The organism is Rhizomonospora bruguierae, assembly GCF_018397995.1.
Lineage (GTDB): Bacteria > Actinomycetota > Actinomycetes > Mycobacteriales > Micromonosporaceae > Rhizomonospora > Rhizomonospora bruguierae.
Window position 1 is genome coordinate 165,329 of the sequence record NZ_BBQH01000013.1, and the last position, 51,519, is coordinate 216,847.

Annotated in this window: 45 protein-coding genes and 2 pseudogenes (1 of these 47 running past the window's edge); 26 read left to right on the plus strand and 21 right to left on the minus strand. The window is 70.8% G+C overall.

All coding sequences use genetic code 11. The annotated features are described in order from the left end of the window. Positions 1-389 carry the beginning of an SUMF1/EgtB/PvdO family nonheme iron enzyme gene (locus KJS59_RS05485; RefSeq protein WP_213451184.1) on the minus strand. It extends 637 nt beyond the left edge of the window, so 389 of the gene's 1,026 nt are visible here — the first part of the coding sequence; it begins with the start codon at positions 387-389; the stop codon falls past the left edge of the window. A gap of 33 nt (positions 390-422) precedes the next feature. Further along, positions 423-1,202: an aminotransferase class IV family protein gene (locus tag KJS59_RS05490; protein ID WP_213451185.1), complete on the minus strand. Its 780-nt coding sequence runs from the start codon at positions 1,200-1,202 to the stop codon at positions 423-425. 487 nt (positions 1,203-1,689) lie between these two features. Here KJS59_RS05490 and KJS59_RS32120 point away from each other — a divergent pair, with 487 nt between their 5' ends. After that, the gene (locus KJS59_RS32120) at positions 1,690-2,148 is read left to right on the plus strand and encodes a helix-turn-helix domain-containing protein (protein WP_213451186.1); all 459 of its coding nucleotides are present in this window, start codon (positions 1,690-1,692) and stop codon (positions 2,146-2,148) included. Positions 2,149-2,352: 204 nt separating this feature from the next. Here the strand turns inward: KJS59_RS32120 and KJS59_RS05500 are convergent, their stop codons facing one another. After that, positions 2,353-3,150, minus strand: a complete 798-nt coding sequence (locus KJS59_RS05500; RefSeq protein ID WP_213451187.1) for an acyl-CoA dehydrogenase family protein — start codon at positions 3,148-3,150, stop codon at positions 2,353-2,355. Between the two features lie 83 nt (positions 3,151-3,233). Here KJS59_RS05500 and KJS59_RS05505 point away from each other — a divergent pair, with 83 nt between their 5' ends. After that, the gene (locus KJS59_RS05505; protein WP_213451188.1) at positions 3,234-3,428 is read left to right on the plus strand and encodes a hypothetical protein; all 195 of its coding nucleotides are present in this window, start codon (positions 3,234-3,236) and stop codon (positions 3,426-3,428) included. Between the two features lie 1,233 nt (positions 3,429-4,661). Here the strand turns inward: KJS59_RS05505 and KJS59_RS05510 are convergent. The 3 genes from KJS59_RS05510 to argS form a co-directional block, all read right to left on the minus strand. After that, the gene (locus KJS59_RS05510) at positions 4,662-5,513 is read right to left on the minus strand and encodes a hypothetical protein (protein ID WP_213451189.1); all 852 of its coding nucleotides are present in this window, start codon (positions 5,511-5,513) and stop codon (positions 4,662-4,664) included. Next, positions 5,513-6,484: a helix-turn-helix transcriptional regulator gene (locus tag KJS59_RS05515; RefSeq protein WP_213451190.1), complete on the minus strand. Its 972-nt coding sequence runs from the start codon at positions 6,482-6,484 to the stop codon at positions 5,513-5,515. The genes KJS59_RS05510 and KJS59_RS05515 overlap by 1 nt, the downstream gene beginning before the upstream one ends. A gap of 328 nt (positions 6,485-6,812) precedes the next feature. Further along, the gene (gene argS / locus KJS59_RS05520) at positions 6,813-8,471 is read right to left on the minus strand and encodes an arginine--tRNA ligase (RefSeq protein WP_213451191.1); all 1,659 of its coding nucleotides are present in this window, start codon (positions 8,469-8,471) and stop codon (positions 6,813-6,815) included. Between the two features lie 277 nt (positions 8,472-8,748). Here argS and KJS59_RS05525 point away from each other — a divergent pair, with 277 nt between their 5' ends. The 16 genes from KJS59_RS05525 to KJS59_RS05600 are packed head-to-tail and all read left to right on the plus strand — an operon-like array spanning position 8,749 to position 28,329. Further along, positions 8,749-10,986: a radical SAM/SPASM domain-containing protein gene (locus KJS59_RS05525; RefSeq protein WP_213451192.1), complete on the plus strand. Its 2,238-nt coding sequence runs from the start codon at positions 8,749-8,751 to the stop codon at positions 10,984-10,986. Then, positions 10,976-12,244: a glycosyltransferase gene (locus tag KJS59_RS05530; protein ID WP_213451193.1), complete on the plus strand. Its 1,269-nt coding sequence runs from the start codon at positions 10,976-10,978 to the stop codon at positions 12,242-12,244. The genes KJS59_RS05525 and KJS59_RS05530 overlap by 11 nt, the downstream gene beginning before the upstream one ends. Beyond that, on the plus strand, positions 12,228-13,277 hold the full coding sequence (locus KJS59_RS05535) for a radical SAM/SPASM domain-containing protein (protein WP_213451194.1): 1,050 nt from the start codon (positions 12,228-12,230) through the stop codon (positions 13,275-13,277). The genes KJS59_RS05530 and KJS59_RS05535 overlap by 17 nt, the downstream gene beginning before the upstream one ends. Further along, complete coding sequence (locus KJS59_RS05540; RefSeq protein ID WP_213451195.1) at positions 13,267-14,919, plus strand: pyridoxal phosphate-dependent decarboxylase family protein; 1,653 nt, start codon at positions 13,267-13,269, stop codon at positions 14,917-14,919. The genes KJS59_RS05535 and KJS59_RS05540 overlap by 11 nt, the downstream gene beginning before the upstream one ends. Before the next feature lie 6 nt (positions 14,920-14,925). After that, entirely contained in the window at positions 14,926-15,726 is an 801-nt protein-coding gene (locus KJS59_RS05545) for a hypothetical protein (protein ID WP_213451196.1), read from the plus strand. Then, positions 15,710-16,477, plus strand: coding sequence for a sulfotransferase family protein (locus KJS59_RS05550; RefSeq protein WP_213451197.1), 768 nt, complete (start codon positions 15,710-15,712; stop codon positions 16,475-16,477). Before KJS59_RS05545 ends, KJS59_RS05550 begins: the two co-directional genes overlap by 17 nt. Then, positions 16,474-17,364 (plus strand): NAD-dependent epimerase/dehydratase family protein, encoded by an 891-nt coding sequence (locus KJS59_RS05555; protein ID WP_213451198.1) that lies wholly within the window; start codon positions 16,474-16,476, stop codon positions 17,362-17,364. Before KJS59_RS05550 ends, KJS59_RS05555 begins: the two co-directional genes overlap by 4 nt. Next, on the plus strand, positions 17,361-19,094 hold the full coding sequence (locus KJS59_RS05560) for a hypothetical protein (protein ID WP_213451199.1): 1,734 nt from the start codon (positions 17,361-17,363) through the stop codon (positions 19,092-19,094). The genes KJS59_RS05555 and KJS59_RS05560 overlap by 4 nt, the downstream gene beginning before the upstream one ends. A gap of 36 nt (positions 19,095-19,130) precedes the next feature. Beyond that, a complete protein-coding gene (locus KJS59_RS05565; protein WP_213451200.1) occupies positions 19,131-20,645 on the plus strand; it encodes an amidohydrolase family protein in 1,515 nt (504 codons plus the stop codon). Then, entirely contained in the window at positions 20,642-21,814 is a 1,173-nt protein-coding gene (locus KJS59_RS05570) for an N-acetyl sugar amidotransferase (protein ID WP_213451201.1), read from the plus strand. Before KJS59_RS05565 ends, KJS59_RS05570 begins: the two co-directional genes overlap by 4 nt. Beyond that, a complete protein-coding gene (locus KJS59_RS05575; protein WP_213451202.1) occupies positions 21,811-23,874 on the plus strand; it encodes an ATP-binding protein in 2,064 nt (687 codons plus the stop codon). Before KJS59_RS05570 ends, KJS59_RS05575 begins: the two co-directional genes overlap by 4 nt. Then, a complete protein-coding gene (gene gntD / locus KJS59_RS05580) occupies positions 23,871-24,911 on the plus strand; it encodes a guanitoxin biosynthesis L-enduracididine beta-hydroxylase GntD (protein ID WP_213451203.1) in 1,041 nt (346 codons plus the stop codon). Before KJS59_RS05575 ends, gntD begins: the two co-directional genes overlap by 4 nt. 49 nt (positions 24,912-24,960) lie before the next feature. Then, positions 24,961-25,749 carry an acetoacetate decarboxylase family protein gene (locus KJS59_RS05585; protein WP_213451204.1) on the plus strand — a complete coding sequence of 263 codons (789 nt, stop codon included), beginning with the start codon at positions 24,961-24,963 and terminating at the stop codon, positions 25,747-25,749. 12 nt (positions 25,750-25,761) lie between these two features. Further along, positions 25,762-26,874, plus strand: a complete 1,113-nt coding sequence (locus KJS59_RS05590; protein ID WP_213451205.1) for a citrate/2-methylcitrate synthase — start codon at positions 25,762-25,764, stop codon at positions 26,872-26,874. After that, positions 26,871-27,998: an aminotransferase class I/II-fold pyridoxal phosphate-dependent enzyme gene (locus KJS59_RS05595; protein ID WP_213451206.1), complete on the plus strand. Its 1,128-nt coding sequence runs from the start codon at positions 26,871-26,873 to the stop codon at positions 27,996-27,998. Before KJS59_RS05590 ends, KJS59_RS05595 begins: the two co-directional genes overlap by 4 nt. Before the next feature lie 13 nt (positions 27,999-28,011). Beyond that, positions 28,012-28,329, plus strand: a complete 318-nt coding sequence (locus KJS59_RS05600; protein ID WP_249713893.1) for an acyl-CoA dehydrogenase family protein — start codon at positions 28,012-28,014, stop codon at positions 28,327-28,329. 299 nt (positions 28,330-28,628) lie between these two features. Here the strand turns inward: KJS59_RS05600 and KJS59_RS05605 are convergent, their stop codons facing one another. From KJS59_RS05605 to KJS59_RS05665, 14 genes and pseudogenes are all read right to left on the minus strand, one after another. Beyond that, on the minus strand, positions 28,629-30,101 hold the full coding sequence (locus tag KJS59_RS05605; protein ID WP_213451207.1) for a tyrosine-type recombinase/integrase: 1,473 nt from the start codon (positions 30,099-30,101) through the stop codon (positions 28,629-28,631). Then, positions 30,098-30,475 (minus strand): helix-turn-helix transcriptional regulator, encoded by a 378-nt coding sequence (locus KJS59_RS30895; RefSeq protein ID WP_249713895.1) that lies wholly within the window; start codon positions 30,473-30,475, stop codon positions 30,098-30,100. The genes KJS59_RS05605 and KJS59_RS30895 overlap by 4 nt, the downstream gene beginning before the upstream one ends. Then, positions 30,472-31,104 carry a hypothetical protein gene (locus tag KJS59_RS05615; RefSeq protein WP_213451208.1) on the minus strand — a complete coding sequence of 211 codons (633 nt, stop codon included), beginning with the start codon at positions 31,102-31,104 and terminating at the stop codon, positions 30,472-30,474. The genes KJS59_RS30895 and KJS59_RS05615 overlap by 4 nt, the downstream gene beginning before the upstream one ends. A 4-nt stretch (positions 31,105-31,108) precedes the next feature. Further along, positions 31,109-31,618, minus strand: a complete 510-nt coding sequence (locus KJS59_RS05620; protein WP_213451209.1) for a VUT family protein — start codon at positions 31,616-31,618, stop codon at positions 31,109-31,111. A gap of 31 nt (positions 31,619-31,649) precedes the next feature. After that, positions 31,650-32,435 (minus strand): hypothetical protein, encoded by a 786-nt coding sequence (locus KJS59_RS05625; RefSeq protein ID WP_213451210.1) that lies wholly within the window; start codon positions 32,433-32,435, stop codon positions 31,650-31,652. Positions 32,436-32,545: 110 nt separating this feature from the next. Next, on the minus strand, positions 32,546-33,100 hold the full coding sequence (locus tag KJS59_RS05630; RefSeq protein WP_213451211.1) for a hypothetical protein: 555 nt from the start codon (positions 33,098-33,100) through the stop codon (positions 32,546-32,548). 2 nt (positions 33,101-33,102) lie between these two features. After that, positions 33,103-33,366 (minus strand): annotated as a pseudogene (locus KJS59_RS32125) (hypothetical protein); the annotation flags it as partial. Positions 33,367-33,429: 63 nt separating this feature from the next. Continuing rightward, positions 33,430-33,654 carry a hypothetical protein gene (locus KJS59_RS30900; protein ID WP_249713896.1) on the minus strand — a complete coding sequence of 75 codons (225 nt, stop codon included), beginning with the start codon at positions 33,652-33,654 and terminating at the stop codon, positions 33,430-33,432. Between the two features lie 34 nt (positions 33,655-33,688). Then, positions 33,689-34,636 carry a DNA-methyltransferase gene (locus tag KJS59_RS05640; RefSeq protein WP_213451212.1) on the minus strand — a complete coding sequence of 316 codons (948 nt, stop codon included), beginning with the start codon at positions 34,634-34,636 and terminating at the stop codon, positions 33,689-33,691. Positions 34,637-34,894: 258 nt separating this feature from the next. Further along, on the minus strand, positions 34,895-35,359 hold the full coding sequence (locus KJS59_RS30905; RefSeq protein ID WP_249713897.1) for a hypothetical protein: 465 nt from the start codon (positions 35,357-35,359) through the stop codon (positions 34,895-34,897). A 307-nt stretch (positions 35,360-35,666) separates the two neighbouring features. Then, complete coding sequence (locus tag KJS59_RS05650) at positions 35,667-36,281, minus strand: DNA cytosine methyltransferase (protein WP_213451213.1); 615 nt, start codon at positions 36,279-36,281, stop codon at positions 35,667-35,669. Beyond that, positions 36,278-37,165 carry an adenine nucleotide alpha hydrolase family protein gene (locus KJS59_RS05655; RefSeq protein ID WP_213451214.1) on the minus strand — a complete coding sequence of 296 codons (888 nt, stop codon included), beginning with the start codon at positions 37,163-37,165 and terminating at the stop codon, positions 36,278-36,280. The genes KJS59_RS05650 and KJS59_RS05655 overlap by 4 nt, the downstream gene beginning before the upstream one ends. After that, positions 37,162-38,253 carry a TRM11 family SAM-dependent methyltransferase gene (locus KJS59_RS05660; protein WP_249713898.1) on the minus strand — a complete coding sequence of 364 codons (1,092 nt, stop codon included), beginning with the start codon at positions 38,251-38,253 and terminating at the stop codon, positions 37,162-37,164. Before KJS59_RS05660 ends, KJS59_RS05655 begins: the two co-directional genes overlap by 4 nt. Further along, a complete protein-coding gene (locus tag KJS59_RS05665; RefSeq protein ID WP_213451215.1) occupies positions 38,246-39,286 on the minus strand; it encodes a hypothetical protein in 1,041 nt (346 codons plus the stop codon). The genes KJS59_RS05660 and KJS59_RS05665 overlap by 8 nt, the downstream gene beginning before the upstream one ends. A gap of 1,129 nt (positions 39,287-40,415) precedes the next feature. Here KJS59_RS05665 and KJS59_RS05670 point away from each other — a divergent pair. The 6 genes from KJS59_RS05670 (at position 40,416) to KJS59_RS05695 (ending at position 48,865) form a co-directional block, all read left to right on the plus strand. Next, on the plus strand, positions 40,416-41,378 hold the full coding sequence (locus KJS59_RS05670) for a hypothetical protein (protein WP_249713899.1): 963 nt from the start codon (positions 40,416-40,418) through the stop codon (positions 41,376-41,378). A gap of 838 nt (positions 41,379-42,216) precedes the next feature. After that, positions 42,217-42,546: a pilin gene (locus tag KJS59_RS32000; RefSeq protein ID WP_456316010.1), complete on the plus strand. Its 330-nt coding sequence runs from the start codon at positions 42,217-42,219 to the stop codon at positions 42,544-42,546. A 7-nt stretch (positions 42,547-42,553) separates the two neighbouring features. Next, entirely contained in the window at positions 42,554-43,483 is a 930-nt protein-coding gene (locus KJS59_RS05680) for a hypothetical protein (protein WP_213451216.1), read from the plus strand. Between the two features lie 32 nt (positions 43,484-43,515). Then, on the plus strand, positions 43,516-44,448 hold the full coding sequence (locus KJS59_RS05685) for a PrgI family protein (RefSeq protein ID WP_213451248.1): 933 nt from the start codon (positions 43,516-43,518) through the stop codon (positions 44,446-44,448). Next, positions 44,445-46,241: a VirB4 family type IV secretion system protein gene (locus tag KJS59_RS05690; RefSeq protein ID WP_213451217.1), complete on the plus strand. Its 1,797-nt coding sequence runs from the start codon at positions 44,445-44,447 to the stop codon at positions 46,239-46,241. The genes KJS59_RS05685 and KJS59_RS05690 overlap by 4 nt, the downstream gene beginning before the upstream one ends. 71 nt (positions 46,242-46,312) lie before the next feature. Then, entirely contained in the window at positions 46,313-48,865 is a 2,553-nt protein-coding gene (locus tag KJS59_RS05695) for a type VI secretion protein (RefSeq protein ID WP_213451249.1), read from the plus strand. Between the two features lie 282 nt (positions 48,866-49,147). On the opposite strand, the gene KJS59_RS30910 is transcribed toward KJS59_RS05695, so the two are convergent. Further along, entirely contained in the window at positions 49,148-49,381 is a 234-nt protein-coding gene (locus KJS59_RS30910; protein ID WP_249713900.1) for a hypothetical protein, read from the minus strand. Between KJS59_RS30910 and KJS59_RS05700 the strand changes: the two genes are divergently transcribed. Next, the gene (locus KJS59_RS05700; RefSeq protein ID WP_407073976.1) at positions 49,380-50,255 is read left to right on the plus strand and encodes a replication-relaxation family protein; all 876 of its coding nucleotides are present in this window, start codon (positions 49,380-49,382) and stop codon (positions 50,253-50,255) included. The genes KJS59_RS30910 and KJS59_RS05700 overlap by 2 nt on opposite strands. Before the next feature lie 658 nt (positions 50,256-50,913). Next, positions 50,914-51,519 (plus strand): annotated as a pseudogene (locus tag KJS59_RS05705) (hypothetical protein); the annotation flags it as partial.

Consider the following 51,519-nt stretch of genomic DNA (forward strand, 5'->3'; position numbering starts at 1 on the left):
TACACGCCCGAGTCGACGAGCGTCATGAGTTTGCCGTCGGTGGGGTGGCGGATGTGGTTCTCGTCGCCTACTGGGATGGAATCGTCGTCTGGAGCCTCTGGGACACGTTGGACGGCCACGGCGGTCCCCAGCGCGGAGATGGCAGCCGAGGTAACGCCGAGGGATTCGGCGAACCTGGCATGAACATCAACGCTGGAAGCCGCAAGTGACGTATCCAGTGCCTGCTGGTTCACTGGCCTGGGGATGATGCCCTCACCCCCGGCCTCCCACTTGGAGATCATTCGTTCGCTCACGCCGAGATGGCCGGCGAACTCTCGGATGCTCATGCGCTTGGCCTCGCGCAGCGCACGGACCTCGCGTCCGGACCAACGCTGAACGGTGATCGCCATTTTCCAGAGGGCTCCGATTGGCGTCGCGGTGCTCTACAGGGACTCGGCCGGGATCTCCTCGTACTCCTTGCGGAGCGTATCGAGGATGGGATGGTCCGCCGGAAACTCTACGTCGTTGATGGCCGTAATTGCACGAACACCAATCGTCGTGTTCGTGGCAAACGCGGCCTGCATCCGCGGTAGGTCGGTGAGATTGACAGGCGCAAGCGTGGTGCGGTCGTGGACCTGTCGCAGCAGTCGCATCGTCACGCCGGGCAGGACCTCGGCGTTTGGCCACACGACATGGTCGCCGTCATAGAACGCGATGTTCCAGGTCGGACCTTCAGACACGTACGACTCGGCGTCGGTGAAGACGGCGTCGTCGTAGCCGCGCAGCTGCGCGGCGCGTCGATGCCAGATCGCACCGAAGAGGCCGACATGCTTCACTGCGGGCAGATCACGCGTGTAGGCAGCGGATTGGACCCGCCAGGGCGCCAGTCGGCCGACACCGATCGGGCGGCTCGTCACGAGTACGTGGGGCTGTGCCGGCGCTCCGGGCAGCCCGAGCTCCAACGCAGGGTCGTAGATCGTCACGCGGACGACGAACGCGCCGTCTCGGCCGGCGACTGCCTGACGGATGTAGGCGCGGACCTGCTCACGGTCGAGATCCGTCGCGAGCAGCATCCGGCAGTCACGTACAAGCCGCTCGATGTGCTGCGAGAGGCCACGGACCTGCTGGTTCTCGACACGCATCGAGGTGAAGTGGCCGTAGTTGACCAGGGCCAACGCCTTGAGTTCCTCGGCTGTGGCTGGTGCGCCGTTGAGTTCCGCCATGGCTCCAGTCTCGCAGTCGGCCCGGGTCTTCTGCAGGTTTGGTGCAGCGGAAGTTCAGTGCTGGGGCAGCGGCGAGACGTGGGCAGGATCGGTTCAATTTGCCACGGTGGATAGGTGGCGGCACGGGGTGACAACACCGGGAAGTACGCCTCGTGTGAGGGAGCCAGGGGCGGTCTACCGAGTTGGCGTGGATCGGCAAAAGCGCGGGATGCTACGGCTGTACGAGGTTGGCGCGTCGTCGCCGATGACGGTGCTGGTCGGTGGCATCCCAGCCACGTACCAGACCAGTGTGCTCGGCGTGCCGCCCTCGTCCCTGCTCGCTGGGGTCGCGCTCCGACTGCTGGTGGTGAACTATACGGCGATGAGCCGGCATGCGCCCCACGCGCGTCGGTTACGAGCGCATCCGAACCGGTTACGAGCGCACCCGAAATGAACGCGTCCCGGATCGGGACGGGCGGACAGCCGGAGCCGACAGGAGAAAGACGACATGGCGCAGGCACCCGCTGAGCTGCGACCGTTCGAGTCGCCTCGGCACTACCTTGGCGCTGAGCTCCGCGCCTGGCGAAGGCTCCGCGGATACTCACTTGCGCGACTCGGCCACACTATCCATGCCTCTGGCGCCCTCCTCGGTAAGATCGAGAAAGCCCAACGCTGGCCAACCAAGGATCTCATTGCACGCTGCGACGACGCTCTCGAAGCTGCAGGAACCCTCACGCGCCTGTATGACCTGGCTCGCGACGGATTCCAGGAAGTCGCCAGCGACGGGGTGACATGGGGCTCCAGTTTTCCGGCCAGGGTTGGCGCAACTCACCCTGAGACTGAGACTTCAGCAGGTTCAGGGCTCTCTCTTGGCGTCGATGGCCACGCCGGTGAAGTCGTGAATCTCGCGGCGTACAGACGTCGACGGATGGCTTCATCCGATTCCGAGCCAGTTGTTGTCGTCTAGCGGTATACGTATGGAGTTTGGAGAAGCCCTTGGTCAGCGCCCAGCCGAGTTCGCCACGACGGGAGGAGCCGCCGAGCTCATGCTGCGATTGCCGCCGGACACCCCCCGGTTCGGATCACCGATGATGGACGATCCGGCTGCGTGCCGGTCGGTCTGCGGCCGTTGACCGTTGCTGATACGAATGCGGTCCACGACTGGGCGCGGTCAGATGCGCATGGGATCGATCTCCTCGCCGACCAGTAGGGCGCCCGCCAGTGGGAAGAAGTCGGGGCCCACGCCTGCGTGCTGGGTGATCGCATGGATGTCGCGCATCCGTCGCTGGAGGACTGAGCCGTCGTACAGCGAGGAGCTGCCCGCTAGCCGGTACGCCGTGTCCGCGACCGTCGTCGCTGCCGTGACCGCGTGCGAACTAGCGGTACGCATCCGGGCCCGGTCCAGCAGGGAGAACTCCTGACCCGTGAGGGCCTTTGACCATGCTTTGTGGGCCTCGTCGTGGATCAGGGCCCGGGCCGCGCGCAGCTCGGCGTCAGCCTCGCCGAGGCGGGTTTGGAACAGCGGCGACTCGGCGACTCGGCGGGCGCCGTACGCGGGCCGCTTGCCACCGGCGACCACCGCCACCAAGTCGTCGATCGCGGCCTGTGCGCAGCCGACGGCGACGGCCGCGATGAACAGGGCCAGCGGGGCGATTGGCGGGATCGAGAAGATGGGCGCGGCGATCGTCGGCATGGCGCTGAAGAGCTGGCAGGTCCGCTCCTCGGGGCAGAACACGTCGCTGACGCGGATGTCGTGGCTGCCCGTCCCGCGCAGGCCCACGGCGTGCCAGGTGTCGACGACCTCGACTTCCGACGCCGGCATTATCGCCAGCCGCATGAGTGGCATGCCGTTGGCCATGAACTGCCGCTCGCCGTCGCGCAGGACGGCCGCGTGCCCGACCAGCCAGGCGGCGTGCTGGCAGCCGCTGGCGAACGGCCACTGCCCTGAGATGCGGTACCCGCCGTCCACCGGTACCGCAGTGCCCTTGGGTGCGTGCGAGCCGCCAAGGATGACGTCGGGGCCTGCGGCCCGTGGGCGGGTAGAACAGCACCGTGATCGTCGCGGTGCCACCGGCCGCAGTCCGCAGCCGTTCCGGAGTCGACACGACGGACTCGCCGACCGGAGCGGACGGCCGTCTGATGACCTCGACCTTGTTGCTGCCGTCCGTCGTGACCAGCGCGATCTCCGATGCCCGCGTCGGCGACGCGCCGATCAACGCGACCCTGTCGCCCAATGCCGCCAGGTAGGGCTTGATCGACGTATATGGCAGCTGAATGACTCGGCTGCCGCCACCGGGGTCGACGACGATCAACTGCTGCTCCGGCCCGGACTGCACCGTCATGGCGATCCGTCCCCGAGGCAGCAGGACGAAGTTGGCGTAGCTGGACTCCCAGGGCGCCGTCGCGCACTCGGCTGTCATCGGCGCGACCGCTTCGGTATGGCCGTCACGCCATTGGTACAGATTCCACCAGCCGGAGCGATCCGACATGAAGTACAGAGCGCCGTCGGCGGCCCAGCACGGCTGGATCGCAGACTCGCCAGGACCGCCGGCCACACGCCGCGGCTGGTCAGGCCGCTGACCAACCGCGTAGTCAGCGACCCAGATCTCGCAGGAGTCCCACGGCATGGCGTCGTCGGCCCACTGCGTCCACCCCAGACGACCGTCGTGGTAGCGGGGGGATGCCAGGAAGCCATCGGTGGTCAGCAGCACCCGCGGCCTGGTGGAGGCCAGGTCGAGGGCGACGAGCTGGTCACCGTGGTCATGCTCGCGAACGGCGAGCACCTCATTGCCGCAGTTTGCAAGGTCGCCGTACGTGAACCCGTCGCTGGTGTGTCCGGATGGTCCAACGAGCTGTCCGGTGGCCGCGTTCACCGCCGTGAGCGTGCCCGAGGTGGTGAACAGGTACGGCATGCCGCCGTACGCGTGGAGCGAGCTGCCGACGCTCGCGTCCCGCACGCTGTAGCCGACGAGTCGATCGGAGTCCCAGAGCGTCGCGATGGTCCGCCCCGTCAACGGCTGGGACTCAACCCAACTCAACCTGGCGCCGGTGCTCGCCAACCAGTCGAAGCTGGCGCCGGCTTCCGCTGACTGTGGATCGATAGATACCGCCTCAACATCGAGACTCGTGAACGCCGACTCAGCCTCTTCGCGCACTTCTCGATCACAACACAAGATGGCCGGGAATGGCAGGAGGAACCGGTCACCTGGTGGGGCCCGGCCGTCCGCATGGGATGCGCCTGTCGAGCGCTGTCGCCGCTCTCTCACCCGGTCAGGCGGTCACTCGGCTTGGCAACGGGGGCACCGTCGCGGAGTACGCCCAGCCGGGCGGAGGCACCCCCGTGCCCGGCCGGGGCTGTATCACGACGTCCGTATCACTGTTCCGTGTCCATGGCGCACATGCGGACAGCCAAGGTTGTCCGCATGCCGTCACGACCTGTGCCGCAGCACACCTGGCCGTTCAAGACCACCAATCAGCGGATCACCGTGCTGTCTTGCCGGTACTGGTGAGCGAGCGGAACCGATCGCATACCACGATGGTGGCGTCATCGAAGACTTTGCCCCTGGGCCACCGTTCACCGGCCGCATCCTCGCGTTCAGCGTCACGGACGGCCTGCAGGACCGACACGCCGCCATGCGTTGTAGCAACTTCCGCTAGCTTGCTCCAGGTCCACAGACCAAACCGATCTACGAGCCGGCTCGCCCCGTCGCTCAAGAGCAGCACGGATTGCAGACGACTGCTCGGCAGTCGGCCGGTAAGCCCATGCTGTGCCGCCTCCGGTGCACTGGCAGCCACCCAGAAGCCATCCGGCTGGTTACGGTGCTGCCGTAGACGCCCGACGTAGCTACGGCGAGCCTCGTCGTGCTCGGGGGTGCCACCCACGAGGGCGTCCATCGCGGCACGGTATCGCCTGCCCACAGCCGCCTCGCGCGTATCGGAGATGACGATGGGTTCGTCTCCAGCATCGATGACCAGGACAGAATCGGCGAGGACGAGGTATCGCAGGACCCCGGCGGCCTCGTGGACGATGATGACGGTCGAGGACGGCGTGCCGGGGTGTTCGAGATCGCATGTGCTGCGGTGGGCATCGGCGACCGAGCCGATCGCTTCGGCGAGCACTTCCCGAAGGTCTGGCTCCGACTCGCTGAGTAGCCAGATCAGCAGCTGCGCGCCGAGTTGGCGGACGTACCAGGCAACGCCGTGGATGCAGCCGCCATCGTCGACCCCGGAAAGTCCTGCGCCGTCGAGGAGGATGGCGACGTTCTCGGTGGCGACGGCGAAGTCTTCGTTGTCGTGCCCTGGTGCCGGATCGGAGGTGATCGTGGTGCGCATCAAATTGTATGTGCTTCCTGCAGGTAGACGCGGCTGAGCGGTTTCACGAGAAGCGGTTCGCTGGTCTCCGGGTCGAATGTAATGCCGAGCAGCATCGAGAAGCAGCGGCCTCCCAGTTCGGCGTCCAACTCGGTCAGGTGCTGGGAGAGGTAATGCACGACGCCAAGGGAGCCTTGCAGGTGGATGCCGGTAAAGATCGTGAGTGTGCCCCGGCGATCGGGGCGCGGAAGCCGGCCGAGGTAGGCGACGTCCGATGCTCGTGGCGGAGCGCTGTCCAGGCCGGACCGGTGCAGTGTGTCGGTACCGGTGTCGTGCAGCGTCCATACATTGCCCGGCGCCATGATGAAGCGCAGGTGTTGGTCCTGGTTCAGCACAGCGGCTGTATGTGGAGAGAGCCTTGGTCCGCAGATAACGACGAGGTTCGGCCGGTTGAGATCGACCGCGCCACCGAGCGGCACCGTTTCGTAGCTCGGTACCAGGCCATGGGCCTGGGCAATCTCGCCAAGCCGTTGCGCGCCGAGGACGTCCTCCACGGCGACGACAGGCCGGGCGCGGATAGCCTCCTGCTTGAGTGGAGTGATGATCGTCCACACGCCGGTACTCAAGAACGACGGGGTGCCGCCTTGAGGGCCAACCTCCGCGCTGTGTGCGCTGGCAATCGGGATGGCCTGCAGTTTGGTTGAAAGCCGGTGCTGGGCACCCAAGAGTTGCCGGCGTGCGCGTTCATTTTCCAAGGCTGGCCAGAGGCGCGTCAGCGTGCCGCCTGCGCCGAGGATAGTGTCGCACCGTACGACGAGATCATGTGCCGGCCACCGCCGTCCTCGCTCAACTTTGGCGATTGTGGCGCTACTGACATGAACCAATTTGGCCAGACCGGCCTGTGACAGCCGTCGCCGTTCACGATAGATCTTGAGGCTGTCACCGAACGTGCGCAGTGGCGTTGGCGCCGTCTGAACGTGGCCGATCGGCATCCGTGCCCCTCTGCGCTCGTCGTCCGCCTCGGTAGCGATGAGGATACCTAACGCAACAGTCAAGGTCGTCGCAGCCCTCATAGGCATGCATGCGCATGCCTCCATCCGCTGCGGACAGCGTGAGCAGCGGCGGTTCATCTCGTCCAGCGGCCGGTCGCGTCGGGTTGTCCATCGGCCTCGGCTGTCCAGGCGATGCCGGCCGTCGCGTCCGGCCGGCATCGGCACTGTCAGCAGCAACGCCGCGGCCTGGGAGACGAGAAGGTCGGGTCCGCGCGCTGGTGCGTGCTGCGACGAGTGTTGACCAGCCCGACGGTGGCTAGGGCGTTGTCTACATGCGCTCCGGAGCGGAGACGCCGAGCAGCCAGAGCCCGTTGACGAACACGATGCGGGCTGCCTCGGCGAGCCACAGCCGGGCGCGGGTCAGGTCCGAGGCATGCTCGTCGGCGCGCGGCAGTACCCGGCAACTGTCGTAGAACTTGTGGTACGTGGAAGCCAGGTCCTCCAGGTACCGCGCGACCCGGTGCGGCTCCCGTAGCTCGGCGGCCATTTGTACCACCCCGGGGAACTCGCCGAGGGACCTCAGCAGGTCACGCTCCTTCTCGTGCGACAACAGGCCGGGGTCATAGTCATCTCCCCGGGTAATGCCGAGTTCCTCTGCATTGCGCAGGAGGCTCGCGATCCGGGCATGGGCGTACTGGACGTAGAAGATGGGGTTCTCGCTGGACTGCCGGGTCCACAGGTCGAGGTCCAGGTCGATGGTGGAGTCGATCGAGTAGCGGGCCAACGCATACCTGGCGGCGTCGACGCTGAGCATGTCGATGATTTCGCGGAGCGTGACCAGCGTGCCGGCACGCTTTGATAGCTTGAGCGGTTTGCCATCCTTGATGAGGTTCACCATCTGGCCGATGATGATCTCGATGTTCTTGTCAGGATCGTCGCCGAAGCAGGCCGCCATGGCGCGGAGCCGGCCGACGTACCCGTGGTGGTCGGCGCCGAGGATGATGACCACCTTGTCGAAACCGCGACGCCGCTTGTCGAGGTAGTAGGCGCAGTCTCCCGCGAAGTACCCCCACGAGCCGTTCGACTTGACGATCACCCGGTCCTTGTCGTCACCGAAGGCGGTGGTCCGCACCCAGGTCGCACCGTCTGCCTTGTAGACGTGTCCCTCTTCAGTGAGCCGGGCCAGTGCGGTATCCAATTCGCCCCGGGCGTGCAGCGTCTGTTCGTTGAAGTAGACATCGAACTCAACGCCGAACTCCGCCAGGGTCGACTTCACGTCATCGAACATCAGCCGGACACCCTCGGTCCGGAAGACCTCTCGGGCTTGGTCCTCGGGCAGTTCCAGAGCGGCGGGCTGCTTACCGACGATGGCACCAGCGATGTCGTTGATGTAGTCGCCGACGTACCCGTCCTCGGGAACGGGCTCACTCCTCGCCGAGGCGAGCAACGACCTGGCGAAGCGATCAATCTGAGCGCCGGCGTCGTTGAAGTAGTATTCGGTGGTTACATCAGCGCCGGTGGCCCGGAACAGCCGCGTGAGCGCGTCGCCGACTGCCGCCCACCGGACGCCGCCGATGTGGATGGGGCCGGTCGGATTCGCGGAGACATATTCCAGGTTGACCTTCCCGCCGGCGAGCGACGTGCTGCGGCCATAGTTGGATCCGTCCGCAACCACGACGCGCGCGATCTCGCCGATGGCACTGACGTCCAAGCGGATGTTCAGGAATCCGGGACCGGCGATATCCACGGCTGCTATGCCGGGAAACTCGACCAGCTTCGCTGAAACCGCCTGCGCAAGCGTCCGTGGAGCGACACCAGCGCTCCGTGCCAACTGCATCGCGATCGTGGAGGCGTAATCGCCGTGCTCGGGGTTCCTCGGTCGCTCCACGCCCACAGCCGCAGGAAGCATGGCCAGGTCTAGGCCAAGATCTGTCAACGCCGCCCGGGTGGCGGCAAGAACGGCATCGGCGAGCTGAGTCGGAGTCACGGGCAACAACCCTATCCCAGGCCGCCCGGATCGGTCGGCCGACAGGTACACCGTACCCCGGGCGTGGCATGGCGGCCGCTCGATCATGCGACTCGATCCGATCAGAGAGCAGTTGAAACGACACTATCGGCTCGTTTGGCCAGGACAGACGCCATGCGTTGATCAGCCGCGTGTCGATGCAGCACAGGACCGCCGCTCCGTTCGTCGCGTCACCATTCCGCACGCCGTGGCGAGGGTAACCGTCCGTTGCATCCATGCGGACAACTCGATTGTCCGCATGGACCTCGTTGCCCGCGCCGGGCCGCTCCAGCAGATTGAGAACGTCCTATTCATGAGTCTTCGGCCGTCGAGCCATGCAGACTCGATCTTGAAACGGGGGCATCGCGTGAATCGGTTGACGGACGTCGGGCCTCGTGAGCTGAGCGGCCGACCCGGCCTGGTGGAGACCCCGGTGGGCGGTGCCTGCGAATCCTCGCGAACAGGGGCTGCGTTGGTTGAGCAGCTTGTTCCGACACACGCGGACGCCGGGCATGTCCGGTTCGGGGATGGGGTGGTCTTCCACGTACGCTCAGGGGAAGTTGATCGAGGCAAGAATGAATGCACATGCGGCCAGCCGGAGCCGATCTTTCAGATCACGCGCTACCGGGAGGCGGTGCCGCAGCTCCAACTGTCACTGACCGACGCGTGCAACATGGGCTGCACGTACTGCTCGTTCAGAGACCGCGTACATGCCGACGGGAAGCCAGTGACGATGCCGCTGGAGACCGCCCGGCGCGCCATCGACTTCTACGGGCGTCAGGTCGTGGGTGCGGGCGCCGGCTATGGCCGGATCGACTTCGGGCTCGCGGGCGAGACGATGTTGGTCCGCCATCTTCACGATCAGGTGCAGCGCCTCATCGAGGACGGTCTGGACACGTCGGATGTCGCCATCGTCTGGAGCGGTCCCAACGTCACCAATGCGACGCTGTCGATGTCCGACGAGCTGGCGGCCACCCTGGGGGCGCCGCAGGACATCAGCCTCGACGGCCCGCGGGATGTGCATGACCGGGTCCGGTTCTACACCAACGACCGGGGCGGAACCTACGACGACGTGCGCTCGGTTCTCGACCGAGTGCTGCAGCGCCACCCGGACATGGGCGTCTCCGCCGTGCTCACTGCGTACTGCACGGACTTCGCTCGCATCTTCTCCCACCTGTTCGACGAGATCGGCGCCCGCAACATCTACATGAAGCCGGTCAACGCGCGCCACGACGTCGACTACGCGCTCAACGCCGAAACGCTCCCGGCCTTCCAGGAGGGCTACCGCACGCTCGTCGAGCACATCCTCTCTCACCCTCCGCAGGGCATTCTCGATCGGCTGCTGGCGCTGAGCCCCGAGGACTACTTCATGCGGTTCGTGTACCGGGTGAAGGACCGCACGGTACAGACCTACCGGTGCGGCGCCGGCAAGAGCGGCGCTTATGTGGACACGAACGGCAACATCTATGCCTGCGCGCACTTCATCGGCAAGTCGGGCTGGCACATCGGCCATGTCGACACCGGCTTCGACGAGGAGAAACGCCGTCATTTCACGGAGATGACCGTCGACACGCGCCCTGCCTGCCAGGGCTGCTACGCACGCTATGTGTGCGGCGGCGGCTGCCACTACCAGGCGGTGCTGGCCAACAACGACATCTCGCGCCCCGACGAGGTCAAGTGTGAGCTGATCCGCTTCCTCACCCGCCTCGCCGTCCGGCTCGTCACCACCCTCCAGCAGGTGCACCCGCAGGTGCTCGCCGCCCTGCCGACGCCGTACGGGCTTGACCCGGGGCTGGCGACCGCACCGGCCGAGACCGCTTACCGGCCGACCGGAAGACTGCGCGTCAGCGATACCCCGGTCACCCCGGCCCCGGTCGCGCTGGACCACGCCGGGCGTGTGCGTGGCGCGCTGCCGCCCGAGGCGCCCCTCGGCCTGACCAGCAGGATGCGCGACGGCCGGCTCACGCTCGACGTCAACGGCGCGGCGCTCGACACGGTCGAGGCCATCCGTGTCTGGCTCCAGCCGTACGGCGAGGGCCGCCTGACGCTCGGTGACCTGTCCGTCCGCGGCCCGTCCAACAGCGGCTGGCTGCTGCGGCTGACCAGGCACGGCGCCGAGTGGCTCGACACGCCCGGCGAACGGTTCCGCCGGGTGCCGCACCCCGAGGAGTCGTGGACCCTGGCGTCGGACGTCCTGCTCGATTTCGGTACTGCATCCGCCCGGGCCATCATCGACGTGCGCGCCCTCGTCGACGGCGGGACGCCACCGGGGATCGGGGCGCCGTCGCTCGGCGTCAACGTGCTTGTCGATCTCCGCTCGGGCGGCACCCTGCTGCTGGCCCGATACGAGCCGTTCGTCGACCTTCCCGTCGACGCCGATGGCTTCCTCGAACTGGCCGGCCCGGAGGCCGACGCGCTGGCCGGCGGCGGCGCTGGTTGGCCCGACGGCCTGTTGCCGCTCGGCCGGTGGACCGGCCTCCAGCCAAATGTCTGTTAGTCGGACGGCCACCAGCGGCGCCCCTCGGCGGTGGCACGCGCTCCTCGTCGGCAACCGGTTCGAGGTCGATCCGGGCGCGGGCGGCACCGAGATGCTCACCGCCGACCTGGCTGCGGCGTTGAGTGAGCGGCGCGTATCGGTGACCTGGCTGGCGACCGGTGACGACGGGAACGCGCCGCCGGGACTCGGAGCCGTCACCCGGGTGCGGGTGCCCGTGCCCCCGGCCGTGGCGCCGTCGGCGTCGTGGCGCGCGCGGGAGGGCGTTGTTACCCGCACCGTGGAGGACGCCCTGCGCGACGCGCCGCCGTTCGACGTGGTGCACGTGACCCACTTCAGCCGGCTCGGGCTCGGCTTCCTCGACGCCCGGCCCCTGCGCGACGCGAAGACGGTGGCGACGCTGACGGACTACACCGCCGTGTGCGGCGACTACCAGCTGGTCCATCGGCGTACCGGCCAGCCCTGCGCGCCGCCCGTCGCTCCGGGCGACTGCGCCGAGTGCCTCGCCTGGGGTACGGCGCCGGGGCGGACCGACGCGGTGGAGTACGACGATTGGCGCTCCCGCAACGTGCGGCTGCTCAGCGGCCGGTTCCGCGCGTTGTGGGTCCAGACGCCGCACCAGCGCCGCCGGCTGGTGGACGCCGGGCTGGACGATGGCCGCATTGTGTCGGATCGGGCACAGTACGCCATCCCCGCCTCCTGGCGCCGCCGGCCGGCCGGCACTGGCATCCCCACCCTGCTGTTCCTCGGCCGCGCGTCGCCCGAGAAGGGGCTGCACGTGCTCCTCGACGCCTTCGCGGCGTGGCCCGGTTCGGCCAGGCTCCGGGTGGTGACGACCGCCGACGACGGCGGGTACGAGCGAACGGCCCGTGCGGCGGTGGCCGGCAACGGCCGAGTCGAGTGGCTCAGCCCGGTCGGCCGCGACGAGCTCGGCGACCTGCTCAACGCGGCGACGGCGCTGGTGGTCCCGTCGCAATGGGACGAGAACCACCCGATGGTCATGCACTACGCGATGGCGCTCGGCGTCCCGGTCCTCTGTTCGGCGGTCCCGTCGCTGACGCACCTGACTGGCGTCGCCGATGTGCGCCCCGTCGAGGAGTACCACGACCCTGCGTCGTGGGGGATGGCGTTCGACGAGCTGATGGGCGACCCCGGCGCGGCGATCGACCGCACGGCGGAGTTCCGCAAGGCATACAGCGACCTCGTGGAGTCGATCGCCGACACATACGGGGAGGGAGAGCGTGGTGAGAACGACGGATGAACGAAGCGACCGGGGCCTGGTACCCGAGGACTTTCGCCGGTTCCTGGTGGCGGATGACTTTGCCCGGTACGGGCTGACGCCGGACCGGCATGCGCGCAGCCCGCAGTACATCCAGCTGGAGCTGACCGACCGCTGCAACCTCGCCTGCGCCGGCTGCGTCCGGGCGGTGCACGCAAGCACCGGCAGTGAATTCGGCTACGACGCGTTCGTTGCGCTGCTCGCTGACCTGCCCGACCTCCTGCACGTCTCCTTCGTCGGCGCGGGCGAGGCGTTAATCGTGCGCGACCTCCCCCGCCACGTCGCGGCCTGCACCGAGCGGAACGTCTTCACGTCCTGCAACACCAACGGCCTGCTGGTGCGCCGGCGGTTGAGGCCGGCACTCGACGCGGGGCTCGGCCTCATCGCCCTCAGCGTCGACGGCGCCGATGAGGAAACGCTCAGCGACATGCGCTCCGGGCTGCGGCTCTCGCAGCTGACGACGGCCTTGCGCGAGGCCGTCTTGCTCGTGGCGGAGACCGGCGCCCGCATCTCGGCCGCGGTCACGCTCTCCGCTCGTAACGTCGCCAGCTTCCCCGACATCGTCTCGTACATCGCCGACCAGGGCGTTCGCGAGATCACCGTGGAGAGCTTGCACCATTGGGGCAACGACAAAAGCCTCAACGGCGAGTCCCTGTTCGCGCTCGACCCGGCGGGTGTCGTGCCGATGATCGAGGCCGGTCTCGCCGAGGCTGTGCGGCGCGACCTCAAGCTGACGATCTTCGACTACAGCCGGCTGTGGACCAGGCCGGAGCGCCTGCTATGCCCGTGGCCGTGGGACTCCATGTACATCACCTGCAACGGCGAGGTCACGCCGTGCTGCGTCCACATCGAGGCCGATGGGAACAACGTCGTCGGCAACGTGCGCGAGGCGCTGATCGCTGAGATCTGGGACGGCCGGCCGCTGTTGGAACTGCGGTCGCTGCTGCGCAGGGGCGGCGGCTGGGACTCCTGCCTCGATTGCGTCTACCGGAAGGAGTTCGGACGTGTCATCTGATGACACTGGTGCGGGCGCGCTGCTCGGCGATCGGCATCCGGACGAGATCGCCGCGTTGGTCGGCAAGGCGGCGAAGATCGGCATCGACTTCTTCACGGGGCAGGCGCGCAACGATCTCGTGCTGCGCTACGCCCCGCAACGCGAGCTGCTCGAACGCTTCGCCGAGCCGCTTCCGCAGACCCCGATCAGCGACGACGCTCTGCTGGACAGCCTGGCCGAGGTCGCCAGGTGGTCAGTCGCCCAGCACGATCAGCGGTATCTCGCCTTCCCCGATGTCGGGAGCAGCGTGGCCGGCGTCGCGGCAGGCGTCGTGGCGACGTTTCTCAATCAGAACCTCATAGCCTACGACCGCAGCGCGCCAGCCGGCAGCGCCGTCGAGGCCCAGCTACTGCTCTGGCTGCGCGAGCTGGTCGGATTCTCCTCGTTCCCCCTCGACGAGTACGTCGGCCTGCGCCACCTCGGCGGGATGTGGACGTCCGGCGGCAATATGAGCAACCACATCGCCATGACCGTCGCACTGGCGGCCACGTGGCCCGACGTGCGCCGAGACGGCCTGCGCTGCCTGCCGGAGCGGCCGGTTGTGGTGCTGGCCCGGGGCGTTGAGCACTTCTCCTACCTCAGCGCGGCCCAGGTCCTCGGACTGGGCTCGTCGGGGCTGGTGTGGTCGACCGCAAACAGTGACCACACCAGCGACGTCGGCGCCATCGCCGCCGCGCTCGAGAACCCGCCGGAGGGCACGCGGCCGTTCATGGTTGTCGGCGTCGCGGGCAACTGCCGCACGACCGGCATCGACCGGCTGGCCGAGATCGCGGACCTCTGTGCCAAGCACGGGGTGTGGTTCCACGTCGACGCCTGCCACGGCGGCAGCCTGCTCTTCTCGGACCACCTCCGCGGCGAACTGGCCGGCATCGAGCGCGCCGACTCGGTCTCACTCGACCCGCACAAGGGCCTTTTCATCACCTACCCGTCGAGCTACATGCTCGTGCAGGACCCCGAGCACCTAGCCCGCTTCTCCCGCTACCCCGACAAGCTGGATGACCCTGCCTGCCTTGACCTCGGCCTCATCACGCCGTTCTACGGCTCGCGCGGCTTCGAGTCGCTGCGGTTGTGGGCGATGATCAAGCACCTCGGCCGCACCGGCATCGCCCGCTTGGTCGAGCAGCGCGAGGAGACGTTCCGCGAGATGCACGACCTGATCGAGTCGACCGGCTACTTCCAGATGATCGGGGCGGCTGGCTTCTACCGGTGCGCGTTCGTCTACTGCCCGCCCGAGGCGCGCCGGCTCGTCGAGGCACTGCGGGAGCATCCCGAGCTGGTGCCGCGGGTGCGTGCCGTCGTCTCCCACTACACCCAGCGCTTCGCGCAGACGCTGTACGTCTCGGGCCGGGTGGTCTTCGATCTCTTCGCCGTGCAGGACCTCGGCGACGCTCTCGGGCTGGGCACCGAGGCGAAGATCGAGGTGCTGGGCATGTGCGTCGGCCACCCCACGATGGAGGCCGGCGTCAAGGAGGACATCGTCAAGCACATCAGCGCGGTCGGCGACGACCTGGTGGATCCGCTGGTCGGTGAGCTGCGGGCGCTCGGTGTCGACGAGGCGCAGGAGGCATGGACGGCCGCGGTCCACGGACCGGCGGGGTGGTGACCCGGCATGCCAAAGCCGTCCGCCGTCCCCGATTTCACCATCGGCTTCCTGGTGCATGCCACCGTGCCGCTGCTGGAGAGGACCATCCCGACCACGATCAAAACGCTGACCGCCGGCTCGAAACGCACCTTCGATCTGGTGCTCGCCATCGACGGCGCGGAGCGCGCGCCCGTGGACGAACTGCTCGGGCTCGCCGGGCGCTGGGGCTTCGACGAGGTGCGGCTGCGGTGGCGCTCGCGGCACGTCTCGGGCGGCGACCCGTCCAACAACGGGCACGCCAACTGGCTGCCCGGCAAGGGACGGTACTTCATCGGCATCGACGGCGACGTCGTCGCGTTCCGCACCGGCGACGGCGACGTGCTCGACCTGCTGGCGGCGTGCTTCGATGCGTGCCCGGGCCTCGCCCTCGCCACCCGGATCGACGACCACGACTGCTGGCAGTGGCCGCTCGTCGAAGTCGCGCCACCGATGGCGCCCGGCATCCGGTCGGTCAACCGCGTGGCGTCGCACTTCCTGGTGTACGACCTGCCGCGAGCGACCGACGTCATGTGGTCCGCCGGCGGCCCGCCCGCCGACCGGTTCCACGACAGCCCGGAGAGCTGGTTCAACTACGAGGACTGGCTGTCGCAGACCTTCGCCGCGCCGACCGGACCGGGCATCGGGTACCTCGACCACCTACCCATCGCGGTCTTCCACTGCGACGAGAAGGTGGCCCCTGGGGCGAGCATGTACAGCCGGGACCTGGACGTACGTCTTCGAGTCTTCGAGCAGCGGCGCGCGGAGTGTGCACATGTCCGTGGCGCCTGACCCCGTGCGGCTCGTGCCGCGGCCGGTCTTCCTGCTGTCCTCGATCCGGTCCGGCTCGACGCTGCTGCGCTGCCTGCTCGACTCGCACCCGGCCGTGCACGCACCGCACGAGCTGCATCTTCGATACCTCCACGCGACCATCACCAGCGAGTACACCGAGCTGGCGATGGCGACGCTCGGCTACTCCGACAACGACCTGCGGTACCTGCTGTGGGACGGCATCCTGGCCGACCGGCTCCGCCGCAGCGGGAAAGCGGTGCTGGTCGACAAGTCACCGAGCAACACGTTCATCCATGAAGACCTGCGTCGGTGCTGGCCGCGGGCGCGCTTCATCGTGCTGCGCCGGCACCCGGCGGACATCGTCGCGTCGATCGTCAACGCCGACGACGGCCGGGACGAGGCCGAAGCGACCGAACTCGTCCTGCGCTACGCCAGGGAACTCGACGCCGTCGTCGATCGGGACCCCGGCACGCCGGTAGTGCAGTACGAGGACCTCGCCGGCAAGCCCGCACGGGTCTGCGCCGAGCTGTGCCGCTTCCTGGAGGTCCCGTTCGACGAGAGCATGCTCGACTACGGCCGCCACGACCACGGCCCCCTGGTCTACGGCATCGGCGACTGGGGCGAGAAGATCCGCTCCGGGAAGGTGCATGCGCCCTGGCCGCCGGCCGCACGCACCGTCACGGGCGAGCTGGCGGAGCTGTGCCGGCGCTGGCGGTACCCGACCGGCGACCGGTCCGGGGCAGCGTTATGACGGGGCGGCAGGCGGTCTCGGTCGTGGGTGGGACCGGGTTCATCGGCGGCCACCTGGTGGCCGCCCTGCGCCGCAAGGACCTGCGAGTAAGCGTCTTCGACTGGGGCAGCCCGGCCGTACTGGACGGGTGGGTGGCGCCCGAGATCGGCGACGTCGCCACCGTCTTCTACGTCGCGGGCGGCGTCACCCCGCTGACGGCGGAATCGGAGCCGGAGCGGCTGCGCGACGAGCTGGCGATGTTCGTGCGCCTGCTCGGTGCTGCCGGACGTGGTGCGGTACCGGCGCGGGTCGTGCTGGCCAGCTCCGGCGGCACCATCTACGCGCCGACTGCCGTACCGCCGTACCGCGAGACCGACCCGGTGTGCCCGAACAACGCCTACGGCGCCTTCAAACTGCGCATGGAGCAGGCGCTGTTCGCGCAGCCCGGCATCGAGCCGGTCGCGGTACGGCTGTCGAACGTCTACGGGCCCGGGCAGCGGCTGCGGGGCGGGCTGGGCGTCGTCGCCCATTGGCTCGACGCACTCAAGCGGGGCGAGGCGCCGGTGCTGCACGGCGATCCGGCCGCGACCCGCGATTTCCTCTACGTCGACGACGCGGTGGACCTGTTCGTCCGCGTGCACTCCGCAGGGCGCCCGCAACCGCTGCTCAATGCCGGCTCGGGCGTGCCGACCAGCCTGGCCGAGCTGGCCGGCGTGGTGGCGGAGGTGACCGGCGAGCGGCAGCGCTGGGAGCTGCGCCGCCAGGGCCGGGCGCCCGACCGCCTGCACTGCCACCTATGCATCGACCGGGCCCGAGAGACGCTCGGCTGGACGCCCGCAACGACACTGCGCGAGGGGGTGCGTCAAACGTGGCTGAGCCTCGAGTCCCGGCTGTCGCTGGTCCGGTGAGCCTCCGCGAGGCCGTGGAGCAGGCGTTCACCGTCGGCGGCGTCGACCCGCCGCACCTGCTCGACCCCGGCGGGCGCATCCGGCGGCTCAGCTTCGGCGGCACGGCGCTGGTGGCGAAGCGCTGCCCGGCCGAGGCCGTCCGACGGGAGCTCGCCAGCGCCACCCGCGCCAGGCAACTACTGCGGGCCGCTCCGATCGACGCACCGCTGGAGGTGCGCGTGGTGGTACCGGACCTCATCGAGCTGGCCGGAGGGGCGTGCGCGCTCGTCGCCGCCGACCTCGGCGAGACGCTCGCGGCGCACCGGGCGGACGTGGCGCGGTGGATGCCACGGCAGGTCGTCGAGGCGATGCTGTGGGGCCTGCTGGACGCCGGCATCGAGTGGTCCGGTTTCGTGCCGCGCAACCTGTTCGTGCGCGACGCTGGCCTGTACGCCATCGACTGGGAGGACGCGCGGTTCTGCGACGGCCCGGCCAGGCCCGACGAGGTGACAGTCGCAAAGTGGGACGTGGGCTGGTCGGACGTATACCGCGCCGACCCTAGCCTCCGCGCATGGTTCTCTCCGCGCCAGGGCGTCGACTCGCCCTTGGACGACTTCGAAATGAACTTGCGTGAGCTCAGCGCGCCGGGCGTCACCGGCGCGGAGATCCGCACCCGCGGCGCCGAGCTCACGCTGCGCAGCGAGTTGTACGCGCCGGTCCCGACCGGCGACCTGACGCCCGCCGAGCTCGGCCACCTCGCCGACGAACTGCTGCCCGCGCCGTGGAGCGTGTTCCACACCGCGCTCACAGCATGGGCCCGGCCGCGGCTGGGCGACACCGGGTACGCAGCGCTGATCAGCACGGTGTGCCGCGCCGTGGGGCCGTTGACCGCCGACCACGACGCGACCGCGACGCTGCCGACTCGCTGGATCAGGGCACTGCTGCTCGCGGTGGACGAGGTGACACCGGACCAGTCTTGCGCCGACCCGCTCAGCGTCCTCGCCGAGCAGGTGACCGCCCTGGCGGGCCACACCGGCCTGGAGGCGGCGGAGCGGCGGGCCGGCGTCGCCGAGGCAATCCTGGTCCGGGTGTGCGACCTGGTGGTCGCCGCCCTCGACCTCGGCGGGCTCCAGCTGCTGCTGCGCGGGTCGCTGGCGCAGGGCGTCATCACCGGCCGCAGCGACATCGACTTCGAGCTGAGCGCGCCCGCGCACCCGCGCGGCCACGCCGGCGCGGAGGCGCTCGTCGTTGACGTGCTGGCTTCGTTCGGCATCACCGCCGAGGCGACTGCCGGGCGGCCGGTCGAGGCCGACCTTGGCGGCCCCGACGCCGGGACGACACGCGACCTGCACGAGTGGATGGAGCTGCGTCGGCCCGGCTCGGCGGCGCATGACCCCGGATGGCTGGGCGCTGTCATACGAGCCGACCTCGCGCGGCTGGCGACCCGGCAGAGCGAGTACGAGCGAGCGGGGCGCGAGCACTCGGCGAAGTACCTGTGGTTCGAGGCGCGCGCCGCCCTCGCCCGCGTCGTGATGCGCGCCGCGCCCGGCGTACCGCCAGTCACCGTGCTCGATCAGCTCGCGGCGCTGCCGGAGCTGCTCGGCCACGACGACGCGCAGGAGCTGCGCGCCATCGTGCTGGGTGCTCTCGACCAGCGCGAGCTGGACCATGCCGACCCCGCCCGCTGCGCCGACCTGCGCGGGCGCCTCGACGCAATCCGCGAGCGGCATGGGCTGCCCGGCCCGGCCTGAAACCGCCGCACGATCCCTCGACCAGAAGGAGCATGCATGCCAACCAACAGCGTCATCGGCTCGGCGAGAGTTCGCTCCGGCCTTTCCCATCCGGTTATCGACTGCGACGGCCACTGGACCGAGCCGATCCCGCTGTGGGCGGAGTACGTCCGCAAGCTCGCAGGCTCCAGCGCCGCCGACACGTTCCTGGCGATGCAGGGGACGCGGGGGAACGCGTGGTATGCGATGTCGTCCGAGGAGCGACAGCGGCGTCGCTACTGGCGTCCGGCGTGGTGGGGCTTCCCGGCAAACACGCTGGACCGGGCGACCGCCATGCTGCCGGCCCTCATGTACGAGCGGCTTGACGACTTCGGCATCGACTTCGCCCTCATCCTCGCCACGCGCGGCAACACGCCCGACTACATCCGCGACCCTGAGCTGCGCAAGGTCGTGGTGCGCGCGGCCAACCTCATGCACGCCGAGATCTTCGCGCCGTTCTCGGACCGGATGATGCCGGCCGCGACCGTCGCCACCAACACCCCGGACGAGGCCATCGAGGAGGCCGAGTACGCGGTCAAGGAGCTCGGGTTGAAGGTCGTGGTGATCAACGGCAGCCTGGTCCGCACGGTCCCGGCGTACGACACCCCGGACGTCGACCCGACGAGCGTGCCGTTCTACGTCGACAGCCTGGCCCTGGACAGCCTGTACGACTACGACCCGTTCTGGGCGAAGCTGGTCGAGCTCAAGGTGTCTCCGATGACCCACAGCGGCAGCCGGGGCTGGGTCGACCGCTCGTCGGTCACCAACGACGTGTTCAACCACATGGGCCACTTCGCGCAGGCCGCCAACTCCTTCGCCCGCGCGCTGTACCTCGGCGGCGTGACGCGCCGCTTCCCGACGCTGAAGTTCGCCTTCCTGGAGGGCGGCGTCGCGTGGGGCCGCAGCCTCTGCGCCGACCTGGTCGGGCACTGGGAGAAGCGCAACACCGAGGCACTGCTGAAGAACCTGCGGCCGAGCAACCTCGACCTCGACATGCTCCGCGAGCTCATCGCGAAGTACGGCGGGACGTGGGCCGCCGGCCGGACCGAGGAGCTGCTCGACAACATCGACATCCTGTTCCCCGGCCTCAACGCCCAGCAGCTGACGGACCGCGAGACGGACCTGGACGACTTCGCGGCCGCCTGCGTCGGCTCGGCGCAGGAGGTCGCCGACGAGTTCGCCCGCAACTTCTACTTCGGCTGCGAGTCCGACGACCCGCTGGTGTCGCTGGCCTTCGACGCGAAGCTCGGCCCGCGCCTCAAGCCGCTGTTCAGCTCGGACGTGTCGCACTTCGATGTCACCGACATGACTGAGGTGCTCGAGGAGGCACACGAGCTGGTGGAGCACGGCCTGCTCGACGACGGTGAGTTCCGCGAGTTCGTCTTCTCCAACACCGTGGAGCTGCACGCCGGGCCCAACCCGGACTTCTTCCGGGGCACCGTCGTGCAGCGGGCCGTCGAGGAGGAACTGGCGCGGACCGCCGCGGCAAGCACCCCGGCCGCAACCGGCGAGGAGGAGGGCCACAAGCCGTGACGGAGCCCCGGCTATGCGAGCGCTGCGGCCTGCCGGACAGCAGGCGCAGCGTGACGTTCGACGACGCCGGCATCTGCTCGGTCTGCCGGCATCACGAGATCAAGCACAACGGCATCGACTGGGCGGAGCGGGAGCGCGCGCTCGCCGGCATCGCGGACGAGATCCGCGGGCGCGGCCCGTACGACGTCGTCGTGTCGTTCGGCGGCGGCAAGGACGGTTCATACGTCCTCTACTACCTCACGCGCGTCCTCGGGCTGCGCTGTCTCGCCGCCACCATCGACAACCGCTTCATCCGCCAGACGGCGTGGGACAACTGCCAGCGGGTGATCGACGGACTCGGGGTGGACCAGGTCGTGCTCCGCCCGCCGATGCCGATTGTGCAGCGGCTCATGCGCGCCGGGCTCGGGCTGGCCGGCACGGTCTGCTGGCACTGCACCGCCGGCATCGCGGCGTTCCCGCTGCGCACCGCGATACAGATGGGCGTGCCGCTGGTGGTGTACGCGCACAGCGTCAGCGAGTACTACAGCTACCCCGGCCGGACGTACGCCGACCCGCCGGAAGCCGACGTCATGGACGACGACTGGTACAACCTCACGACCGGCGTGAGCTTTGAGCGCATGACGGCGGCGCTGCCCGATGTTGAACCGCGGGCACTGGCCCCGTTCGCGTTCCCGAGGCGCGAGGAGATCACCGCGGCCGGCGTGCGGACCCTCTTCATGAGCAACTACGTGCTGTGGGACGAGCGGCGGCAGGTCGAGGTCATCAGCCGGGAACTGGGTTGGCAGGGTGCGAGCCAGGAGGGCGTCCCGGCGGGCCACGAGTACGAGAAGTTCGACTGTTTCCTCGTCGGCACGCACGACTACCTGCGGTTCGTGAAGGAGGGGTACGGCCGCGGCGCCCGCATCGGCTCGCTGGAGACTCGGCTGGGCCGCATGACCAAGGACGAGGCGGTGGCGCTGGCCCGCTCCAGCGACGGCCGGCGGCCGGCGAGCCTCGACACCGTGCTCGACATGCTGGCGGTGGACGAGGAGGAGTTCCTCGACCACGCGACGGAGCACACCCAGCCAGGTCGGGACTTCGACCTGGAGGCGGTGCGGCGGGGCGCGCGGCTGCCGGATGCCGAGCACATGCCGGGGTGGCGCACCGGCGAGCGTGAGGTGTCGACATGACGCAGCGCGACGCCGTGACCGGTGAGGGCTCGCCGTTCAGCGCCATGGTCGGACAGCTCAGCCTGCGTACCGCCCTGCTGCTGACTACCGTGGACCCGACGATTGGCGGGGTGCTGATCCGTGGCGAGCCCGGCACCGGCAAGTCGACCGCCGTCCGCTCGCTACGGTCGCTGCTGCCGCCCATCGACGTGGTCGAGGGCTGCGAGTTCAACTGCGACCCTGCGGAACCCGCGCACCTGTGCGCGGCGTGCCAGGCGCGGCGGAACGACGGCGAGCACCTGTCGGTCGTGCAGCGGCCGGTGCCGATGATCACGCTGCCGCTGGGCGCGACGGAGGACCGGCTGCTCGGCACGCTCGACCTCGAGACCGCGCTGCACGACGGGCGCCGGCGGCTGTCGCCGGGCATCCTGGCCGAGGTCAACCGCGGCTTCCTCTACGTTGACGAGGTCAACCTGGCTGCCGACCACCTCATGGACGCCATGCTGGACGCGGCGAGCTCGGGCGTACACCACATCGAGCGCGACGGCATGTCGGTGACGCACGCGGCGCGGTTCTCGCTGATCGGCACGATGAACCCGGGCGAGGGTGGCCTGCGGCCGCAGATCCTCGACCGGTTCGGGCTGAGTGTCGATGTCGAGGCGGTCCGCGATCCGCGGCTGCGGGCCCAGGTGCTGGCTCGTCACCTGGAGTTGGAGCGCTCGTCCGAGCGGCGGCGCCGCTACCAGGCCCTCGACCGGGACCTCGCCGAGCGCGTTGTCAAGGCGAGGGCAGTGCTGCCCGGTGTGACGTTCCCGGATCCGCTGCTCACCGAGATCGGCTCGCTGACCGCGGCGCTCGGCGTCGCCAGTCACCGCGCGGACCTCGTCATCCTCCGCACGGCGAGCGCCTGCGCCGCGCTTGGGCTGCGCGAGGAGGTGACGGCGCGCGACACGGCGCTGGCGGCCGTGTTCACGCTGCGGCACCGCACCGCCGCCGCCGGCGAGCTGCTCGCCGAGGTCGCCGCGCGCCTGCTGCCCGGTGAGGACGTTGCATCGGTGGAGGACCTCCTGCGTGCTAACGGGGAGCCGTGGCCGACCCTCGACTGTGGAGAGGGCCCGCCGGCCGGCGGGGTCGGCGGGCCCGACGGTGGCGGGCGCCTCGACCTGCCGGACGGGGGTGGTAACGGCGGTGCCGGCGGGTCCGGTGGCTCGCGGTACGTGCCCGCCGATGACGCCGCGCCGCGCGTCGGAGTGGTCGAGGCACGGGCCGATGGCGGCGGCCTGACCGGACCCATGACCTTTCCCGGCCATCACGCCGCCGTCACTGACACGCCCCTGGCCCGGCTCGGCGTCGCGGCCTCGACACTGGTGATCGAGGCGGAAGGGCGCACCGGCGGCTCGCCCGGCCGGACCTCCCGGGCACCGCACGGGCTGGTAGCAATGGTGCCGACGATCGTCGCGGCCACGCTGCGCCTGCTGGCCTCCGGCGCCGGCCGGTCCGAGCTGCTGCCGCTACGGCTGCGGTCGACGGACCTGGTGCGCACCGTGCGGACCGGACGACCGAACGTCGGACTCGTCATCGTCTTGGACGCGTCCTGGTCGATGGCGATGGACGGCACGTTCGCCCGAGCCCGCGCACTGCTGTGCGGGGTCCTCGACGCCACCCGGCGCGGCGACCGTACCGCGCTGATCGTCGTCGGTGGCCGCCGCGCGCACGTCGCGGCGCCGTTCAGCCGGCAGACCGGGACGGCCGCAGACCTGATCATGTCGCTGCGTCCACGGGGCTGCACACCGCTGCTTGACGGCGTCCAGCGTGCGCTGTCGCTATGCGCGGACCGATGGGCGTACAGCGGCTGCGCCACACCCCTGGTTCTGGTCGTCACCGACGGCCGCGACAACCTCCGCGACGGCACGGCCGGCGACCGCACGCGGATCGCCGCGCTGGCCGCGACGGCACAGCGCCTGGGGGTGCCAGGGGCGATCCTGGCCCTGCGCGGCGGCAGCGAAACGCGGTTCGTGCGCCTCGTCGCCGAGCGGCTGGGCTGGCAGATCCACGAACTCGAGGCTGGTGAAAGCGCATGACACCCCCGCACATGAACGTCGTCGAACTCGACGAGGGCGAGCGGTCGGCGGCCACATCGCTGGTCGCCGAGCTGGCCGGCCGCCACGGTGGCGTCGAGGACCCAGCGTTCCAGGATTCGGCCGAGACCTACGCGCAGGAGCTGCCCCGCACGCTGCGGGCCCGGCTCAACCGCTTCCGGACACACGAGTCCGCCTGCATCTGCCTGGTGCGCAACTACCCGGTCGACGACGCGACCCTCGGGCCGACGCCGCGGCACTGGCGGGAGCGGCCGTCGACACCGGCCACCGTCGCCAGCGACATCTTCTTCTTCCTCTGCGCCAGTCTGCTCGGCCCGCCGATCGCGTGGTCGACCAAGCAGGGCGGCCACATCATGCACACCATCGCGCCGATCCCCGGCCACGAGACCGAGCAGCTGGCCTCCGGCAGCGAGGCGTCACTGACCTGGCACACCGAGGACGCCTTTCACCCGCTGCGCGCGGACTACCTCGGCCTGATGTGCCTGCGCAATCCGGACCGCATCGAGACCACGTTCGCCTGCGTGCACGACGTCGACCCGGAGGTGCGCGGCAACCCGGTGCTGTTCGAGCCGCGCTTCCGCATCGTGCCCGACGGCTCGCACCTGACCGGCACGCCGGAGGCCCCGAACGTGGAGATCCCGGCCGAACTGCGGGAGCGGGCCCGGCAGCAGATCGCACGCATGCTCCACGAGCCGGAGCCGATCCCGCTGCTGTTCGGAGAACAGGCGTCGCCGTACATGCGGCTCGACCAGCACTACACGTCCACGGCCGATTGCGACCGGGATGCCGCGGACGCGCTGGAGGCGTTGATGGCCTCGGTCGACGCGGGCCTGAAGGGGTTCCCGCTGGCTCCCGGCGACCTGTGCTTCATCGACAACTACAAGGTGGTCCACGGCCGATCGGCGTTCCGGGCCAGGTACGACGGCACGGACCGGTGGCTGCGGCGCCTCAACATCACCCGGGATCTACGCAAGTCGCGTGAACTGCGGCTGGCACCGGGTTCGCGGCTCGTCGTGTGAGCCCGCTGTTGTTCTTCGACAATGTCCCTCCGCTGAATTGGACAGCCACGTGACGCTTTCCGGGTACACCCTTCCGCTCTCGCCGTCGGGGCGATCATCGCTGGTACCGCCGCCGCCGTGGCACTTCTCCGGCGAGGTCGTGATGGTCGAGTACCTCGCCGACCCCGACGTCGTCGCCGCGTTCCTGCCGCCGGGGCTCGAATCAGGCGACCGTCCCGGCCTTGCCGCCGCAATCTTCGGGGACTGGCAGTCCTGCACGGACGACGCCGCGGAACTGCTGGACCCCGTCCGCTCGCAGTACCGCGAGTGCTACATCGCTCTCGCCGCGACCTGGCAGGGCGAGCCGGTGGCGCGCTGCCCGTTCTGCTGGGTCGACAAGGACTTCTCGCTCGTGCGAGGGCTGATCCAGGGGTACCCAAAGAAGATGGGCAGCATCGGGATCACGCGCGCGTTCGGCATCGGCCGCGCCACGCCGCGGGACGGCGCCGGAGCCCGGTTCGCCGGAACGCTCGCGGCCAGCGACCGGCGTCTCGTGGAGGCGCGGATCACCCTGACCGAGCCGGCGCCCGCGCCGGCGCTCATGCTCGCGCCGCTGGTGCACAGCAGGATCTTCCCGTCGTGGGACCCGGCCACCCCAGGGGTGGACGAGCTGGTGACCGGCGGCAGCACAGACCAGCGGATCGACAGCGTCTGGGCCGGCGACGCGGAGCTGACAATCTACGACTCGCCGCACGACGAGGTGAGCCTACTCAAACCCGTCGAGGTGCTCGGCGGCTATCGGTTCTCGTTCGCCGAGACGATCACCGGAGGCCGGCTGCTGTCGGCCACAGGCAGATAGGCGGGTGCAGGCATGGACACACCATTCAGGTCCGGGCTGGAGGGCGTCATCGTCGCCGAAACGGAGATCAGCCACGTCGACGGCGCCAATGGCCGGCTGATCTACCGGGGCGGGTACCACATCGAGGAGGTCGCGGACCGCAGCTACGAAGAGCTCGTGCACCTGCTGCTGTACGGTCGGCTGCCCGATTGGGGGGAGCTTGCCGCGACGACGGCCGGCCTGATGAAACAACGCGAGCTCAACGACGCCGCCCGCGCCGCGCTCGCCGGACTGTCGACGAGCGCCGACCCGATGGACGCGCTGCGAACCGTGCTGTCGGCGCAGGGCGCGCAGCGTGGCGTGGCGCAGCCGACCGCGGCCGAGGCGATCGCCGTCACGGCCGCGGCGGCAACCGCGGTCGCCGCGTGCCATCGGCACCGGCAGGGCCTGCCGCTCCCCGAGGCCCGCATGGACCTCGGGCATGTGGCCAACTTCCTGTACCAGCTCCACGGCCGCGAACCGGACCAGGCCCAGGTGCGCTGGCTGGAGACGTACTTCGTCGTGACGGCGGACCATGCGCTGAGCCCGTCGACGTTCACCGCACAGATCGTCGGCTCCACCGGCAGCGACCTGTGGTCGGCGATCGTCGCGGCCGTCGGCGCGCTCAAGGGCCCCGCGCACGGCGGCGCGACGGTCGAGGCCACCCGCATGCTGGAGCGAGTCGGCGGCCCCGAGCACGCCGAGTCCTTCGTCCTGGACGTGCTGAGCCACAGGGGCCGGCTGATGGGGTTCGGGCATCGAGAGTACCGCCGCTACGACCCCCGCGCCCGGATCCTGGCCGACGTCTGCCAGGCCGCGAACCCCGGGTATCACGCCGTTGCGCGGGCGGTCGAAGACGTAGCGCTACGAGAGCTCGCCCGCCGGCACCCCGACCGGCCCAACCTCACCAACGTGGACTACTTCGCCGGCGGCGTGCTGTCCGGCGTCGGGATCCCGCCGGACTTTTTCACCTGCATGTTCGCTGCCGCCCGCACGGTGGGTTGGGCGGCGCACGTAGTCGAGTACGTCGCGCGGGGCGAGCGGATCGTCAGTCCGGCCTCGCGCTGGATCGGACCGGATGCGAGGGCTGCGTGGAGGCATCAGTGAGTGAACGGCGTACCGTGCTGAACCTGACCGAGCTGGAACAGCGCGCCATCGACTCCCCGATCAACCTCTCGGACGGCCATCCCCGGCAAGACCCGACCGGGTCGCAGGCCAAGCTGATCTGCCGGCTGCCGGAGTTCTTCGAGATCGCCGCAGCAGAGCCGTTCGCCGAGATCGAGCGCCGGGCGCAGGCCGCGTTCCTCGGCACGCTCGGCCAGGCCCGCGCACCGCTCGACGGCGGCCGGGTCTTCAGCGTGTACTCCTCGTCCGTCGCCACGATGGCGGTCGCAAACGTGCTTTCGGGGCATCGAGTGGCACTCATCCACCCGACGTTCGACAACATCCACGACATCCTGGTCCGGCAGGCCACGATGATTCCGATCTCCGAGGACGCGTGCGTCGAAGGCGACCTGTCCCAGGCGCTGGCCGGAAACGCGACATGCGTCTTCGTCACCACGCCCAACAACCCGACCGGACGGGCCTTGGACGAGGCCGACCTGCGCCGGTTGGCGGACGACTGCGCCGCCAACGGTCTACTCCTCTGCCTCGACGTGTCCTTCCGCGGCTTCGACCTCCGGGCGCAGTTCGACCACTACGCGGTGCTGGAGGACTCGGGCGTCGACTACGTCGTCATCGAGGACACCGGCAAGCTCTGGCCGATGCAGGAGCTGAAGCTCGGCTTCGTGGCGGTGAGCGAGAGCATGCGCGCCAAGGTCGAGCACGCCCTGAGCGACGTGCTGCTCACGGTGTCGCCGTTCGTGCTGACGCTCATCGAGATGCTCGCCGTCGACGCCGCGCAGGGCGGACTCGCGGAACTGCACCGCCTCATCACCGAAAACCGCCGGATCGTCTCGGACGCGGTCGGCGGCCTCGACCGTGTGGAACTGCTCGACCCGCAGTCGCGCATCAGCGTCGGCCGGCTGCGGTTCAGCTCCCCCACCGACGCCGACCGGACCCGGCGCGGGCTATACGAGCGCGGTGTACACGTGCTGCCCTGCCGGCAGTTCCACTGGGCGGACCAGCAGGAGGGCGCCGCCCTACTGCGGGTGGCACTGGCCCGCAACGGCGCGACCCTGGCCGAGGGGATGCGCCGCCTAGCCGCGGCCCACGCGAGCCTGGCCGCCTAAACCCGGTACCGACATGCGGGAGGAATCTATGTCGTCGAGCGTCTTCGACCACGTTCGCGAACTGCTGCCCGAGGTGAGTAGACGGGCCGACGAGATCGAGAAGCTGCGCACCTTGCCGGACGACCTCGTCACCGACCTCACCGCCGCCGGGTGCTTCCGGATGCTGGTGCCGCGCCGGTACGGCGGGGAGGAACTGACCCTCGCCCAGTCCCTGGAGCTCATCGAGAACCTGTCGCGCGCCGACGCCTCCACCGGCTGGGTGGTGATGATCGCCTGCAGCAACCTCATGGTGCTCGGCCTGCTACCAGCAACGACGTTCGAGTCGGTGTAGCCCGGCCATCGGTGTCACCGCGCACCACGCCGGTCTGGCGGGACCGGCGGCGCGACCGCTACCACCGCACTGCCATCCGACTGCAGAGCGGGCATCCCGCTGCAGAGGGGGCGGGAAGTGGTCGAGCGCGGTGTTTCGCAGGTTACGGCCCCGGGCCCGGGCGAAAGCTCATCTGCCGGCTCGGCCGGCGACGACGAAACTGGCCCCTCCCGTTCAGGGAGGGGCCAGTCTCATGGTTGGCGGGTCAGCGATCGGCGCCGCGGGTCCGCGGTCGCCGACACTGCGAGCGCATCCGGGGTTTAGGCGGCCGGGGGGTTGCGGGGGATGAGGTCGCCGACGGTGTCGGCGTAGGCGCGCTGGAATTCCAGGAGGACGGAGGTGTAGGTGTCGGAGGTGAGGGCTTGGGTGGCGTGGCCGAGGGTTTCCTGGACTTCTTTCATGTCGGCGCCGCCGGCGCGGAGGTAGGTGGCGGCGCAGTGGCGCAGGTCGTGCAGCCGGACCGGTGGTAGGCCGCTGGCTTCGACGAGGTCGTCGAAGCGTTGGCTGACCGTCTGGGGGTGCCAGGCTTTGCCGTCGGGTCGGACGAAGAACAGGCCGGTGTCGGGCCACTCGTCGCCGGACACCTGCTGCAACCGGTCACGGCGGGCGACGTAGTCTCGCAGCACCGCGATCGTCGACGCGCCGAGGGGCATGATCCGTTCCCCGGCGTCGCTCTTGACGTCCTTGACGATCGGGACGTAGCCGACGGCGGTGATCTGTTCGGCGACGGTGAGGACGGCGTCGTCGAGGTCGACGTCGAAGTCCCGTAGCCCGACGGCTTCGCCGCGGCGCAGCCCGCGGTGCAGGATGAGCAGGAACAGCGGGTAGAGCATGATGTCGTGGCGTTCGGCGTGGTCAAGGAACGCCCCGGCCTGCGGCGGGGTCCAGACCATGACCGGACTCGGTCGCTGCCCGGTCTGCTGCCAGCGGGCGACGGCCTTCGGGGTCCACACCTTCGGGGTCGGTGGTTTCCCGGACGGCAACTCGATGCCGAGGGACGGGTTGGACGGGATGAGTTTGGCTTTGCGCATGCAGTCGTTGAGCGCTTTGCGGAGGGTGGCGAGGAGTCGTTGCATGCTGGCCGGTCCCATCGGCCGGACCCCTTTCACGGTGGCCCGCACGGCCGGGTCGGGGCTGGTCTTCGCTGCGATGATGGCGGCGTTGCGGTCGTCGAGGTCGGTGAACATGTCGGTGATGTGCCGGTCCTTGAGGTTCTGGATCGGGATGTCGCCGAGGTGCGGGATGAGGTAGAGGCGGATGTGGTCGGTGTAGCTGCGCATGGTGTTGGGTGACAGGCCGCGCCGGTTGCCGATCCAGTCGGTCAGGTATTGGGCGGTGGTGGTGGGCACGGATGCGGATACCCCGGCGTGGATGCGGGCGGTGACGGTGCCGATGTCCGGGAGGGCTTCGCGGCGGCTGGTGCCCCAGATCAGGTCGCTGATCTGGATGGCGAGGTGCGGGTCGTCGCCAGCGAGGTTGAGCAGAGCGCGGACGTGGTCGAGGAGTTCGGTGGCGGTGTCGCGGCCGTCGAAGCCGCTGCGGCGGAAGGGCCGCCGTTCGGTCTTCGTCCGGACTGGCAGTTCGATCTGGCAGGCCCAGCTGCCGTGGGTGGGGTGCCAGCCGCCGCCGGCCCGGCGCAGCTTCGGGCACTTACTGCCGAGTGTTTTGCCGTTGTCGTCTTTGCAGGCGCAGCGTTTGTAGACGGAGCCTTCCGGGTTCACGCGTCTCCTCATGTCGGCACGGCCCGGTCATGCTGGGGGCCGGAGCTTCTGATTGCGTCGTGGTGATCGACGCTCGACTGATCGGACGTGGTCAAGTCGCCGACCGCGACCGGCGCGACCGGCGCGGCGGGGATGTGTAGTGCGGTGAGGATCGCCGCGACGGGGACGCGGTAGCGGTTGCCGACCCGCAGGACCGGGACGGGGAAGTCGCCGGCGGCGGCGAGTTGGTAGGCCAGGGCCCGGCCGAGGCCGAAGATGCGGGCGGCGGTGGGCAGGTCGGTGACGACGCCGAGCGCGCGGACCGTGTCCTCGGTCCAGACCTCGATGCGGTCCGCGGTGATGTGGTGTGGCCCGGCCGCTTCGGCGGTGGGCGGGGTGGTGGTCACGGTGTGGTGCTCCAATCGGAGATGTGTTGAGCGCGATCGTTTGGCGGAGACTGCCGGGGCGGCTGGGGCGCTGGGAGGGTGTGGAGGTGTTCGAGCCAGCTGAGGAGTCGGGGAAGGTTGCGGTTCGGGCCGTAGGCGAGGTAGGTGCCGTCGGCGGAGTGCGCGCCGATGCTGGCGGCGTGGCGCAGCCGGCGCAGGCTGTTGACCCGCCCTACGTGCACGTGGAGGCCGAGACTGCGGGCGTGGGTGGCGAGCTGTGCGGCGGCCGGTCCGAGTTTCCACGCTGTGGACCCGCCGAGAAACAGTCCGTCGAAGAGGTTCCAGTCGATGCTGAGGTGTTCCAGTCCGTCTTGGGCGACGAGCGCGGCGGGGTAGCCGAGGGCGCGGATGCGCGGCAGGACGGGCCGGGACCGGGCCCAGGTCGCCGCCGCGTCGCCGAGGACGTCGGGCGCGGTCGCGAACGCGCACTGTCCATGGTGGACAGCGCGGGCGGTGAGCCAAGTGAGGTAGCGGTCGACGCCGGGGAAGCGGCCGGTGTAGGCGCCATTGTCGGCGATCCACGCGACACCGGCCTCGACCCGGTTCCCCGACGCCGGAGTGGCGATCATCCCGAGCCGGCCGGCGCGCATCGCCTCACGTACCGCTGGGCCGGAAGCGGTGGCGTAGTAGCGCACGGACGACGGCGAACACGGCGACGGGGACGATGGTGGCGAGGGCCTTCACCCACAGCTGTCCGGGTAGGGCTGCCCAGATCGGGAATCCGCTCAGGACGAGGAACAGCAGCGAGTCGACAGGGATGCTGGCGGCGTTGGACGCGAGCGCGGCGCGGAGCATGCCGCGCTCCCGGAGCCGTTGGTAGACGAGGAGGTCGACGAGTTCAGCGACGAGGAACGCGACGGCGGATGCCGCTGCGAGGCGGGGTCCGGCGGGTGTGGCGCTGAAGACGGCGCCGGTGCCGATGCAGGCCAGGACGGTGGGCCGTCCGGCGGTCTGGTGTACCCAGTCGCGGGCGAGGAGGGTCAGGCCGCCGGCGGCGGTCCCGGCGGCGGCGGTGAGACCGAACCCGACCGGGATGAGCCCGTAGCGGGCGGTGAGGCTGTTGGCGGCCACGACCGTGGTGATGAACACGAGGACCGGCAGCACGGTCGCTACCAGAGTCGATCGGCGTGGACGGTCAGGGGACGACGCGGCCGTGAGTTGCGGGTGGAGTGGCTGATGGTTGCGGGCTGGCATGGTTGGGTGGGCACCTTTCGAGCACGGCGGGTTGGCCCTCGCCTGAACAGGCGTGGGCTGGTGTTGATGTTTGGTCGGCGGGTCCGCGGCGCGGTTGGTCAGCGGTGTTGTCGGTGTTGTCGGTGTGGTCGAGGTCGGTGAGCCGGCGCAGGCCGGTCCGCCGCATCCGCCTGATGTCGCAGGTGATCTCGGTGCGGCGGGTGAGGTCGGCGGTCAGGCGGGTGTGGGCGTTGGCGCTGACGGTGTCGGGGTCGTCGCCGGTGACGGTGATGGCCAGCAGCGCGTCGGCGTGGATGCGGTAGATGCCGCCGACGGGGTAGCCGGGGTGGGGGTCGGTGCGGGTGGTCCGCAGCCGGCGCAGGCTCCGGACGGCGGGATGTTCGACCGGGGCCGTGGGGGTGTCGGGGCCGGTGAGGTAGCCGTCCCGGAGGCGGCTGAGGGCGGCGATCAGGTGGGCGGTGCCGACCCGGTGGGCGTAGCGGTCGTTGGGGGCGCGGACGATGGCGGTGACGGGTACGGCGACGCCGACGACCCACCGGTAGGGCCGGCTGTGCAGGCCGAGGCGGGCCAGGACGTCGTCGCCGTCGCGACGGGTCAACGCGCCGCGGCTGACCAGGGCGCGGAGCTCGGCGCGGACGGCCTCGGCGGTCGGCGCCGGAACCGCCCGGTCGAGGTGCTCGGCGAGCGTGACGAACGGGCGGTGTTGCAGTGGACCGCGGGTCGGCATGGCAGCCTCCAGGACGGTGTTGGCAGGGGGCAGAGGCGGGCACCGGCGGGCACCGGCGGGTGCCGGTGCCGGTGCTGCAAGGCGGCGCGAGGGGGCCTCGGGACAGGGGTTCAGGTCGCGGCGGTGAGGACGGCGGCGAGCATGTCGGTCCACTCGACGCCGTGGACGCTGGTGTCGTCGTCGAAGGACCAGACCAGGTGGTCGAGGTCGAATCCGCTGCGGTGGCCGTCGATGACCACGAAGCTGGTCGGGGTGTGGCCGTCGCGGCAAGGGGTGATGACGAGGCTCCAGGTATCGGCGTGCAGCAGGACGGCGACCGGTCGGCCGCGCAGGTCCCGGCCGATCAGCAGCGATCCCGGCGCCGGGTCGGCGGCGAGGCGGGGTGCGTCGGCGATGATGTCGGTCACCTGCCGGATGTCGATCGCCCACATCACGTCGTAGGTGGCGCCGACACAGGGAGCGCGGCCCTGCCGGGCGGCGTTGGTGAACTCGGCCGCGATCTGGCTCGCGGTGCTGCGCCGGCCGTGCTGGTCGGCGGTCACAGCCGGTGCGACGGTGGCGGCGGCCTGCACGATGGTGACCGGGAACGGCCCGGGACGCCGCCGTCGCGGGCGACGGTCCCGCGCTGCCGGGTCGGTCTGGGTGCGGTGGGTGGTGCCGGTCATTGTCAGCTCCTTCGGGGTCTGGCCGGTGGGGCCGGCACACGGGTGTGCCGGCCCCACCGGCGTGCGGTGCGGGCGGCGGGACAGGGGGACTTCCGGGGCGGTGGTGCATGGCGAGCGCTGCGGGTCGCCGGTGAGGTCGGGGCGTGCCAGCGCTGCCGGGCGATGTGGGCGGTGCCGCGGTCGGTGCGGGGACGGCTGGGACGTGACCAGCCCGGTGCGGCCGGGCGCTGCGCGACGACCTGCCAGCCGGCGGCGCGGAGACTGGCGCCGCTCTCCCCGGCCTGGGTGTAGGTGACGAGACGGCGGTAGCCGAGCGCTTTCGCCGCGGTCTAGGCCGCGGCGTAGAGCATCGAGCAGGCGTTGCGGGTGCCGTCGGTGGCGACCCGGGTGACCTCGAGGGTCAGGCCGTCGTCGAGGAGCCGGGGCGACCGGCCGGCCGACGACGGCGACGCCGACCAGGGTGTTGTCCTGGTCGGCGACGCCGATGGAGTACTTGTGCCCGGCCGGTGGCCGGTGGCCGGTGGTGGCGGTGCCAGTCGGTGTTGAACGCGCACGCCTCGGCGAACGTGACCGGCACCGTCCGCAGACTCATCCCGACCCTTCTGCCGTGCCCGTCCGTCCTGCCGGTCCTGCCGGTGCTGTGTCGTGCGGGGACGGGCCGGTGCCGGTGTCGGTGGGCAGGTACGGGGCGAGCCGGGTGAGGGCCTCGTCGTGGAACGCGGCGGTGATGTCGACGCCGATGTAGGTGCGGCCGAGGTGCAGTGCGGCCATTGCGGTGGTTCCGGCGCCGGAGAACGGGTCGAGGACGGTCCCGCCGGGTGGGCACCCGGCGGCGATCGCCCGCATCGGCAGGTCGAGTGGGAATGGTGCGACGTGCGCGCCGTGGTACGGGCGGGTGGCGATCGTCCACACGTCGCCCGGGTTGCGGCCACGGGTGTGCGCGGCGGTGTGGGCGTGTCCGAGCGGCACCAGGTTGCTGCCGGCCGCTTTCGCGGCCTGCGGGCCGCCGTCGTGGTGTTTGCCGCCGTAGCGGCTGCCGCCGCGTCGGCGTGCGGTCGGGCCGATCCCGCCGGTGGCGCCTTTGCGGGCGCCGCCGAAGGTGCGGGTGCCGTCCGCGGCGTCGGGCCGGGCGAGGGGTATGCGGATCGGGTCGAGGTCGAAGTAGTACTTCGCTGAGCGGGTCAGCAGGAACAGCAGTTCGTGGCTGGCGGTCAGCCGGTCCCGGACCGATTCCGGCATCGGGTTCGGCTTCGACCAGATGATCGCGTTGCGCAGCCACCAGCCGGACCGTTGCAGCGCGAACGCGACCCGCCACGGCACGCCGTTGAGGTTCTTCGCCGGCAGCGCGTCCGTACCCGCACCGGCGGGTGTGCCGGTGCGGGTACGGCGGTTGCCGGTGGCGTAGCTGTCCCCGAGGTTGAGCCAGACGGTGCCGGTCGGGGTGAGGACCCGCCGCACCTGCTCGAACACGGCCACGAGCCGGTCGACGTAGTCGTCGACGGCCGGTTCCAGACCGTACTGCGGGTCGATCCACACCGCCCGGCAGCCCGGACACGAGGTTCCCGGCGTCGGTGGGGCGGGGATGTGGTGGACACACCCCGGATCGCCGCCTTCCCACCGCCCGGTGCCGTAGTCCCGCAAGTCGCCAGAACGGCGGGGACGTGACCACAGCGTCGACGCTGGCGTCGGGCATCGCGGCGAGCACCTCGCGGGCGTCGCCGAGGTACCGGACCGGCCCGGCGTGCCGGTATTCGAACCCGGTCAGCGGGTCGTCGGCAGTATCGCTTCGGGGATTCATGCGGGTACCGCCCAGCGCTGCGAGTCCAGGAGCAGGCACAGCGCGGCGGCGGCCTGCTGCGGTACGACTCCGTTGCCGAGGACCCGCAGGGCGCGGGTGCGGGGCAGCCCGAGCTGTGGGTCGGTGACCCACAGCTCGGGCAGTCCCATGAGCCATTCCACGAACGGCGGGGCGAGGACGGGTTTGCCGTGCCGGCCCGGCTGCGACGGGTCCGGTACGGGCCGGCCGAGGAGGAGCTCCCAGCGGGCGACGGCGGTGGCGTACTCGCCCCACCGGCGCTCGTTGAGCTGTCCGAGTTCGGTCGGTAGTCCGGCGACGGTGGTGGTGAGGTCGACGCCGCCTTCGCCGTGTCGGCTCGCTCCGTGCCCGTCGGAGGCTCGAGGTGTTGGCAGGACACGGACGGCGGCGGATGGCAGGGTGAGGTCGCCGTGGGAACCGCGTTGTCCGGGGCAGCCCTTCACGCCGTCGGTGGCGCGTGGGGTGGGTAGGAGCCGAGCGGCGTCGGTGAGGGTCCGGCCGGCGTGCCCGATGAGCGGGACGCTGCGGCCGGCGGTGGCGTTGGCCGACGCGCGGCTGTCGGCGACGGTCGGGGTCGGGAGGAGTTGGCCACGGGCGAGGCTGTCCAGGCTCGGCCGGACTGCCGCGCCGGAGGACGGGGACTGGTTGGTGCCGTACGGGACGGCGGTCGGGGTGGGGAGCAGGTGGTGGCGGGTGCCGCCGGGTTGAATCAGGTCGGGCAGGCCGTAGGGCAGGCCGACGCCGCGGCCGTCACGGGCGCACGGCGTCGGCAGGGTGGCTGCGGTTGCGGAGGCGGTGCTGGTCGGCGGCCAGCAGGAACAGCCGGTCGCGGCGGTGCGCGGCGCCGATGTCGGATGCGCGTAGGCAAGCCCAGCGCGTGTCGTACCCGATCTCGGCCAGGTCGGCGTGGACGACGTCGAACCCTCGGCGGAGGAGGGCGGCGACATTCTCCACGAAGACGAGCGGTGGTCGAAGGTGGCGAACGGCGTCGGCGACGGCGGTCCAGACGTTGGAGTGTTCGCCGGTGATCCCGGCGCGTTTCCCGGCATTGGAGATGTCCTGGCAGGGGAACCCGGCGGTGAGGATCTCGACGGGTTCGACACCGCTCCAGTCGACGGTGCGGATGTCACCGAGGTTGACGACGTCGGGCCAGTGGAGCTCGCAGACGGTGCGGGCGTGCGGGTCGGTTTCGGCGTACCAGGCGAGCCGGCCGCCGAGGACCCATTCCACGGCGAGGTCGAGGCCGCCGTAGCCGGTGCACAGTGACCCGATCCGCGGGCCGCCGCTGTGATGGCCGTCAGGTCCGCCGGGATCTCCGGCAGCGGTGTGCCGGCCCGGCGGTGTGCCGGTGGGGTGGGCACTCACGCCACCTCCCGCACCGGGGCCGGGCCGGTGGTGGAGTCGGTGGTGGTGTCGCCGGGGTGCGGGCAGGTCCACGGCCCGCACCCCGGCACATCCACGTCAGCCGCCGCCGGTCTCGGCCGCAGCACCACCTGGTCGAGCGGGACGCGTTGGCGGTGCAGGAAGAACTGCCCGCGCAGCGGATGTCCGTCGGCGTTGGCCCGCGCGGAGCCGTGCCGGATCGCGGCGTCGAACGCGACCGCGTCCGCCCACTCCGCCGGGCTGTCCGCCTTGAGGGCGGCCCAGAACCCGTCGTCGTGGAACGGGCACCCCAGACAGCTCGACTTCGGCGTGCCCGGCAGGCCGTGCCGCTCGAGGTAGGCGACACAGTCGCTGCGCCGCCACCCGAGGTCGAGCAGGGGGAAGACGTTGCGCATGTAGCCGACGTCGGCGTCCCGGGCACGGCCGATCTCATCGACCGAGATCCCGATCGCGATGTCGGCGACGACACCGGCTGGTACCCGCCGTGGGTGCGGGTAGCCGAGCCGGCGCCGGACCTCCGCCTTGATCGGTTTGATCTTGTACTCGGAGGTGCACTGCCGTCGAGCCATACCGCGTTCGCCGTTCGGTCCGAGCGTGAACAGAGGCATGGACGCGAAGCGATGCTTTGGGTCGATCGCGTCGGCGCGGATGTGCCCGGCCGACACCCGCACGATCGGGATGCCCGCCTCGGCGGCGATCCGCTCGATCCGGTCGAGGTGGTCGTAGACGGCGGCGGGCTCCCAACCCGTGTCGGCGAAGACCGCCGCGGTGAAGGTCGGGATCTCGCCGCGGGCGGCCAGCAGCACCGTGGCTGAACTCTGGACGCCGGCGCCGAGACTGAGATACCGGTGGGTGGATGGGCTCATCCGCGGCCCCCGGCATCGTCCTTTGTGGACGGTGTGATCGGTGCCGGCTTGGTGAAGATCAACACGTCCTCGTGGGCGATGAGGTGCATCGGCGTGCCGCCGGCGCGGGCCTTGCGCACGGACTGCAGCTGGAAGAAGCTGGGCCGGGCGACGAGCTGCCCGTCGCGGACCGCGGCGAGCAGCGCCACGCACCGTTCCGTCGGGACCAGGCCGGCGCGGATGCCGGCGCCGATGACGGCGGAGGGCAGGTCGACGAGTTCGCCGTTCTTGCGCCAGGGGCGGGCGGTGACCACGACGGTCCCGCCGGGGCGCAGCAGTGTCGCGCAGCCGCGCAGGATCTGCGCGAACCCGTCGGTGAGGCCGGTCAGGTCGCGGTAGGCGAGGTTCCCGCGGTCGGTGCCGTCGTTGTACCGGTTGTCGCGGATGTCGAGTTCGTCGCCGGTGCGGACCAGGCCGTGGACGGTCGGCCCGTACGGCGGTGAGGTCACCACGAGGGCGACTTGCCCGATGAGGGCGGCGGGGACGAGGGACAGGATGTCGGTGGCGTCGCCGCGGATGACGCCGCCGCGGCCGGTGGCGCCCTGGGTGCGGGCGTGGCGGAGGTTGGCGTCGGCGATGTTCGACCAGCGGGGCTCGTACTCGATGCCGAGTGCGTCCCGTCCGGCGTGCGTGGCCTCGACGAGGGTGGTGCCGATCCCGGACATCGGGTCCAGGACGAGGTCGCCGGGGTTGGTGTAGGCGTCGATGGCGTGTGCGGCGATCGCCGGGAGCATCCGGGCGGGGTGCTGGACGGAGTCCGGGACGTACCGGCCGCGGCGCTGGACCGGGCCGGTCTGCTGGGCGGTCGCCCACACCGACAGCTCCGCCAGCGCAGGGACACCTACGGCGGCCCCGTCGGCGTCGGTGCCCACGGCGGCCGTGGCGGCGCGGTGCTGAGCATCGTAGGCGCGGTGCCGGCCGACCGGACCGTTCCGGCGGGTGCCGGCGCTGCCGATGCTGCCGGTGCTGTCGGTGTGGTTGGTGAGGTTGGTGGTGCCGCGGCCGGGCTCGTCCGGGTCGGCGGCCACCGCGGTGCGGGACTCAGCCATTGGTGGCCTCCCCGCTGCGGCCGGCCCGGCGGGAACCGCCGCGGCGGCGGCCTGCCACGACCGGTGTGAAGACGAGCAGGTCGGCGTGGACCCGCAGGTGCGCGACCGTCCACTGCTCGCCGGCGTTGTCGGCGCGGGCCTTGGACAGGGCGAGGAGTTCCTCGTCGTCGAGGTGGTAGACGAACGCGTCGCCGTGCCCATCGCCGTGCCCGTCGCCGCTGGTGTCGGCGGCGACCGCGACGATGTGCTGCAGGTAGCCGAGACCGACCTGCGCGGCGGCGGCGGCGATCGGGCTGAAGTCCTCCGGGGTCGCGGCCAGCCCGGCGGGCACGGCCACGACGAGGACGAGGCAACCGCCCGGGCGCAGCAGCTCCCGGCAGGCGGTAAGCAGCCACGCCAGCCGGATCCGGTTGGGGACCGCGTCGGGGTCCAGCGGCCAGGTCGCGACGACGAGGCTGGTCAGTCCGGCGAGGGAGACGCCGTCGGGGATCGGCACGACCGGCGGTGCGGTCGGTGGGAGGTGCGGGTCGGTGAGGTCGTCACCGAACCAGTCCGCGAGGGACACGTCCAGCTCGACGCCGTCGGCGCCGGCAGTGGTGAGGTCGGTGTCGAGCTCGTCGTCGGGCTCTGTCGTGTCCTCGTCGCCGAGGCTGCTGGTGGCGGGGCCGATGATGAGGCTGGCGACGTCGGTGAACCAGGCCCGGTGGTGCCGGCGTCCGCCGGTGCAGCTGGCGAAGGTAAGGGCGTGGTCGGCGGTGAGGTCGACGACGGCCTCGCCGGGGCGGCTGTAGGCGGCGACGAGCCGCCGGGCCAGCCGCGCCGGGATGCTGGCGCCGTGGTCGCCGCTGGTGCGGGCGGTCCGCCAGACGGTGATCGGGACCGGCGGGTCCCCGGCGACGACGTCGACGAGCAGCTGCTCCTGGACATCTCGGGTGCTGGGGGCGCCGGCCGTCCCGTTCGGGTCCGGGTTCGGGTTCGGGTCGGAGTTGGGGTTGGGGTTGGTGGGGTGGTGGTGCGGCGGGTGCTTGCTCATATGGCTGTCGGCTCCGCGCCGCGCCGGGATGCGCTGACACCCTCCTATCCGAGTTTGTGAGCCGTGGCGAACGCCCCCCTCGCACACAGCCGCTCACAGCCGCTCACAGCACCCCGAGTACCGCTCACAGTTACAAGAGGCGTGCTCGCAGCAACGGAACGTCACCAGGCGGGGGCGGTAGGCCGCTCACAGCGGCATCTGCAGTCAAGACCCCGGCCACTCACAGCGGCTCACAGCGGCTCACAGTCGCTCACAGCGGTTTCGGCGGCTGAACCGTGGTCACTCACAGCCGCTCACAACGACCCCCGGCATGTAGACCTCGACCGCTCGCAGCCGCTCACGGGACCAAGGAGTTTCCGCGCTGGCCGGGAACGGGTGCCAGCGCGGCGTGAGCAGGGTTGCCGGGCGTCGCCGGGCCGCGCAGCGCGCGTCGACAGCAAACGCTGTACCCGTCGATGCTCGTTGGCCGGCCCGGCGCCAAGGCGGTGCCGGCGATGCTGTGGGTGGTGTGGCCGCGACGGCGATCCGGCGGAACCACTGTCCGCGAGGCGACCGAACTCATCGATGATCTTCTGTGACATACGCTGCGTGTCAATCGACGATCTTCTGTGACATGATCGCCGTGTCAATTGATGATCTTCTGTGACAAGCATTCGATGTCAATCGATGATCTTCTGTGACACGTTGGCGTGTCAATCGACAGGCATCTGTGCCGCTAGGCGGTGTCACGGTCACTTGAGCCGTCCCGTCATGGGCGCTGTGAGTTGCTGTGAGTGCGTGCGGCGTCCGCCGTGTGCCGCGACGGACACCGCGAGCGGACTCCCGGGTGCTGTCCCTGGCTGCGTGTCCGGCAGCCCGCCTAGCGCAACGACTGCGGGGCTCTGGGATGTCAATACGCAGCTCAATGGCTGTGACATGCACGGATGTCAACGATCACAGTCGATGACGTAGATCGTGTGACACGGGTGTTCGGTGTCGCGGCAGGCCGTGGTGCCGGCCGCTTGGATGTGCCGCTGACCAGCACTGTCAGTGGCCTGTGAGCGGTGCGTGGCGCAATGACATCCGCGGACATCGCGTGACAACTCCACGATGTCCATCCGTGATCTTCGTTGTCATAGGAGCTTGTGACATGACCGTGTCCACCACCCTGGACCACACCACGAACCGCCCGGACACCGGCGCCGGCACCCTTGACGCCGCCCGCGACACCGTCCGCGACACGGACGGCGCCGCTGATGACGAGGTGTGGCCGTCCTCGCCGTTCGCGTGCGTCGACACCGCGTTCACCGCGCTGGTCACCGGCCCGGACCCGCTCAGCATCGACCTGACCGGACTGGATCCTGACCTCGGCCTGCCCGGCGGGGTGGTCAGCGTGGCGGTGCTGCGCACGTGGCTGGCCGAGCACCCGAGGAACTGGCCGGCGTTGGACGCGGTCTGGCGGGAGCTGATCGTCCGGGCCCGCCTCGACGGCCCCGCCTGGGTCGTCGCCGCGACCGCCCTGGCCCTGCCCGGCCTGGTCCGCCGTGCCGCGACCCTGGTCGCCGGCGGCTGGCACGGCGACCCCGACGACGTCGACGCCGAAGTCCTCACCGGGTTCCTCACCGCCCTGCGCGACCACGTCGACGTGACCCGCCCAGCCCCGTACGCCCAGCTGTGCCGGGCCGGGCAGCGCGCCGGCTTGGCGTTGGTCGCGCAGCAGCGCGACGTCGTCCTCGTCGACGACCTCGACGCCATCCCGCCCGGCCCCCGCACCCCGCACCGGCCGTGGAACCACCCCGACCTGCTCGTCCAGCGCGCGGTCGCGCTCGGCCTCCTCGACGCCTGCGACGAGCAGCCCTACATCGACACCCGCCTCGGCAAACGGGCGATCGAGCCGATCGCCGCCCGCCTCGACGTCACCGTCGACGCCCTGCGGATGCGGCTGCGCCGCATCGACGAGCGCATCGCCGCCGCCCTGGCCAAGGGCCTGCTCACCGGCGCCACCTCACCCGAAGCCGAACAGGAACTGGCGAAGCAGGCCGCCCACCGGCAGCGGACCCGCGCCGCCGTGGCCGCCCGCACCACGCACCGGCCGCAGCTGGCCGCTGCCTGAGCGGCAGCCACGCGCCTGCACGACCGGCGTCCTTCAGGGCCGTGCCTGCGACACCAACGGTGTCGCAGGCACGGCCCTTTCGCCGCCCTCCACGCCCCCCGCCGTTCTCGCGGTGCCGGTCCTCGACACGCGAGCGCCGGGCACCGGGCGGGTTGTGAGCGGTGCCCGGCCCGGCGGGCGCGAGCGCAACACGGTCGAGCGCGCCGGCCACGCCGGCTGTGAGCCGCTGTGAGCGCCTGTGTGTGGGCCATCAGCGGCTGTGTGTGGGCTGTGAGCGGCTGTGTGTGGCTGTGAGTGGTGGGGGCGTTCGCCACGGCTCACAAACCCGGATAGGGGGGTGCAGGACTTCCCGGCGCTCCCGCTACGGCCATTGACGGTCACGGGCGCGTCCGGGGGTGCTGTCCGCCGCCGGGCGAACCCCAGCTGCGAGTGCTGCGCCAGCTGCGCGCCTCGGGTGCCGCGCCATCGTGATGCGCTGACACCTCATCCCACAGCCGACCCGTAGAGGGAGGACGAGCTCCTCCCGAGCGCGTTCGCGGCCTGTGCGACTGCACTCGCTCATCGGGATCCCGCTCGGCGGCGGCCACATCCGCTGTTTCGAGCATTCGCCCCGCACCGCCCGCCGACACCCCGCGCCCCTGGGCGCCGGTGCCGCCCCGCGGTGCGGGGCGGGAGGTGAACCCCAACCATGTCCCGCTTCCTGCGGGCACGTCTGCGTGCCCACAACCCGCACACCACCACCATCACCGAACCGATCACCAACCCGGCGATCGGCCACGAGCCCGGCACGAGGGCGACCATCGCGGCGAGCGACGCGCCGCCGGTGATCCGCCGGCGGATCGTCAGGGTCCTGACCGCAGCGGCGGTCGCCGCCGCCCTGCTGGCGGTCCCGTCGGTCGCGTCCGCCGATCCCGGCGTCCCGGCCGTCGTGGCGGCGAACGCGCTGCCGGTCGTCATCGCCAACCTGCAGACGTGGATCATGGGGATCCTCGCCGCGGTGGCGACCCTGTTCCTGGTCCTCGCGGGGGTGTACTGGGCCACCGCCGGTGGCGACCCGGCCCAGGTCGACAAGGCCAAAGGCGCGTTGAAGAACGCGCTCATCGGCTACGGCCTCGCGGTCCTCGCGCCGATCCTGCTCCAGATCGTCCAGGGCATCGTCGGGGGCTGAGACGATCATGGGCTGGCTCCTGGACACCATCCTCACCTGGTTCGCCGAGCAGATCCTGGCCTGCTTCGACGGGCTTATCGGCGCGATCACCAACGCGCTGCTGATCACCCCGGACGTCACGGCGTTGCCGCAGGTGCAGGCCCTGACCGGCCGTTCGGTCCTCGTCGTCGACCTCGTCTTCGTGCTGTTCTTCGTCGCCGCCGGCGCGCTCACCATGAGCGCCGGCGGCGACGAACGCTCCCGCTACACAGCCAAGGACCTGATCCCGCGGTGCATCGTCGGGTTCGTCGCCGCGCACTTCAGCCAGCTGTGGTGCACCAAGATGATCGAACTCGCGAACGCGCTGGGCGCCGCCCTCACCCAGGACGACCTCGGCGGCGACGGCGAACTCCGCCCGGCCGCGGTCTCCGCGATCAAGACCCACATCCTCGCGGCGCAGGACAAGACGTCCGGGATCCTGTTCTGCGTCTGCGCGGTGATCATCCTGATCCTGCTCGGCTCCACCGCGATGAGCATGATCACCCGGTTCGCGGTCGTCCTCGTACTCACCGCGGTCGCACCGATCGCCCTCGCTTGTCACGCACTGCCACAGACCGACCCGGTCGCCCGGATGTGGTGGCGCGCCTACGGCGGCACCCTGGCCGTGCCGGTCGCGCAGGGCTTCACCCTCTACGCCGGGCAGTGGATGCTCACCGACAGCAGCCACATGCTGTTCGCGTTCGGGCTGCCCGGCGACGGCGGCGTCACGAACCTCTTCGTCATCATGGTCCTGCTCTGGACCACGGTGAAGGTCCCCGGCCTGATCCGCCGCCTCGTGTCCCAGGGCGGCGGCAAGCAACCGAACTTCCTCGGCGCTGTCATCCGCGTCGTCGTGGTCCAGCAGCTGTCCCGGGCCGTTCCCGGTCTGGGCAGGATGACCCGGGCGGTGGCCCGGTGAACCGCCGGGACGAGGACACTGTCCGCGCCCGGATGCCGGCCGACGTCGACGCACCGGACAAGGTCGTCTACGGGCTGACGTTCCGGCAGCTGGCGATCCTCGCTGTCGCGGCGGTCATCGGCTACGGCGCCTGGAACACCCTGCACACCCTCCTGCCGGTCCCGGTCCTCATCGGCGCGTTCGTCGTGCTCGGCGGCCTCGTCTTCGGCCTGGCCGTCGGCCGCCGCGATGGGCTGTCCCTGGACGTGTGGATGCTCGCCGGGCTGCGGCACTCCCGCAGCCCGCGGGCGCTGTCCACGACTGACACCACGGCCAAGGTTCCGGACTGGGTGCAGGCGCCGGCGTCGAAGGTGATGCTGCCGGCGCCGCTGCGGCTGCCCGCCGACGCCATCGGCGACGACGGACAGATCAGTCTCGCCGGCGCCAAAGCGGCGATGGTTGCCGCGACCAGCGTCAACCTGGCCCTGCGCACCGCCGACGAGCAGGCCGCCCTGATCGACACGTTCGGGCGGTGGCTGAACTCGCTGTCCACGCCGACGCAGATCGTGGTGTCCGCGCAACCGGTCGATCTGGCCTCCTCCGCCCGCACCCTGGCCCGCGCCGCGGACCGGCTGCCGGACCGGGCCCTCGCCGCGGCGTGCGCCGATCACGCGGACTTCCTCGCCGACCTCGCCGAGCGGCGGGACCCGCTGCGCCGACAGGTCCTCATCGTCACCCGCGCCGGGGCTGGGGAACGCGGCGAGCACGCCGCGCGCCGCCGCGCCGACGACACCGTCCGCGCGCTGTCCGGGCTCGGTGTCACCACCCGCGCCCTGGACGGCCCGGCCGTCACCGCCGCGCTCGCCGCGGCCGCGGACCCGTACCGGCCGTCCCGGCCCGGCGGGCTCGCCGCCCCCGACGCGGTCATCACCGCCGCGGCGCCGAAGCAGGCACCGCCCAAACCTCGCAGGAAGCCACCGTCATGACACTGCTCGCTCGTCGTACGGCACCTGCCGCCGCCCCGCCGACCGCGGGACTGGCGGCGGCCGTCGCCCCAGCCTCCGTCGAGGTCACCCCACGCATGCTCCGCGTCGGCGACGGCTACGCCGCCACCCTCATCGTCACCGGCTACCCCGCCGAAGTCGGGGCAGCCTGGCTGGAACCGCTGCTGTCCTGGCCCGGCCGCCTCGACCTCGCCCTGCACGTCGACCCGCTACCCGCGCCGATCGCTGCGAAGCGGCTCCGCACCCAACGGGCCCGGTTCGAGTCGTCCCGCCGCGCTGATGCGGAGAAGGGCAAACTCGCCGACCCCTACGTGGAGGCCGCGGCAGATGACGCCGCCGACCTCGCCGAACGCCTCGCTCGCGGCGCCGCGAAACTGTTCAGAGTCGGGCTGTACCTGACCGTGCACGCCCGCACCGAGGCGGAGCTCCTCGATGCGTGCGCGCAGGTGAAGGCCGCCGCCGCGTCGACGCTGATCGAGGTGCAGCCGGCGACGTGGCGACACCTGCCCGGTTGGACCACCACCCTGCCCCTGGCCACCGACAGCCTGCAGATGCTGCGCACCATGGACACCGCGGCCCTCGCGGCGGCGTTCCCCCTCGCCAGCTCGGATCTGCCGGCGCCGCTGCCCGGCGACCCGGCCACCACCGGCGGGGTCCTGTACGGCATCAACCCCGACAGCTCGGGGATCGTGTGGTGGGACCGGTGGGCGCAGGAGAACCACAACAGCGTCGTGCTCGCCAGAAGCGGCGCCGGCAAGAGCTACTTCGTGAAACTCGATGTCCTGCGCAACCTGTATCAGGGCGTGCAGGTGTCCATCGTCGATCCGGAGGACGAGTACCTGCGTCTCGCCGACGCCGTCGGTGGCACCGCCGTAGGGCTCGGCCAGCCCGGCGTGAAGATCAACCCCCTCGACCTGCCCGTCGGCGACACCCGCCCCGATGTGCTGACCCGCCGCGGCCTGTTCCTGCACACCCTCATCGCGGTCCTGCTCGGTCACCAGCCACCACCGACCGAACGTGCCGCCCTGGACCGGGCCATCCTCGCCACCTACCGCACCGCCGGGATCACCGCCGACCCCGCCACCCACCACCGCCCCGCTCCGCTCCTGGCAGATCTCGCCACGGCCCTCCGCGGGGACGACGACCCAGCCGCCACACAGCTCGCCGCGCGGCTCGCCCCGTGGGTGGACGGCTCGTTCGCTGAGCTGTTCAACGGCCCGACCACGACCCGCCCGGACGGGCACCTCGTCGTGTGGTCGCTGCGGCATCTCCCCGACGAGCTGCGGACCGTCGGCACGCTCCTCGCCCTCGACGCGATCTGGCGCAGCGTCGACGCCCCCGGCAGCCGCCGCCTCGCGGTACGGCGGCTCGTCGTCGTCGACGAGGCGTGGCTGCTCATGCGCGACGGCGAGGGCGCCCGGTTCCTCGCCGTCATGTCCAAGGCGAGCCGGAAACGCAACGCCGGCCTGACCGTCATCACCCAGGACGTCGCGGACGTCCTGGGCACCGACCTCGGCATGGCCGTGGTGTCCAACGCCGCCACCCAGATCCTGCTCAAACAGGCCCCGCAGGCGATCGACGCCGTCGGTGACGCGTTCGGGCTGACCGCCGGGGAACGTCGCATGCTGCTCGCCGCGCGGACCGGCCACGGGCTGCTCATCTCCGGCACCAACCGCACCGGGTTCGAGTCGATCGCGTCCCCGAACGAACACCTCCTCGCCACCACGAAACCCGCGGACCTGATCGACCTCGACGACGAGGAGGACCTGCTGTGAACCCGCCGCAGCCCGGCGGGACCACCGCGTGGATCCTCGCCGGTCCCAGCCACCCCCCGCCCGCATCACCGATTCTCGCGCTGACACCGGCGCCCAGCCCCTCCGGGCCGGGCGCCGGTTTCGTTCCCCCACCGCCGTCACCGGTCGCCGCCTGGCTCCTCGACGCCGCCCGGTGGGCGGCCGACCGGCCGTGGCTGCTCGCCGTCGCCGCCGCCGTCCTCGTCGGCTATGTTGCCGGCCGGAGCCTGCTGGACGGGTGGCGGCACACCCACCACGCCACCGGCGCCCGCCTCGTCACCATCGCACCGCCGCCGGAGGTCGACGAACACGCCGCCGCCGCGCTGTGGGCGAACCTGCACGGCACCCTCACCCCCTCCCGCAAGCGCCGCCTGATCTACGGGGCGCCGCACGTGGTGTGGCAGTACAGCTGGACCGGCCGGGAACTGCGGATCTCCCTGTGGGTGCCCGGCACGATCCCGCCCGGCGCCGTCGAGGCCGCGATCCGCGCCGCCTGGCCCAGCGCCGCGACCACCACCGAGGAGGACGCCCCACCCCCGATCCCGATGCAGGCGGCACCCGCCGTCGGCGGGCACCTCCTGCCCCAGTCGGCCGAATGGCTGCCGTTCAACACCGACTTCGACGCCGACCCACTGCGCGCTCTGATGGCCGCCGGCGCGCAGCTGCGGCCGGGCGAGCACGCCGTCGTGCAGGTCCTCACCCGACCGGCCACCCCGCGGCGGGCCTATCGTGCCCGACGTACCGCGGGACGGCTCCGCGACGGCAGGACCGCCACCCCGACGATCAACCCGGCCGCCCCGATCCTGTGGCTGTTGGAGGCATTCCAGACCGGAGTCTCCACCCGGCGCGGCACCTCAGCTGGTGGAGCGCAGCGCCGCGACCCCCAGATTGAACGCGACGTGCGGGCGATCCTGGACAAGACCACGCAACCGCTGTGGACCGCCGGGATCCGCTACGCCCTCGCCACGACGAGGACCCGGCCCGGCGCCGACCCGACCGGCCGGCTGCGGGGGATCGCCGACGCGATCGCGTCCAGCTTCGCCGTCTACGCCGCCCGCAACACCCTGGCCCACCGCGCCCGGATGCCGCACCCGGTGGCCGTGGCCGCCGCGCGGCGGCTCGGCGCCGGGTTCCTGCTCGCCGGCGACGAACTCGCCGCCCTCGCCGCGCTACCGCGCGACCTGGCCGTCCCCGGTCTGGACCGGGCCCGGGCCAAGTCGATGCCCGCGCCGGTCGCGGTCCCGTCCGGCGGCCGGGGGGTGAAGGTCCTCGGCGATGCCGAGGTCGGCGGTCACGGTGTCGGTCTCTCGGTGCCGGACAGCCGCTACCACCTGCACGTGGTCGGATCCACCGGCTCCGGCAAAACGACGCTGCTGGTCAACATGGCCGTCGACGACATCATCGCCGGCCGTGGGACCGTGGTCATCGACCCGCACGGCGACATGGTCCTGGACATCCTGGACCGGCTCCCGGCGAGGGTCGCCGACCGGGTGGTGCTGTTCGACCCGGACCAGCCGAACCCACCCACGCTGAACCCCTTGCAGGGCGACGACCCCGACCTCGTCGTGGACAACCTGGTGAGCATCTTTGGGAATATCTTCGCCAAGGCGTGGGGACCGCGGATGGACGACGTCATGCGGGTCTCCTGTCTCACTCTGCTGCGGCACGCGAACGTCACGCTGCAGCACATCCCGCCGCTGTTGAACTCCGCGCAGTTCCGGTCGGCGATGACCGTCGACCTGGACGACCCGGCCGGCCTGTCCGGGTTCTGGCAGTGGTACGACGAACTCAACCCCGCCCTGCGCTCGCAGGTCATCGGACCCGTCCTGGCCCGGCTGCGAGCGTTCCTGCTGCGGGACTTCGTCAAACGCACCATGCGCTACCCCCGCTCGAGCTTCGACATGGGCAAGGTCCTCGACGGCGGTGCACTCCTCGTCCGCATCCCGAAGGGTCAGCTGGGGGAGGACACCACCCGGCTGCTCGGCTCTCTCGTCCTCGCGCAGGTGTGGCAGGCGACGACCGCCCGCGCCACCATCGCCCCCGACAAACGCCGCGACGCCACACTCATCATCGACGAGGCACAGAACTTCCTGACCCTCGCCAACAGCCTCGATTCAATGCTTGCCGAAGCCCGCAAGTACCGGCTATCCCTGGTCCTGTCCCACCAGGACCTGGCCCAGTTCCCGAAGGACCTCCTCGCCGCCGCCAGCTCCAACGCCCGCAACAAGATCTACTTCACCGTAGCGCCGGAAGACGCCCGGGTCCTCGGCCGGCACACCCTGCCGGAACTCGACGAGCACGACCTGTCCCACCTGGACGCCTACACCGCCGCCGCCCGCCTCGTCGTGAACGGGCGGCAGACCCCGGCGTTCACGATGAAGACCCGCCCACCGAAACCCGTCGTCGGGGAGGCGACCGCCATCCGCGAAGCCGCCGCCACAGCGGTGCCCGAACAGGACACCAGCGCCATCGACAACCTCGTCGACCGGCTCTCCCAGGCGAAACCCTCCACCAAACCCGGCGGCAGATCCTCCGAGACCACGTCCGGCACGTCAGCCGCCGCCCGAGGTGGCCGCTCTTCGGGACCGAGGCAGTCTCGGCGCTGAAGGGCGGTCACAGCTATATGCGGCCGGAGCACGGCGCTCTGCGCGGTGACCGCTGTCAGGACCCGTCGGCGAGGTGCTCGCCGACCCGGTCGTCCCGGGTGTCGTTACCACGTCCCGCCACGACCCTCGCCACCATGCCTGACCTGCGCTGTCAGCGCAGCACGTGCGCCTGACAGCGCCCGAACCGGCTCCTCCCACCTGCCAGACACCCCTCCGAACGAGGGGATCCCTTCCTGCCCAGGAGTACCAGACCCCCATGTTTCCCGATCCGCTCAACTCTGCTCACTCCGATTCCCTGTCCTCCTCGTCCTCCTCCTCTCTGTCGTCCCTCTCATCGTCCGGCCTGCCGGTCCCCGCCCCGTCCGTCTTCTCCTCTGTCCCTGCCTCATCCGGCTCATCCGCTTCCAGGTCTACGACGTCCGCTGCCCGGTCGTATCCCGGTAGTCCTGCCCCTGTCGGGAGCTCCGCTGGCTCCGCTGGCTCCGCCTCGGACTCCCTCGCCGTGTTCCGGCGCATCGTGCCCCGCGACCGTGCGCTCCTCGCCCTGCTGGCCGAGCACTACCTGCTGTCGGCGCCGCAGATCGCGGCGGCGTTCTTCGACGGCCGGCGCACCGCGCAGCGACGGCTCACGACCCTGCACCGGCTCGGTGTGCTGCACCGCTTCGCCTACGCCAACGCCGCACACACCTCGGTGCCGTACCTGTACACGCTCGGCCCGGTCGGGCTGCAGCTGTACCCGACCGTCTACAACGACCCCGACAACCGGCACACCAAGGCACCGCGCAGCTCCCTGGACCGGGCCCGGCGCATCGCCGCCAGCGCGACCGCAGCACACCTGCTCGGCGTCAACCAGTTCTTCATCGACCTCATCGCCGCGACCCGCCGGCCCAGCGCCGAGCAACCCGCCGCCTCGGCCGACGAACGGCCCGGCCCGGGGTCATCGCCGCGACTGCTGCGCTGGTGGTCCGAGCAGCACGCCACCGACGTCTACGCCCAGGCCGGCATCCGCCCCGACGGGCACGGCATCTGGCACGCCGACAGCGCCACCGTCGGGTTCTTCGTCGAACACGACCGCGGCACCGAGAACCTGCCCCGCGTGGTCGCGAAACTGCGCGGGTACGCCCGCCTGGCCGAGTTCGGGCCCCGCTACCCGGTCCTGCTGTGGCTGCCCACCGCCGAGCGGGAGGCGAACCTGCTGCGCCTGCTCACCGGGGTCCGCACGCCGATGCCGATCGCGACCGCTGTGCACGGCCCCGACCCCGCTGGCCGTGTCTGGACCCTCGCCGCAGACCTGCCGTCGAACCCGGGCCACCGCTACCGGCTGCACGAACTGCCGTCCGACCACGGACCCCACTCCGGCACCAACCCCGGCCGGCCCACAGACTCCTGACACCCCCGGGCAGACCGCACCCCGGCTACGGAGAACACGGACAACGCCGCCGAGACCTCTGCGAAAGCCGTTCGCGTCGCCGGGACATCCGCTCACAGTGCAGGTCAGGGGCCGTCCACCAACCCCGGGCAAGGTGCTTGCCGCACCTGCCGACTCGTCTCACGGCGCAGACACCGCCGGTGACTGTCACACCACAAGATCGTTTGTGAGCGTGGTGTCGTCTCACCGCGACACCACGCACCACGCGGCCAGCCCGCTCACAACCCGCTCACAGCGCAGGTCACGCCCGCTTTTCACCGGTCACGGCGACAGCGGGCGCTGTGAGCGGCAGCCGCTACCGTTCACGGCACTACACAACCCCCACATATTTCTCCACCCGGTTCGGTCCCACCTGAGGGACAACCCGCCGCACCACCCGGTGCCCGCCACCCACCCGCCCTCACCGGCCGGTCGGTACCCGCACCGCGCGGCGACCCCCAGGTCGCACCAGACCACCAGCACCACCGCAACTCCCAGAACCACCGCAACTCCCAGCACCACCACGGCGCCGCACCCAAGCGTCACCAACCCCAACACCTCATCCGAACCGACCCACGAACCCGGTGGGCCGGTCACTGCTGCGCGCCCTCAAGCGCCCACAACCCCAGGAGGACCCCTCATGGCCAAAAGCCGCATCAAGCCTGCCATCAACCGGGCCACCCGCTCGAACCCGAGCGCCAGCTCGAACCCGAGCGCCAGCTCCACCAGTGTCACGCCGGCCCCGAGCGCCAGCTCCAACGGCGCCACGCCGGCCCGCACCGCTCAGCTGGTCCCGACGGTCAACGTCATGATCGTCTGTGTTCCGGCAGAGCTGCCCGCTGAGGCACTCGTCAGCCGTCAGCTCGACAAGCACTTCGGTGTCTCCGGCACCCTGTCACCCCGCTTCTGGGCCACGCCCGGCATGTGGATGTGGCAACGCAGCCAACTGGTCGACCCCCGCAAGGGTCAACCCGTCTACTGCGCCGGAGGCCCCGCCCGGCTGCTCGACCTCGCCGGCATGCGCCACGCCGCCGCTGTCGGCGCCGGTGTGCGCTACCAGGTGTGGTCCCGCGTCGTGCAGGGCACCCGCCCCGCCATGCCGTGGCCGCAGCTGCTGCAGCAGCACATCGCCGATCCGGCGAAACTGTCCCTGGACGACGCGATCGCCCGGTACAACAACCAGCCCCGCGTCATCGCGATGCGGATGCACAACGCCGTCACCTACGGCGCCGGCCGCCTGAACCTC

What these genes read in the sequence shown, in the direction of transcription:
- KJS59_RS05490 (WP_213451185.1), bottom strand. Translation starts at nt 1,202, where the DNA reads ATGGCGGAACTCAACGGCGCACCAGCCACAGCCGAGGAACTCAAGGCG.
- KJS59_RS32120 (WP_213451186.1), top strand. Translation starts at nt 1,690, where the DNA reads ATGGCGCAGGCACCCGCTGAGCTGCGACCGTTCGAGTCGCCTCGGCAC.
- KJS59_RS05510 (WP_213451189.1), bottom strand. Translation starts at nt 5,513, where the DNA reads ATGCGCACCACGATCACCTCCGATCCGGCACCAGGGCACGACAACGAA.
- KJS59_RS05515 (WP_213451190.1), bottom strand. Translation starts at nt 6,484, where the DNA reads ATGCCGATCGGCCACGTTCAGACGGCGCCAACGCCACTGCGCACGTTC.
- KJS59_RS05525 (WP_213451192.1), top strand. Translation starts at nt 8,749, where the DNA reads ATGGACCTCGTTGCCCGCGCCGGGCCGCTCCAGCAGATTGAGAACGTC.
- KJS59_RS05530 (WP_213451193.1), top strand. Translation starts at nt 10,976, where the DNA reads ATGTCTGTTAGTCGGACGGCCACCAGCGGCGCCCCTCGGCGGTGGCAC.
- KJS59_RS05545 (WP_213451196.1), top strand. Translation starts at nt 14,926, where the DNA reads ATGCCAAAGCCGTCCGCCGTCCCCGATTTCACCATCGGCTTCCTGGTG.
- KJS59_RS05550 (WP_213451197.1), top strand. Translation starts at nt 15,710, where the DNA reads ATGTCCGTGGCGCCTGACCCCGTGCGGCTCGTGCCGCGGCCGGTCTTC.
- KJS59_RS05555 (WP_213451198.1), top strand. Translation starts at nt 16,474, where the DNA reads ATGACGGGGCGGCAGGCGGTCTCGGTCGTGGGTGGGACCGGGTTCATC.
- KJS59_RS05565 (WP_213451200.1), top strand. Translation starts at nt 19,131, where the DNA reads ATGCCAACCAACAGCGTCATCGGCTCGGCGAGAGTTCGCTCCGGCCTT.
- KJS59_RS05575 (WP_213451202.1), top strand. Translation starts at nt 21,811, where the DNA reads ATGACGCAGCGCGACGCCGTGACCGGTGAGGGCTCGCCGTTCAGCGCC.
- gntD (WP_213451203.1), top strand. Translation starts at nt 23,871, where the DNA reads ATGACACCCCCGCACATGAACGTCGTCGAACTCGACGAGGGCGAGCGG.
- KJS59_RS05590 (WP_213451205.1), top strand. Translation starts at nt 25,762, where the DNA reads ATGGACACACCATTCAGGTCCGGGCTGGAGGGCGTCATCGTCGCCGAA.
- KJS59_RS05600 (WP_249713893.1), top strand. Translation starts at nt 28,012, where the DNA reads ATGCGGGAGGAATCTATGTCGTCGAGCGTCTTCGACCACGTTCGCGAA.
- KJS59_RS05605 (WP_213451207.1), bottom strand. Translation starts at nt 30,101, where the DNA reads ATGAGGAGACGCGTGAACCCGGAAGGCTCCGTCTACAAACGCTGCGCC.
- KJS59_RS05615 (WP_213451208.1), bottom strand. Translation starts at nt 31,104, where the DNA reads ATGCGCGCCGGCCGGCTCGGGATGATCGCCACTCCGGCGTCGGGGAAC.
- KJS59_RS05625 (WP_213451210.1), bottom strand. Translation starts at nt 32,435, where the DNA reads ATGCCGACCCGCGGTCCACTGCAACACCGCCCGTTCGTCACGCTCGCC.
- KJS59_RS05630 (WP_213451211.1), bottom strand. Translation starts at nt 33,100, where the DNA reads ATGACCGGCACCACCCACCGCACCCAGACCGACCCGGCAGCGCGGGAC.
- KJS59_RS05655 (WP_213451214.1), bottom strand. Translation starts at nt 37,165, where the DNA reads ATGAGCCCATCCACCCACCGGTATCTCAGTCTCGGCGCCGGCGTCCAG.
- KJS59_RS05660 (WP_249713898.1), bottom strand. Translation starts at nt 38,253, where the DNA reads ATGGCTGAGTCCCGCACCGCGGTGGCCGCCGACCCGGACGAGCCCGGC.
- KJS59_RS05665 (WP_213451215.1), bottom strand. Translation starts at nt 39,286, where the DNA reads ATGAGCAAGCACCCGCCGCACCACCACCCCACCAACCCCAACCCCAAC.
- KJS59_RS05670 (WP_249713899.1), top strand. Translation starts at nt 40,416, where the DNA reads ATGACCGTGTCCACCACCCTGGACCACACCACGAACCGCCCGGACACC.
- KJS59_RS05680 (WP_213451216.1), top strand. Translation starts at nt 42,554, where the DNA reads ATGGGCTGGCTCCTGGACACCATCCTCACCTGGTTCGCCGAGCAGATC.
- KJS59_RS05685 (WP_213451248.1), top strand. Translation starts at nt 43,516, where the DNA reads ATGCCGGCCGACGTCGACGCACCGGACAAGGTCGTCTACGGGCTGACG.
- KJS59_RS05690 (WP_213451217.1), top strand. Translation starts at nt 44,445, where the DNA reads ATGACACTGCTCGCTCGTCGTACGGCACCTGCCGCCGCCCCGCCGACC.
- KJS59_RS30910 (WP_249713900.1), bottom strand. Translation starts at nt 49,381, where the DNA reads ATGCGCCGGAACACGGCGAGGGAGTCCGAGGCGGAGCCAGCGGAGCCA.